The following is a 57671-nucleotide window of genomic DNA, read 5'->3' as shown; positions in this document are numbered from 1 at the left end:
GCTGGCTGGTGTTGGTCTTGCAGCCGCGCTGCTCGGTGCAGGTGGATTGGCATCGGGATGGATTCCCGCTGCGATCGCAACAACAGCGGGCGGGGTGCTGGCAGCGATCGCGGCCGGTCGCCTGCGGTCTCGCGAAGAGTTGGCACTCCTGGGCAGCGTTGTCGGGCTTGCACAGGGGAGTACGTATTTGGCGGTTGCCCTCGCTGGCGGCGCGGGCGTGTTGCTCGTATTGCCGGGAGCCGTCATTTCCGGACTAACCGGTCTGGCCTGGTGCGTCGTCGCGCTGGGAATTTCACCTTACTTGGAGCGCGTCTTCGACCTCGTGACGCCGATTCGCCTGGCCGAGCTAGCCAATCCCAACCGACCGCTTTTGCAACGACTGGCGATCGAAGCGCCGGGCACATTTCAGCACACACTCTTTGTGGCATCGCTAGCAGAAGCTGCAGCCCGTGAGCTGCACTGTAATGTCGAGCTTGTTCGGGCGGGAACGCTTTACCACGACATCGGTAAAATGCACGACCCGCTCGGCTTTATCGAAAACCAAATAGGTTGCAGTAACAAGCACGACGAAATTGCAGACCCGCATGTTAGCGCCTCTATCATCAAGCGCCACGTGAGCGAGGGACTGGCAATGGCGCGCAAGCACGGACTGCCCCGCTCCGTGAGGGATTTCATCCCCGAACACCAAGGGACGCTTCTGATTTCCTATTTCTACTTTCAGGCTCAGCAGCGCGCTCAGCAAGCAGGCTTACCGTCCGTCTGCGAAGCAGATTTCCGCTACGACGGTCCTGCCCCGCAATCGCGTGAAACCGGGCTCGTCATGCTTGCGGACGGTTGTGAGGCGGCGTTGCGATCGCTCAAGGAGGCAACGCAAGAAACTGCACTAGCGATTGTTAATAAGATTCTGCGGGCCCGCTGGCAGGACGGCCAGCTTGTCGATTCGGGACTGCAGCGCAACGAGTTGGCGCGAGTTGCTGAGGTCTTTGTTTGCGTCTGGCAGCAGTCCAATCACCGCCGTATTGCCTATCCCAAATCAGCACTCGAACCGCGGCCCGCTCGCCCATACGTCGAGAAAAAAGTTGCCGCCGACTGAAGCGCTCTGAGCACTCGTGTTCGGGGAATGGAAAGAAATTGAATCTCACAAAAAATCTGGGCTCTTCGGGGAGCCGAGTATGGTTTTGTACGTGTCGGGGTTGGAAATGAGGAACTTAAGCTCCTGCAAGCATTGCAGTATCGGACGAGGGCGGTATGGACCGCAGGCGATAGTCGGAATTTAGTCAACAAATGGATAGGGACTCGCTACTTGGAAACCGTATAGTTCGGTCCTTTCGAACTGTTCGAGATCCCGAATCTCCTAGTTTGCGTGCAAGCGACTGGCGATCGCTGACCGGCAAGGATCCAACAAGTCGCGAATCCTCAGAACCTCGACAAAATTTCCTGACGGATGGCGTCTGAGAAGCATATCTCTCCTTCCCGCCTTCCCCTGCTCCAGTGGCTGTCTGGATACTTCCCGGATTCTTAGTGCTTGCCCCAAGACAGCCAGCGATGCGTGGTCCCAATATTGGAACTCAGCTGACAAGACGCGAGCTCGGAGAAGTCCGCTCCCTGACAATCGATCTCGTCAAGATCGATATCTTGCAGACAAGCTCCAAACAAGTTTACATCGTTAAAGTTTGCGCCACTAAGAGCAACAGCAGTTAAATTCACTCCTGACAGATCGGACCCTTCAAGGTCAGCAGCCCGCAGGTCGGCCTGAGTAAGGTCGGCACCGACGAGACTGGCTTTCCGTAAGTCCGCCCCAATCGCGTTGATGTGGCTTAGGTTGGCACCGCTAAGATCGGCACCGCCTAGGTCGGCGTTAGTGAGATTTGCCTGACTTAAGTTGGCACGGCTGAGGTCGGCATTGCCGAGCACTGCCCCGCTGAGGTCGGCCTTTTGGAAATCGATTCCACTTAACTTCAACCCGCCGAGATCGACCCCGTGGAGCGCCACTCCAGAGTAATCGCGGCGTCCTCGATTGTAGTCGTGCAGAAGCCCTCGAACATCCATTTGAATTTACCCCCTATCAGCAGTTCCCCAAGTCAAACTGGGGTTTTGCGAGTTTGCTTTGCCGGATTTTCAATCAATCGGAAAGAGTGTCGGGGAATGACTCGTTTATGCTGGCACCCTAAACTTCCTGCATTGAGGCAGATAAGATCCCACAGAAAGCAGCACCTTGACATTCAATACAATGTTGGTATCGGTCCGTTCCCCTCCATTTATGAACATGCCCTACCTCATCCCAATATGAGACTTGTGCGTTATTCTTGCTTGTATTTTAATTATCGATCTTTTTGAAAGAAACCGAAGGATTAGTTCACGGATCGCAACATTTTTGGCTCTTACGGTGTCACACACCGTCGCAAATTAGCCTCAGACGTTCTTGCAGGATGGGGGGAAGCTGGGTGGATTGGCACGCGTCCGGCGTTAGGGCGATCGCGTTTGGTATATAAAACCGATATCGCAACAAAAAGGGCTCTAGACATTGTCGATTCTCGATGCTTAACGCTCATCTTGCTGATGTTGGGTGTCCGCCCCAGATCTGTGCGTGACTGCTATCAGATGTTGACAGAGATGTGGAAATCAATAACTATCAGCTGTCTGCTTAGATGTAGGAATAAATAACAGTATCTCGGGTATTGCCAATCGCCTTGGCAGTGTGGTTGCCTTCCCGTTTTATACCAACTCTAGGAAGTGCTGCGACAAATGGCAGCTCGGGAACTTTTACTCCCGGGGCTCGCTTGCACCATCTGTCGTAGGCATTCTGCAAATTGGTATTACTCCATGTTCTCACCTTGCATCGATACGGCACCTGGTAGGGGCTTGTCCGCGCGCTGCGTCCATTCTTGCTCGTGCAAACTTTTGGCGACCGCCAATACCGTGTACCAGCTCGTCCGCTATCTAATACTTTTAGGTTGGATTGCTGAGTTGTTAGGACGGCTAGGTACTTTGGATTTTTATGAAGGAATTGTTATTTTTTTATGCTAGCGACTTATTCTAGTAAATAGAACCCGACTGTTTGGGATATAGCAATATCGTCTTCAGCAAAGAGTACGGTTCGCATGCGTCTCGGCAGTGCTAAACCTGGATTTTTAGTGTTCTTCTGGGCGCCGGTTGTACACCACTCTTATCGGGCGAGAAAGTGCTTGCGTTGAATTCAAAGAGGTTACTGCCATGAGCGATCTCGCAACCGTATCCCATGCCAACGCTGCATCGGTATCTGCTAAGGTGCCTTCTCTGCTCGATATTGGGTACGGCAACCCAAGCCATGGCGACGACGCAATCGGTCGCCAGGTGACCGTAATGGTTCGAGAGCTGGGATTGCATAATGTTGAGGTTTGTGCCGTAGAGAGGCTGACGCCAGAACTGTCTTCAAAGCTGGCGACGGTTGACTATGCTGTCTTCGTCGACGCCTGCCTGATGAAAGGCGACGACATCCGGTTTAGTCCTCTAGTTACCTGCGGTTTGGAGACAGCTGGCTCCTCAGTGCCGGGATGGGGGCTGTCATTGCATCCCTGTTCGTTGCTGGCGCTTACGCAGTCTTTGTATTGCCGCCATCCCCGGTCTTGGTGGATGGAGGTGGCTGCAGAAAACTTTGCATACGGGCAGCAGTTGTCAGCTCGGGCGCGCCAGGGCATTCAGAATGCTTTAGAGCAGATCCTGGCACTGATTGCCGAACAAAAGATCGGGAAATAGCATTCGCCCATTCACCGTCGCGGTAACCTCCACAGCTCAAGTGGTAGTACACAGGTGTTCGATGGCATCCAATCCAAGTCCGCTTGGAAAAAGGGTGTCAGGGTCGTGTCGGCAGGACCCCGAGCGTACAATCGGCTGCTGGGCTTAAACTGCTGCGCGGCTTAAACTGCTGCGCGGCTTAAACTGTTGCGCGCTGAGGATTCAGTTGCTCCCCGGATTGTAAAACAGCTGCTAAGCGATTGAGCGCGTGGAGGTATGCCCGTGCCGATGCCACCACCACGTCAGTATTCGCTGCGTGACCGGAGTATACCCGACCCTGATGGCGCATGCGCACTGTTACTTCGCCGATCGCGTCGATGCCCGCGGTTACGGACTTCACTGAGTATTCGATTAAGTCGTTGGGCAACTGCACCACACGATCGATTGCCTTGTAAATGGCATCTACCGGACCGGTGCCGATCGCGACGTCGGATACTTCTTCGCCGGACGGCATCCGCAGCGTAATCGTCGCTGTCGGGCGGGCGCGATCGCCGCAGGACACTTGCACCAACTCCAGCCGGTAAAGTTCCGGCAGCTGCAACACTTCGTCGCTGACAATTGCTTCGAGATCCCAATCGGAGATCTCTTTTTTCTTATCGGCTAGGTCTTTGAAGCGCAAAAACGCTTTGTTGAGGTCGGTTTCCGAAAGCTCGTACCCTAATTCCCCCAAACGCGTGCGGAAAGCATTGCGCCCGGAATGCTTCCCAAGCACGATCCGATTGCTCGTCCAGCCAATGGACTCGGCATCCATGATTTCGTATGTCAACTTGTTCTTGAGGACGCCATCTTGGTGGATGCCCGATTCATGAGCGAATGCATTGGCCCCGACGATCGCCTTGTTCGGTTGTACTGCCATCCCTGTCAAGTTGGAGACCAAGCGAGAGGTCTTGTAGATTTCGCGCATATCAATGTTGGTCAGGGGCTCCTCTGACTCCGGCGGCCGGTCGAAGAACGGATTGTAGAAATGCCGACGCACGTGCATGGCCATGACCAACTCTTCGAGGGCGGCATTGCCCGCTCGCTCGCCGATGCCGTTGATCGTGCATTCGAGTTGGCGAGCGCCGTTTTGAACTGCAGCCAAGAAATTCGCAACCGCCAAGCCAAGGTCGTTGTGACCGTGAACAGAAATAATCGCAAGATCGATGTTCGGGACGTGAGTCTTAATACCGCGAATCAGTGCCCCAAACTCGTCGGGAGTAGTGTAGCCGACGGTATCGGGAATGTTAACTGTAGTGGCACCGGCAGCAATTGCCGTTTCAAGGACTCGATACAGATACTCCGGATCCGATCGCGTGGCATCCTCAGCCGAAAACTCCACATCATTGGTGAACGTCTTGGCGTAGGCGACCATTTCTGGCACGATCTCCAAAACGTCTTGCCGGGAGCGCCGGAGCTTGTGTTGCAGGTGAATGTCCGATGTGGCGATGAAAGTGTGGATGCGCCGGTGGACGGCCGGAGCGAGCGCTTCGCCTGCAGCTTTGATGTCTTGTTTCGTCGCACGGGCCAGTCCGCAGATCGTCGGGCCGGTGGCCGTACCGACCTGTTCGGCGATGCGGTTCACGGCTGCGAAATCGCCCGGACTGGCAAACGGAAACCCAGCTTCGATGATGTCGGTACCCAGTCGTGCTAGCGCCCGCGCAATCGTCAGCTTCTCATCCGCATTGAGCGTTGCGCCCGGCGATTGTTCGCCATCCCGGAGCGTCGTATCAAAAATCAGTACGCGTTTGGAGCACGCGGGGTCGGCAGCACGAGCAGACATGGTTTTAGATTGCCTTCCTTTCAGCAGGTTAGCTAACAGGCGAAATCTCGACCACCACAGTCCCTAGGGTCTGCTAACAGCAACCTGACGGATAGTGAAGACGGACGCGATTGCCTTACTATTTTCCATATTACTAGCGCGGTCGGAGTCGACTGACCGATGTGAAGCAATGATATACATGCCAGCAATCGCACATATCGATAGGCTCGAGGCTCTTTGTGGAGCAAGATGCTGGCTTTGGTACACTGCTGACGCGACAAACTACAACTACATATATTGTTTACCGTCGGTGGTGTACTGGTTTCGGAGGCGGGACGTCAAACAGAAGCAATGACTCGATTACAAATCGATGTTACTCGTTTTTTTCTATATGTTGGCGGATTTCGTTTAGGTCGATGTAGCGATCTGTTGCATTACGAAGTTCGCGAGCAATCATCCCTTCGGTTGAAACAACTGTGATGTAGGTATTCTTTGATCGCAGCAATTCGATGGCGCGCTCGAAGTCGCCGTCGCCACTAAGCAGGACAACGCTGTTGTACTGTTCGACGGTATTGAACATGTCAATAACGATCTCAATATCGAGGTTCGCTTTCTGTGAATAGCGTCCCGAGTTGTCGTCGTAATATTCTTTGAGAATTTTGGTTCGCACAGTGTACCCCAGGCTGATCAGTGCATCGCGAAAACCGCGCTGGTCCTGGGCGTCTTTGAGACCCGTATACCAGAAAGCATTGACTAGGTGAATATTGGTGTCGCGACGAAAATACTCCAGCACGCGGCGGGGATCGAAAAACCAACCGTTTTTCTGCTGAGCATAGAACATATTATTTCCGTCGACAAAAATTGATAGACGGATATCGCGTTGAGAATTCATAGAGGTTTAAACCCTAAATGCTTGAACGTCGAAACCAGTGGCGGGAGTGCTTGCAGCACAGCTGCTCGGGGTGATAATTGCAGGGGCACCAACCCGAATTGGGTCTTGGCGTTATAGGAGCGATCTACTTAGAGTTTAAAAAAACTGAACGTTACTTTAGTTTTTGCCTCGCGCTCTTGCCAAATGCGAGTGGATAGCTTTAACTCGGACCCGCAATCGGCGAAGCTCGACTCCCAGGCGTTAGCGTCTCGGGTCCCGTTCGAACGTGCCTGGGACAAACTCGATCGCTTTCGAGCCTACCTGAATTTTCCCGCATTAATCTAATCTTGCCCCAATATACCTCAACAAATATTACCTCATGTCATTCCTGTCTGCCGTCAAGCGTTGCCGAGGCGATCGTGATTCGGCATTAAAGGCACAATCATCAAGTTAAATAAGAGCACCAGTCGCTCCAGCCACCGGGGTAAAGGACGGCTGGTGTCAAACCAGCAACCTCCATGGCAAGGATATTGACGCAAGCCGTGACGCCTGAGCCGCAATAAACGATGACTTCCTCGGCACTAGCAAGGTTGGCAAAATGGTGTTTCAAGGCTTTAGGCGATCGCAGGTAACCGTCTGAACTGCTGACTTCTTTCCATGGAAAGTTGATGGCTCCGGGAATGCTGCCGGCAATCGGGTCGATGGGTTCGCGTTCGCCACGATAGCGGTCGCGATCGCGCGAGTCGACCAGTGCGACATCAAGACGGTCTTTGCGGGACCGGACGGCTGCGATGTCGATCGCGCGGCCGGGCTGCGTGCGCCCGACGAACGCAACGGTTCGGACCGCAAGTTGCGGCGAAACGCGAGTGACGTCAACGGGGAAGCCGCTGGCTTGCCACGCCGGCCAGCCGCCGTCGAGAACGGCAACGGCGTCGTGACCGTAATAACGAAGCAGCCACCACAGACGGGCTGCAAAGGCAAAGCGGCTGTCGTCGTAGGCAACAACTGTCGTATCGCGATCGATCCCAGCAGCGGCCAGGGCAGCAGCAAAACGATCCGGGTCGGGCAGCGGGTGGCGACCGCCGTGGCGGGCGACAGGGCCAGACAGGTCGCGATTGAGGTCGAAGTAGACGGCTCCGGGAATGCAGCCGCATTCGTATTGCTGCTGTCCCCACTGCGGGTTATCGAGCTGGAAGCGGCAGTCGGCGATCGCGACGTGCGAATTGTTGAGGCGATCTCGCAGCCACTGAACTGAGACAATGGGCGGTACGGTCATTGGAAACGATCGTGAGTGGAGCAACAGTTTTACTGACGGTCGCGGGCGCTGCAAGTTCGGGTGCCCGAACGGTTTTTCCGTGCGATCGCGACCGTCCTCCCCGGCTCACGCCGCCTATTCAGGTCGAGCAAACGTTGTCTCGCGCCAGTGCCTTAGGCAAGGAGCGAGAACGATCAAGTCTTCAATGTTACGCTCCATCGTCCGGCAAATGGTGTCGAGGGGTAGGTCGTTAGGGTCCTTACCGAAAGGGTTCTCGATCTCGATGCCGATTTCCTCGATGCCAAAAACCATAAAGCTCACCAAAGTCACGGCTGGTCCGGTGACCCACCCCAACTCAGCTACCAGCTGAAACGGCAATGCCAAGCAATAGATAGACACCAGCTGCTTGAGGTGAATTGAATAAGCTAACGGAATCGGTGTCTTGAGGATGCGCTCGCAGCCGCCGAGCACGTCCACCATCCTGTCTAAAAGTTCGAACATCGCTGCCAACTGGTATGGGTTGACGCGATCGCGTTCGAATTGCCCTTGAATGTAATCGCCGATCCAGAAAGCCACCTCCAGCGGCGGGTTGTTCATGCTCTGGAGCTTATCGAACCACGGCTCTGGTAAGAGGGCTGCTAAGTCGGGATCTTCGGGGGGATCGCCGCGCAAATGCAACTTTGTCGCCACCGCAAAGGCCACCAGCAGCCGCAGCGTTGCCACCTTCAGCTCGCGATCGCCTTCCTCGCGTTCCTCCACCGCCACCCAAATTTGTCGTGCCAAATTCCGGACGGTGTTAATCAGCTGTCCCCAGAGCTTACGCCCTTCCCAAAAGCGCTCATAGGCCGTATTCGTCCGAAAAACCAACAGCAAACCCAACACGACACTCGGTACGATCGAACTCAGGATCGGCAACGCCACAGGCAGCCCAAGACGGTCGAGCGTCCAAACGAACTCGCCGAACGCGCCGCACACGATAATCCGTGGCAAAATCGCCGGGAGCACCGAGAAGCGAAGGCGCACGAGTGTCCGGAACCACTGTCGCCGCTCGCGATCGCTGCTCATGCGTTGGTCGGGCTTGGGATAAGACACGGCACGCACCCGGCAAATGTCCATATGGAGAATGTCAATAGAGTGACTAGCTAGACATAGATACTCGCTAGACCAGAATTTTCCACCAACAGTAGCGCCAACTATGCGAGCGCGAAATCTTTCCCGCTCTGCCGAGCGTCTCAGGACGGGCGGCAGGGCTTATTATGGCGGGTAGCAATCGCGAGATCGAGCGCCAGCATCTATGTTCGAGCGTTGTTTGATTTGTACCGACTTCACCGACGGTCTGCACCGCCTTGTCGACTTTATCCCCAATTTATTAGCAGGCGGGTTCACGCACATCACCTTCTTCCATAGCGTGCCTTACAGCGAGGAGGGCAACCGCCCCCGCGAAGATACGAAGAAACTTGAGGAGGCGCGATCGCGCCTTGCCCCAGCTTTAAACAACATCCCCGATGGTGTCGAAATCGCTGTCGAAGTGGTCTCGGGCCGGCCCCTCGATACGATTCCGCGCATCGCCACCGAGCGCGGCATCGAAGTTGTCATCATCGGTACGCCGAGCCGGAGCTTGCTGGACGAAAAGGTGTTCGGAAGCACGAGTAAGGGACTGGCGCGCGCGATCTCGACGCCCCTGTTGATCTACCGCCCGCAGCTGATTACAACCTACACCGAAGAAGAACTGGCCCTGCGCTGCAACCACTTGCTGCGTTGCTTGCTGGTGCCGTATAACGACAGCCCGACTGCGCGCTACACCATCGAGCAGCTCAAGCGCTACGTCAGCGACCAACCGACCTGCGCGACCCAAAGCTGCATGTTATGTTGGGTGGTCGATGACAGCAGCCACCCCGCGATTCCGCTCGAGCCGCGCCTGCAGGAAGCGGTTGAGAAGCTTCAACCGGTAAAAGCCGAGCTTGAAGCCCTCGGGTTAGAAGTTCATGTGGAGGTGCGAACGGGCAATCCCCTCACGGCCATTCTCGATGCCGCACTCGTTCACGACATCAGCGCGATCGCCATTGGCGATGAAGACCGCGGCGTTTTCCTCAATTGGACGGTACCGAGTGTCGCCCAGGACGTAATGCGATCGAGCTGGTTCCCGGTCCTCCTCTTCGAGGAAGGCAAACGGTAGCTCTCCCTGCGATCGGTCAGTCGCTTGGAACTCCCGGCAGCGCGCGCTCTCCAGACGCGATCGCGAACCAGCCGTCCCAATCGCGTCTGGTTTTATCGGGATCGTCTCCCGGCAAAATAAGCATAATTGTGGATAGTACATTTGTTGGGCGCCACGATGTCGGGATTTTTGCTCAAATCCACTTACTCGCCGACAGGCGACCAGCCGAAAGCGATCGCGCAGCTTGTCGAATCTGTCGGCGGCGGAGAGCGCTACCAGACGCTGCTCGGAGCAACGGGTACGGGTAAAACCTTCACGATCGCCAACACGATCGCGCAGCTCGGGCGACCGGCGCTTGTGCTCGCTCACAATAAAACTCTCGCTGCCCAATTGTGCAATGAGCTGCGCGAGTTTTTTCCGGCAAACGCCGTCGAATATTTCATCAGTTATTACGACTATTATCAGCCCGAAGCTTACATTCCCGTTACCGATACCTATATCGAAAAAACCGCTTCGATTAACGAAGAAATCGATATGCTGCGCCACTCGGCAACGCGATCGCTTTTCGAGCGGCGCGACACGATCGTAGTCGCGTCGATTAGCTGCATTTACGGCTTGGGCATTCCGTCTGAGTACCTCAAGGCCGCGATTCCGTTTGCCGTCGGTAAGGAAATGGACCCGCGGCAAATCCTCCGGGACTTGGCTAACGTTCAGTACGCGCGCAATGACGTGGAAATCGGGCGCGGGCGCTTTCGCGTGCGCGGCGACGTGCTCGAAATCGGTCCGGCTTACGAAGACCGCATTGTTCGCGTGGAGTTCTTTGGGGACGAAGTCGAGGCGATTCGCTTTGTCGATCCGGTCACGGGTGAAATCCTCCAAAGTCTCGATGCACTGAACATCTATCCCGCCCGCCACTTCGTCACGCCCGAGGAAAAACTCGAAGCAGCCTGTCAGGCGATCGCAGACGAACTGAACGAGCGCGTCACCGAACTCGAGAGCAATGGCAAACTCTTGGAAGCCCAACGCATCAGCCAGCGCACGCGTTACGACTTAGAAATGTTGCAGGAAGTTGGATATTGCCAGGGCGTTGAAAACTACTCCCGGCATCTGAGCGGGCGCGAGGCAGGGGAGCCCCCGGAGTGCCTGATCGACTATTTCCCAGACGATTGGTTGCTGGTCGTCGATGAATCCCACGTGACCGTGCCGCAATTGCGCGGGATGTATAACGGCGACCAAGCCCGCAAGCGGATCCTGATCGAGCACGGGTTTCGTTTGCCAAGTGCTGCTGACAACCGGCCGCTCAAGTCAGAAGAGTTCTGGGATAAAGTCAGGCAATGCATCTTCGTTTCGGCAACGCCGGGGAACTGGGAACTGGAAGTTTCCGAACAGCGCATCGTGGAGCAAATCATTCGTCCGACGGGCGTGATCGATCCGGAGATTTCCGTGCGTCCGACGACGGGACAAATCGACGACCTGCTAAGCGAAATTATGCTGCGCGCCGATCGCGGCGAGCGCACGCTGGTTACGACGCTCACCAAGCGCATGGCCGAAGATCTAACCGAATACTGCGGCGAGCGCGGAGTCCGCGTGCGCTATTTGCACTCGGAGATTCACTCCATTGAGCGCATTGAAATTTTGCAAGCTTTGCGTGAGGGCGAGTTCGACGTCCTCGTAGGCGTCAACTTGTTGCGGGAAGGTTTGGATCTGCCGGAAGTGTCGCTTGTCGTGATTCTCGACGCCGACAAAGAGGGTTTTTTGCGTGCCGAGCGATCGCTGATCCAAACCATTGGGCGTGCAGCGCGGCACGTGCGCGGGCAGGCAATTTTATATGCCGACAATCTCACCGACAGCATGGACAAGGCGATTCGGGAAACCGAGCGTCGTCGTCAGATTCAAATGGCATACAACGAGAAACATGGCATCACGCCGCAGCCCATTATCAAAAAGTCTGCGAATTCGATCTTGGCGTTTCTGGATATCTCGCGTCGCCTGAATAAACAACAGCTCGAACAAATCTACGAAGAATCGGAAGACTTGCCCCTCGAAAAGATCCCCGAGCTGATTGAGGTACTTGAAGGGCAAATGAAAGAAGCTGCGCAGAATCTAGAGTTTGAAACTGCAGCTCAACTGCGCGATCGCATCAAGTACCTGCGCGGAAAGCTCATCGGTCGGTCGTCACCCACCGAGTAAGTATCGCGTGATGCCCGATCTGGATTAATTGCCAATTGGGCAAACCCCTTAGCTCAACCGCAAGCGATCGCCGCGCGTACGGCCAGCGCCGTGGCTGGAGCGAGCAGTATGCCGTTGCGATAGTGCCCGGTTGCTAGCAACACGTTGCGATAACCGGCCAGCGGACCTATGACGGGTGCAGCGCGACCCTCCGGCCGCGGTCGCAATCCAGACCAGGTTCGCACGATGTCCGCCGCTGCCAATTCCGGACAGAACGCAACCGCCCGCGCTTGCATCTGCGCCAACAGCTCGGGTGCCGCCGCGATCGCCCCCGCTGCGTCGGGAAACTCCACTGTCGCCCCAATCCAGTAACGGCGATCGCCCAGCGGCACGGCATGGACATCGTCGGCCGTCACGACGGGCTGAAATGCCGGATCGCCTAACTCGTGCGGCGCAACGACCTCAATCGCCTGACCGAGCACCGGTCGCAACGCTAGCGGTTGGTCCAGCATGGCCGTCAACGGCAGCGAACCTAACCCGGCTGCGATAACCAACCAGTCGCACTCGAAGGTGCCGGCCGTCGTGTGCACTGCCGAACACGTGCCGTCGGCAGCGGCGATCGCTTCCACCGTTGTTTCTCGGTAGCACGTCGCACCGCGCCGCTCGGCAGCTGCAATCGCAGCCTGCGTCAGGGCTTGAGGATCGATCTGCCAGTCTTGTGGGGAGTAAATCCCGGCGATCGCGCCCGTTAGATCCAAATGCGGGCAGCGCGAGCGGACGACCTGCGGTTCCCACAGCTCCAGCGTCCAGCCGCGATCGCGCCGCCACGCGACTAGCTGCTCCCAGTCGGATAGCCGTGCTGCGTCATAGCACAGCGAAATCAATCCCTGTCGGTTAACCGGAATCGCCATCCCGGAGAGCGCTTCAAGCTCGTCAATCAGCGTGGGGTACTGGCGCAGGCTTGCCGCCCTTAATTCCCAGGCGCGCCCCTTCGTTTTACGGCTGCTGACCGCAACGAGTAAACCCAGAGCCGCCCACGTTGAAGCAGAAGCCGGCTGCCCGCGTTCGAACAGCTGCACGTCTAATCCCGAAACGCCGCTCAGTTCGTAGGCGATCGTCGCGCCGACAACACCTCCGCCAACGATCGCGATGCGGCTCATGTCGCCGGTTTGGTAGGTGCCGAAGGCAGCACGTCTAGATAAGCATCTAAGTCGTCTATTGCTGCACCGAAGTTGCCCCGCGCGGCAGCATAATCCCGCGAGTCAACTGCTAAGTCCAAGCGCTCCAAATCAAGGAACAGCTTGCGGGTGAGGTCGCTGGCCGCATCTAGATCGTCCGGTAGCAAGGTGCGCGTCAGCACGCTCATATCGCGGCGCAACAGTCCTAGCGGTCCGTGGATGAAGGTGTCCACATCGACCCAGCTACGGTTACCAATCAGCTTGTTGAGCTCGTTGAAGCGATCGCGGGCAGTGTCAACCGGCACGCGATAGAGCGCGATCGACTGTAATTGATCGGACGTGTAGGTGGGCGGTTCCAAAGGGCTCGGGCCGCTGCAGCTGACTGCAAATACGGAGACCAGTATTAGGGTGAGGGAGAAGAGAGATTGCAGGCTTCGCATGACCTTGACTCGAATGTCATCTGAAGGAGTTGATTGCGAACTGTCGTTCGGCTGCCCGTACCGGTGGCGCAAGATACTACTAGCCAGGATAGCGGTCAGCACGCAGCACGATCCCCTCTCCAGGTACGGTTGGGGTGCCGAACTTGCCGCTCGGTTGAAGCCGCGACGTCCTCGCGCCCTAACGATCTACAAATAGTAGTGGGTTACAACCAAGTCAGGGCATAGCTTACAGACGATTTTGGACAACATGGTTGACTAGTAGATGTAGCACCCCTATCTCAGTTTCTGATGACAAATCTTGCCTTACCCCTTCTCCTTTTGCTCGTTGCCTGCCTCATTATCGATTTCGGACTGGCGTGGGCGTTCTGGCAATGCAAACGAGGGCCCTTGACAGCGGGTTTGCCGTGACTGCCAGACCACCTGGTGACTGTTAGAGGCAACTGCCAAACAAGAGCGCCAAACAAGTATGACAATCCCCTGCCGTCTAACTGTATTTCCCGGCCGCCTCGACAGCCAACACGCACAACCGAGCGGCCCGGATGCAAGCCCGCTCACCAGACGGTTTCTACCGCCACAGGAACAAGGCTGCCGCGATCGGCGGACGCTATCCTATGAACAGCCCGGGCAACCGTTTCCGGCATCTCGCACCGAACGTACGGCTCGTTCCCATGACCGACAGCTCCACAAAGCGCATCTGCATCATCGGCGGCGGTTTCGGCGGACTATACACCGCACTCCGTCTGAGCCAATTGCCGTGGGAACCCACCGGCACGCCCGAAATCGTATTAGTCGATCGCAGCGATCGCTTTTTGTTCTCTCCACTGCTCTACGAACTACTGACGGGAGAGCTGCGCAGTTGGGAAATTGCGCCGACGTTTTCTGAAGTTTTAGCAGATACGGGCGTGCGGTTTCTGCAAGCTGCCGTTACTGGCATCGACCTCAATGAGTGCGCGGTTCATAGCGATGGCGGGGACCTGCCCTGGGACGAGTTGGTTCTGGCACTAGGCGGCACCGCACGCCTCGATCGTGTACCGGGTGCGGCGGAACATGCTATTCCGTTCCGGAATCTAGGCGATGCGTATCGCTTGGAAGAACGCCTACGTCAGCTTGAAGAAGCCGACCGCGATGTGGTGCGCGTTGCGATCGTGGGCGGCGGGTACAGCGGGGTTGAAGTGGCATGCAAGCTTGCCGATCGCCTGCGCGAGCGCGGCCGAATTCGCATCATCGATCGCGGCGATACAATTCTGCAGTCGGCCGCGGACTTCAATCGCACGGCAGCACGCAAAGCACTCGACACGCGTCAAGTGTGGGTCGATCTCGAAACCAGCGTCGATGAAATCGCGGCCGATAGGCTCGCGATGAGCTATAAGGGCCAGCGCGACGAAATTCCCGTCGATCTGGTCCTGTGGACCACCGGCACCAGAGCGTCCGAACTCATTGCTGCTCTGCCGTTCGAGCGCGACGATTTCGGCCGCCTCTTCGTAGAGCCAACCCTACAAGTGCGCGATCGCGAAACCATTTGCCAAAATCTCTTTGCCTTGGGCGACTTGGCAACGTGTCGCGACGCGAGCGGACAGCAAGTGCCCCACACCGCCCAAGCGGCAATCCAGCAAGCTGACTACTGTGCGTGGAATCTCTGGGCAACATTAACCGGCCGGCCGCTACTTCCGTTCCGCTACCAACATTTAGGCGAAATGATGGTTCTTGGAGTGAACGATGCCGCGCTCTCCGGCCTGGGCGTACAGCTGGACGGTCCGCTAGCATACCTTTCACGACGCTTGGTGTATCTCGGGCGAATGCCCACGCTCAAGCATCAATTTGCAGTGGGTGCGAACTGGATGACGCAACCGATGCTCGACTTGATGGCAAGCTAGCGATGCAGCACCCGGATGTGATTTTCTTCGATGCCGTCGGAACTCTGTTTGGCGTGCGCGGAAGTGTCGGGCAAATCTACAGCGACCTCGCTCGCAAACTCGGCGTCGAAGCCGACCCCGATGCCCTCGACGCCGATTTCGTCCGAGCCTTCCGCGCCGCACCGCCTTGCGCCTTCCCGGGCGTGCTGCCGGAGGCCCTACCCCGCCACGAATACCTATGGTGGCGCGATGTCGCCCGTGCAACCTTCACAGCCAACGGAACCATCGCGCAGTTCGACGACTTTGACGCTAGATTCGTATCTTTGTTCGATTATTTTGCAACGCCAGCTGCCTGGTTCCTTTACCCCGACGTGTTGCCCGCTCTAGAGCGCTGGCGCGATCGCGGGGTTGCCCTTGGAATCGTCTCCAACTTTGACGCGCGCTTGCATGCAGTGCTAGAGGCGCTAGAGCTCAAGCCGCTCTTTTCCAGCATCACCAGTTCCTCGGAGGTCGGTGCGGCGAAACCGGACCCGCGTATCTTTGCCGCTGCCTTGGCGTCGCAGCAAGTAACGCCCGATCGCGCCTGGCACGTCGGCGATAGTTATCGCGAGGACTACCTCGGTGCAAGGGCAGCAGGACTCCGCGCCTACTGGCTGCAGCGAGAGTCATAGCGCAAAACACGCTTGCCGCGCCCAAACCTATTGCCAACTTAAGCACCGCACATTATCAGCCGACCAGCAGGACGGTCTCGGGCATTCTTAAGGCAAGCCCCAAGCTCGACTGCAGGTAAGACCGGGCATCGCCGTTGCGGATTGTCACATCCAGCTAAAGCCCTCACGTTCTCGCAAGTTTCCCTACTGTTGGAATTTATGGTCATTACAGACAGGGCAAATGAATACTCGAAACTTCGGCTCAAGTTTCGCAACATGCTCGGCTCAATCGAAGTTTATTGAAAACGTAGAGCTGAGTCTCAACGCTCCAGATCTCTGAAATCTTTATACTTTGGTGACGTCGAAATCAGGTTGCGTTTCTCCTGGTTTCACTAGGGACAGGGTAGCCCTGCAGTCCTACCGCGAGTTATCTTTTTCAGCTATCCTTGGAGCAAGCTCGGTGCAGCAAAGCGGTGTATCGTCCGGTTTTAGAGTTCGGACTAAAAGATATGCCCTAGGGCGATCGCCAACTAGTGATTAATGACGGTCGGGGGATTGAATCGTGAGTACCGAAAACCAACAGCGAATCCTCGGTTATTTCATTGAAGAAGCCCGAGAACATTTGACAACTCTGGAGAAAGGGTTGCTCAATCTCTCTGAGGTTATTTGCGATCAAGAGGAAGTCAACGAGCTCTTCCGCGCCGCCCATTCAATCAAAGGCGGCGGTGGTATGCTCGGTTATACCAGTATTCAGAAGACTGCCCACCGTTTCGAAGACGCGTTTAAGTTCCTCCAGGAAAACCGCGTCACCATCGACTCCCAACTCGAGTCGCTGTTTCTCAGTGGTCTCGATGCCCTCCAGGAACTCATCGATAAGCTTGAAGAACCGTCGGGCTTACAAGCTGAGGAGGCCGCGCGCATCGTACAGGCCGCGGAGCCGAAGTTCGACGAGCTGCAGCAGTATCTCGAACGGTCGATGGACGCACCTGCTCCCGCTGCTACTCCTGCTCCCGCCGCTGCTGCAACCCTTAACACCGCCCCCCTTAACAACGACGAACGCGCCAACCGCATCCGCGCGCTCCTCAGAAAAATGCTGGCTGAATTTAAACAAGCCGACACATCTGAAGGGCGCCGCATCCTGCAGGATTTGTGCGATCGCCTCGAGGCTGTCACCAATGAAGGCGGCTGGGTTACCCTCGTCCAAGCCATTAAGATCGCTGCGGCCAATCCCCAATACAGCTACAGTACCCTAGCTCCGGTTGCGATTAAGGAGCTAAAAGGGGGCAGTGACTTACTGGAACTCGAGCGGGCCGGCGAAATTGCTCCCAGTGAAGCGCTGCAGCGCCTAGGTGCTGCTGATGTCCAGCAAGTATTGCTCCCGGTCGAGCCCCACGGCGCGACCGAAATCTTGCGCCGGGTGTTCAATCCACAGCAGCTCGACCAGATCGCCCAGCTACTGGTAGCAAGCCGTTAGTTGCGACCCTACTTCAGCTACTGATGCCGTCCGAATATTCGACCAGCTCGCAATGGCTTGGATGTTCCTGTACAAGCTGGCGTGCCATCCATGACAATTGTCATTGACGTAACTCGCAGACTCGCAACAACATTACCGAGTGGTTGGTTTTGGTACCGCAGATACTTCACCTAGCACTGGTCTTAAACGTCCCCGCCCGCCATGCTTACCCGTACCTTGTTAATAAGACAGGCGAAATGCTTTTTCCTCCTGGTCGCGCTAACCAATGGGTTGCGCGGCGTTCCCTAAACTCTGCACTACGATATCTTGAGCTTCACTACCCTTTACCTGCTGCCTGGACGGGACAGCTTGATAAGGCAGCCGTCGAGCCCGATGACGAGATTTCACGATCGGGCACCCTCCCAGCATCGGTCTTTCAAGTCCCCCACCACGGTGGCAGAACTTCACCGCCAACTGCCTGAGAGCCGATCCCCGTTTGGTCAGATCGCCCGCCTGCCATACCGCCAGACCAACCCGCGTTGCGCGGGGAGGTCAATTGCGCTTGGGTGAATTGCCTAATTGAAAGCTTCTATTACCTTCTCTAGGAAGGGGCACGAAACTTCAACGCGCAATTGCAGCAAACGCATGCATGGTTTTCAAACTTAGAGTTGGTCAGCACGGCGATGAGGTACAAATCGACTTCTGGAGGGATAACCGGCGCTACCGCTTCTAATGCAACAAATGCAACTTCGCTAGTGAGTTTGGTACTTCAGGCTTCTATCAAAAGGACGTTCAATATCATGTTTGCTATCAACCTTTGCGGGTATCTGTAAAGGGCACTTTGAAAAATAAGGGCATCTTCGAGGTAGTCCCGCTGAGAGAGGTTGGATGGGGGGACCGAGGTGCTTCATCAACTAAAATCTACGATTTTGCCAATGATAATCTCTTTATCGGCGAGACTGGTGACTGCGATGGCAACAGTACCTACAGTCGGTTCTGGTAGCTGGCTGACGACATGAACGCTGTATAGCCGGAATGGACGGCATCGCCCTAGTTCTTCGGCTGTATCCCCTTTAGCTGCTATTACGCGCGTGTTTACCTTGTGGGGCAATGGCAAGCGCGACCGGCGCATCGGCACCCAGCACGGCCAGATGTAAAATCGCATCGCCCTGGTTTACCAACGGGTTGAGTGTCTGCCCGATTGCGAGTCCGGCAATAGGCGCACGGACCGTGGCAGCCGTTGCTCCGAAGGCATCGGCAATAACCCCGAGGACCTGGCGCTTCTCGACGCGATCGCCCAAACGCACCCCCAGGCGAAGGATCCCGCTGCGGGCAGCACGCACCCATTTGGTTTGGAAGACTTCCTGAGGCATCGATGTCGAAAGCGGTTGCTCCGGGGGGACGAGCGCGGGGGAGGTTTCCGCAGCCGGCAGCATTTCCAACGTTGTCATTACCTGCAATACACCTGCAACGCCAACGCGAATAGCTGTCATATCAAACCGCAGCGCTTCACCACCTTCGAAGAGCAACACGGGAATCCCTCGCTTGGCTGCTGCTTGACGTAGCGATCCATCGCGCGTGGTGGCATGGATTGCAACTGGCGCGCCGAATGCCAGGGCGCAGCGACGGGTTTCTCGATCGTGCAAGTTCGCGCGGATCTGTGGCAGGTTCGTGCGGTGGTCCGATGCTGTGTGCAAGTCGATGCCGTGGGTACAGCGGCTGACAATCTCGCGCATGAATAAATGAGCCAGCCGCGCAGCCAGCGAGCCGTCCGGCGAGCCCGGAAACGAGCGATTCAAGTCCCGGCGGTCCGGCAAATAACGCGATTGTTCGATGAAGCCGAAGACGTTGACGATCGGCGCGGCGATCAACGTGCCACGCAACTGCTCGGGATGCACGCGCTCCAGCACCTGCCGCACGATCTCGACGCCGTTAATCTCGTCGCCGTGAATTGCTGCACTCAGCCATAATCGAGGTCCTGGTTCGCAACCGTGCAGCACGGTCACCGGCAGTGCGATTGATGTTTGCGTAGGCAGCCGCGTGACCGGGATCTCCAGGAGCTCTCGACCTCCTGGCGCGATTGCCATGCCCGCAATTTCGATCGCCTCTTGCACGCGCGGCTCCTAGTCTCTCGATGACAACAGGTAAGGAGGGCTAAAAAGGGTTACAGGGTAGAGAACAGCAGCGATCGCCGCGATCTTAGTAAGGGATGCGATCGGCGGTCTTTTTCGGTTCGGATTGTTTCTCGACGAACTCAATAATCTTGTCCGCTACGTCTACGCCGGTTGCTTGCTCGATGCCTTCCAATCCAGGCGACGAATTCACCTCCATCACCACCGGACCGTGGTTGGAGCGAAGCAGGTCTACTCCCGCCACGCGCAACCCCATTGCTTTTGACGACCGCACCGCCGTGCTGCGTTCTTCTGGCGTTAGCTTGATGGACTCGGCTTTACCACCGCGGTGCAGGTTCGAGCGGAATTCGCCGTCCGCCCCTTGGCGCTTCATCGCCGCAATCACTTTGCCGCCGACCACAAAGCAACGCAAATCCGCTCCCTTAGCTTCCTCAATGAATTCCTGAACGAGAATATTCGCATCCAACCCGCGAAATGCTTCGATGACCGACTTTGCCGCCTGTCGGGTTTCAGCAAGGACGACGCCGATGCCTTGCGTTCCCTCCAAAAGCTTGATCACCAAAGGTGCGCCGCCCACGGTTTCGATCAATCCGTCGATGTCTTCCGTCGCGTGGGCACAGCCAGTGACGGGCAAGCCGATGCCTTCACGAGCCAAGATCTGCAAACAGCGCAGCTTATCGCGCGATCGCGAAATCGCCTGGGACTCGTTGGTCGAAAACACGCCCATGACTTCAAACTGCCGTACAACTGCCGTGCCGTAAAACGTCCGCGATGCGCCAATGCGAGGAATTACGGCATCGATATCGGTCAGCGGTTGCCCTTGATACACCACCGCTGGTTTGTGCGAGGTGATGTTCATGTAGCAGCGCAAATAATTCACAACTCGGATGTCATGACCGCGCTGTTTGCCGGCTTGTTTGAGGCGGCGCGTGGAATACAGCGACGCATCCTGTGACAGAATCGCGATTCTCATGACGGCTGGGAACGTTCGGCTCGGTGGGCAGCGATCGCGTCGCTAGGTCCGCCACCGATAAATGAGCGTCCCGCATCGACGAGGAAGCGGCGCCGAATGGCCTGGCGGCCGAGCAATATGCGAAAGCCCATTGCATCTCGGTCCGTCAGCGTCAGCTCGATCGGCCAGTGCTTGCCGCCCAATTCTACAACAGTCTGGATAACTGGTCTTAGCTGGCTTTGTCCGGAGGAACTGCGCACGGCTCGAATGTCGATCAACTCGGCCGAGGCGACAATCGTCCGATGCGTGTTGCGCTGTTGGGGATGAACGCTAAAGCGAACCCATCGCCGACCGTCGTGTTGAAATTCTTCGAGATCGAAGGCATGGAGCGCCGACGATCGCGCACCCGTATCGATTTTGGCTTTGACGATATCAATGCCGAGGTCGGGCAGGGCTAAGCGTTCGCGCCAGCCGATGGTTGGCAAGGGAGGAGGTGCGGACAAGTTGACTGCTACCAGGGTTTTTCGTCATTTTAGACCTACGGATGAATTGACACAAAGTCACTAAATCGTGTTTGAGCCAGTGCGGTCAGTGGGCAGTACAGCAAGACTTTTTCCAGGCAATTGCGCTAGCAATGGCTGCCATGCAAGCTCTACCGTCCCACGCGAACGATGCAGTACGTCATCGTTCGCGTGGGACCATCCAATAGGCAGCTAATGCGAAGAATTGCGGGGATAGCTAGGGATAGATAAATCGCTTGCAAGCCGAAAACGTCGAGCGGCGAGCGATCCCGGCTTGAACGAATTGGAAAGCCAGCAGATGTGACATTAGCTCATTGCAATGGAGACTAGTGTATAAAGTTCCTTCTTACCGTCGGGTTTCCACAGCGATCGCTACCATTGTTCTTGCCAGAGGGATTTGCAGAACGCGCTACGCTCGTGTCGGACCAGCCGCAACCGACACCGGCGGAGCTCGAAGCCTAGAAGCTACAAATCCTTCTCCTGCCCGATGATATGTCGTTTCCTGAATCTTCTTATGGCGGGGACCAGCTGCGGCAGGCCGCAGACATAATGCGCGCGCTAAAGCCGGTAGTTTCGGGCACGTAACCGATAGTGGCAGCAGGAAAACGTGGTAACAAAATAGCGTGACAGGAAAACAACGATACTTTGCGACAGTGGCACGCGGTCTCGAGGAGATCGCCGCGCGGGAATTGCAGCAGCTAGGGGCAGCGCTCGTGCAACCGGAAGTGGCTGGGGTTGCATTCACGGGCGATCGCGCCACGCTCTACAAAGCCAACCTTTGGTTGCGGACGGTATTTCGAGTCTTAGTGCCGCTGGCGGAGTTTCCCTGTCGTTCCGCGCAAGATTTATTCAGAGGAACTTACGCGATCTCCTGGGAAGAGTATTTACCCCCGCATCTCACCCTGGCAGTGTATTGCACGGGCAGCAACCGACAGCTCAATCACACCCACTTCAGCGCGCTACAGGTGAAAAACGCAATCGTCGATCGCCAGCGCCAACAATTCGGTAAGCGATCGAGTATCGACACCCAAGAGCCCGACGTGGCGGTGCATTTACATATTCGAGGCGATCGCGGCACGGTCAGCCTGGATAGTTCCGGGTCGAGCTTACACCGGCGTGGGTACCGCCCAGCAGTGGGGCACGCACCCTTGAAGGAAACCCTTGCCGCCGGACTGCTCGCACTTGGCGACTGGCAGCCGGAGCTGCCCTTACTGGATCCGATGTGCGGGTCGGGGACGCTGTTGCTCGAAGCTGGGGCGATCGCCTGCAACATCGCGCCGGGGTTGTTCCGCCAAGAGTTCGGTTTCCAGCGCTGGTTGGATTTTGATGCCGAGCTGTGGGATCGATTGGTTTTTGAAGCGCGCCAGCAGCAACGGTCGGAATTGCCCGCCCCGATTGTGGGCAGCGATCTCGACCCCGAGGCGATCTTGCAGTGCCGCGACAACGCGCGGCGCTGCGGGTTAGGCGATCGCCTTCACTTTGAGTGTCGCGACCTAGCGGAGGTGACCGCCCCTGCAGATCGCGGCGTGATGATTTGCAATCCGCCCTATGGTAAGCGCCTCGGCGATGAAGAGGAGCTGTGCGAACTTTACAAACAGCTCGGCGATATTTTCAAGCAACGCTTCACGGGTTGGACGGCATACGTTTTATCGGGTAGCAAAGAATTGTCCAAATGCATTGGACTGAGAGCGTCGCAGCGACTACCCGTCTACAATGGCCCGCTTCGCTGTACCCTTTTACGCTACGAACTGTATTGAACTGTATCGAGGCGGTTGTCGCGCGGGCGTCGACCGATTGCGATGAATGCCATCCCCGATCGCCTGAGCGACGTCGTGTTTATTACAACGCCGCCGGAGGTCATCGCGGCAATGCTGGACTTGGCAGCAGTCAGGCCCGATGACGTACTCTACGACCTTGGTTGCGGCGACGGTCGCATTGCGATCGCGGCGGCTGAACGCTTTGGGGCGCGTGCGGTCGGTGTAGACATCAATCCGCAGCGCGTGGCGGAGGCAAAGGAAAATGCAAGGTTAGCAGGCGTCGGCGAGGGCGTGCAGTTTTATCAGCAAGACGTGTTTGCATCCGACTTCAGCACGGCAACCGTCGTGACGCTGTATCTGATGCCGCTACACAATCTGAAGCTGCGTTCGGCGCTGCAGCAGCTCCAGCCAGGCGCGCGGGTGGTGTCTCTTGATTTCGACATGGGCGATTGGCCGCCCGAGCGCGTGGTGCCCGTAACCGCCGATGCAACCCTTTACCTCTGGACAATTGGGGATTAGACAGGGAGGCGACTGGAATGCGCACCGTGCAACCTCGGTGCGAACGCCAACGGTTCGCAGGTGGTTTGCAGCTCTGCTCCCGAGCAGAACTTAGGACTGACGCAAAAGCCATAGCTATTGATGGACATTTGAGTTGCTCGAGCATTCAGTCTGACAGCAAACCTTGCTTCAGCAGGAGCTACGTAAAAGCGCCAGCGATCGATGGTCGTTTGAGTTCAGGACTGACGCAAAAGTCACGGGTCCGCAATAGATTCGACCGTGCTTTCTACTGGCGTTGTTGCTCCCACAATTGAGAACCAAATGGCTGGCGAGCGATTTCCGAACTTAGGCGATCGCCTCGCAGGTCGCGGCACTTCTGGCGTTGTGTAAGGCGATATTGGGATCGGTGCGCTTGAGCAAACCCGTTAGTACGTTGCCCGGTCCCACTTCCACGACGTCGGTAATTTCCTCTACACCCAATCGCAACACGATCTCGCGCCAGCGGACCGGACCGGTCATCTGGGCGATGATGCGCTGTTTGAGGACGTGGCCAGCCTTTTCGGGCGTCGGATCGACGTTCGACAGCACCGGCACGCTCGCATCGGCGAACGGAATCGGCTCCAGCGCCGATTCGAACTCCGCTGCCGCAGCGCCCATCAGCGGCGAATGAAATGCCCCCGACACTTTCAGTGGTATTACGCGCCGTGCCTTGACTTGTTCTAATACGGCGGCAACTGCATCGGGCGTGCCGGAAATAACGGCTTGCTGTTCGCTGTTGTCATTGGCGAGGACAGCGTTAGGGGTTTGTGCCACGACTGCCTCTAGCTGCGCGCGATCGAACTTCATCAGCGCTACCATCTGACCGCCAGTCGCTGCATCCATTAACTCCGCCCGCCGCTTGACCAACTGCAAGCCCGTTGCGAAATCGAACACCTGCCCTACGTAAAGCGCCACGTATTCCCCCAGGCTGTGGCCGGCGGCCAGTTGCGGTTCTCGACCGCGATCGCGCAGCACGTCCGCCAAAATACAGGCGATCGCGTACAAGCACGGCTGCGTATATAAGGTCCGTGCTAAGGTCTCCTCCGAGCTATGGCACAGCTCCGGAATCGACCAACCCAAAATTTCCTCGGCGATCGCAAAACGATTGCGCGCGGTCAGCAGCTCGGTGAGGTCGGCGTCCATCCCCAGGGCTTGCGAGCCCTGACCGGGAAAGACCCAGGCAGTTTTGGTCATGAGTATTGCAGTCAAAAAAACAAAGAGTTGACGTGACTTAAAATCATCTGACGGGCGCGAGGGACGCGATCCGCTTACGGTCCCCAGCGGAAAATCGCCGCGCCCCACGTCAGGCCGGCACCAAAGCCCGCAGCAGCGATCGCGTGACCTGGAGTAACCTTGCCGGTGCGCACGTACTCGTCCAGTGCCAAGGGAATCGACGCCGCCGAGGTATTGCCGTACCGAGGGATGTTGCTGATGACTTGCTCCGGCGCGAGCTTGAGACGCGCTGCCACTGCATCCATAATGCGCTGATTGGCCTGGTGGAGGAGCAGCCAGTCGAGCTGCTCGGGCAAGAGCTGCGAGCGGAACAGTGCTTTAGAAATTACTTCCGGTACCCGCTCGACCGCAAAGCGATATACCTCACGACCGTTCATCGAAATCGATCGATAGGATCCACTTGCGTAGGTTAGATCGCCTGCCAGTGGTTGCGCCTCGCCAACGAACCCCAGATTTAGCGTGTGGTTGAGCGTACCGTCACTGCGCAGCTCGAAACCCAACAAGCGATCGCGCGCCGGTTCTACTGCTTGCATCACGACTGCACCCGCGCCGTCGCCAAATAGCACGCAGGTCCGGCGATCGTCCCAATCAACCCAGCGCGACAGCACGTCTGCGCCCAAGAGCAAACAGTTGCGATACGTCCCAGTTCGCAAAAATTGAGCGGCCGTTGCCATCCCGAAAACAAAACCCGAACAAGCAGCCGTCAAGTCGAATGCCACTGCCCTTGTCGCACCCAGAGCGTGCTGCACCGAGACTGCACTTCCGAACAGGTCGTCCGGCGTCGAAGTGGCGAGGACGATCAAGTCTAGCTCGACAGCAGTGATGCCCGCCATCGCCAAAGCCCGCTCGCCCGCAAGGGCAGCCAGCTCGGCCAGCGTTTCTTGGGGTCCGGCGATTCGACGATCGCGCATGCCCGTGCGGCTGTGAATCCACTCGTCCGAAGTCTCGACCCGTTGGCTGAGGGTCGCGTTATCCAGCGTCGCCGCCGGTGCTGCCGAACCGCTACCGGTGAAGGCAATGCCTGCCGAAATATGATTCAAGGTTTCGAGTCTCCCTTACCGCCCGCGACCGACCTTATTGTCGAAGTTGCGTTTCATCCGTCTGTAGCCCGAGCCACCGTAGCCGTTCCTGCCTCGCAATCGTTCGAGTAGTAGGACCGAATGCGCTCTAATACCCGATGGTCGATTGCCTCTTGGGCAAAGCGGATAGCGTTAAAGATCGACGGCGCCTGCGAACTGCCGTGACCGATGACGCAAATACCGGCAACGCCGAACAGGAGGGCACCACCGTGTTCGGCGTGATCCATGCGCTGCTTGATGCGGCGCAGGTTGGGTTTAAGCATCGCCGTTCCGAGCTGCCCTCGCAAGCCCTGAGGCAGTTCCTCGCGCACGATCTGCAGCATGACCTCGCCCACAGCTTCGGCAAACTTGAGCAAAATATTGCCGACAAAGCCGTCGCAGACGATGACGTCGAACTCTCCCGAGAGGACGTCGCGCCCTTCGGCATTACCGATAAATGGAATGCGCTCGTTAGCCGCTAGCAGCTTGTGCGCTCGCGCCGCCAAGTCATTCCCTTTACTCGATTCTTCGCCGATATTGAGCAAGCCGACTTTCGGCTCGTTCACGTCGAGCACGTACTTGCTGTACACCGTACCCATAATCGCGAACTGCTCGAGATACTTCGGCCGGCAATCGACGATCGCGCCGACGTCCAGCACGATGACCGATTTGCCCGCCACCATCGTGGGGAGCAGTGCACCGATCGCCGGGCGATCGATGCCCTTAATCCGACCCAAGCGCAACAGTGCAGCTGCCATCGCCGCGCCGGAGTGGCCCGCCGAAACAACGGCTTCCGCTCGCTGCTGCTTGACCAAATCCATTGCCACGTTAATGGACGCCTCGGGCTTGCGTTTGAGTGCGACAAGTGGCTCCTCGTCCATCTCGATCACGCCTTCAGCCGGGACGAGCTCTAAGTGCGGCGAATCCGCACGAGTTCCGAGCAGCGAGCGCATGCGCGGGCAGTCGCCAACGAGCAAAACGTCTACATCTAACTCTTCCGTGGCGCGTAGCGCTCCGGCAACAATTTCCTCGGGAGCGCGGTCGCCTCCCATCGCGTCAACAGCAATCTTGGCGCGAGTCGAACCCATGGTAAACCGGGTCAAAACCCTCTAGAAACTGTGCAAACACTTATGCTGCAAGCTTAGAAGGAAGGCTGCCTTTTGGCAAGCGCCGCGCGTGCGGTAGGAGCGGCTTGACGGCTTCGCAGCTTTGCGCCATAGTCCATACCCATGCCCGTTTTCGACGAGCTAATCGAATTGCCTTTCTTCAGCTCCGACTCGATTTTCCACTGGTGCGAATGCCTGCTGCCATCGCGCCGACTCCTGCCTCCTTCGAGGGCGCAGACGGCGCTCATTACGGGTTTGGCAATGGGCGCGATCGGGCTGCCGACTCTGTTTGATAGCTATCGAGTACCACTCGTGCCGCTGCAACCTCTGGCATGGCAGTTGGTACGATATTTCGAGCTGCCGCCCGTCCCCGATCCGTCGGTTGAAGCCTTATTAGAACAATATTTGGCGCGCCTGCGCGAGCGCGACATCGATTCGGACGCGCAGGGCATCTGCATCGCCTCGGCCTGGGGAGAGCTAGCCGGACACCGCAGCCGCGAGCCCTTACCCGTAGCATCCCTAACCAAATTGGCAACCACCTACGCGGCGCTCCAGGTTTGGGAGCTCGAGCACCGCTTCGTCACGCGCGTGCGAGCTACGGGTGTATTGCTTGAAGATGGGACGCTTACGGGCGACTTGCTCGTCCTTGGGGAAGGCGATCCGCTGTTCGTGTGGGAAGAAGCCATCGCGATCGGCAATGCCCTGAACGAATTGGGTATCCGTCAGGTGCAAGGCGATCTGGTTGTTGTCGGCGAGTTTGCCATGAACTTCCGCCGCGATCGCATCGCCGCACAGTCGCTTCAGCAAGCCCTAGATGCGCGCCGCTGGTCGGCGGCAGTGAAAGCAGCCTACCGCCGGCTGCCCGACGGTACGCCGCGTCCGGAAATTGCTATTCGCGGACTGGTACGCGCGAGCCCGAAGATGCCTTCCAATTCCCAACTGCTCCTTGAGCGAGAGTCGCTGCCTTTGGTGCAGGTGCTGAAGTTGATGAATGCTTACAGCAACAATGCGGTTGCGGATGCTCTTACTGATGCTCTCGGCGGTGCGGAGGTAGTCGCCGCGCAAACGATCGCGGCAACCGGCGTGTCGGCATCGGAGGTGCAATTGATCAACGGTTCGGGATTGGGCGCAGCCAATCTCATCTCGCCGCGCGCCACCTGCCGAATCCTCATAGCGATCGCTCGCCACCTTGCCAGCTCATCGCTAACACTCGCCGACGTACTGCCGGTGGCCCGGTTGGATGCAGTGGGCACGTTAGTGGATCGCGAGCTGCCCTCCGGGGTAGCGGCTAAAACCGGCACCCTGTGGAACGTCAGTTCGCTAGCCGGAGTCATACCCTTCGCCGCGCGTGAGGATAGCTTGTATTTCGCGATTGCCAATACAGAGGGACCCCTCGAGCAGTTCCGGGAGGAACAGGATTGGTTGGTTGCAGGGCTAGCGCGATCGCAGGTTGTCGAACCCCTGCCGACTTCGGAAGAGGCGACACCCGCATATGGCGACCCCGAACGCAACCGCTAGCAGAAAGCTGCAAGCAGTTGTTGCCATTTTTATGCTGCTGCGTCTATTGAAGGAGTCGGGCGATCGAAATCAAAAAGTTATCTACACATGACTTGCAGCTTCTAGCATCCGTTGCCGATGATGTCTTCGATGACGCTATTGACAGTCGACGTGCAAAGAAATTCCCCTCCGACCCAGGGCACCACTTGGTTGTAGCTTTGGTCGACAGCCAGATTATTGGCTTTGCCTCGACCGTACACTACTTGCATCCAGACAAGCCGTCACCTGAACTATGGGTGAACGAACTCGGCGGAGCACCGCCGTTCCGAAAGCAAGGGGTTGCAACCTTATGCTCAAAATGCTCTTTGAAATCTCAGCCAGGCTCGGCTGCTATGCTGTTTGGATACTTACAGAACGCCACAAGACAGCGGCAATGAATCTCTACGGATCGATTCCAGGCACACGGGTTGAGGACACTGTAATGTTCACTTGGACGTTGCTGGATGACGATGGGGCTGACTGAATAGAGGCGGGAAAACGGTTCATTGCCGCATAACAAATCGTTCAACCGGAGCGAAAAAAATTGACGTTCTGCTCGCTTCGCTCGATAGGATTGATTGCTGTCAGCAGGGCATCTCAAATTTTGGGTAAGTAGGGCTTGCTGAAAAGGCTGGAATCCCCATAATGAAAGGATCTCAGCGTTTTCTACGCCAGATAAAGTGCAAATTTATAGGCACCAGAGCCTCAAACCCCTTGCAATATGTCCGAGAATCCGAGGCAAAAAGCTGGAGCTAGATGGTAAAAGCTTGATTCAATAAGCTCTCTGCCTCCTAAATTCGTTTCGTGGACTTTTTCAGCAAACCCTAAGTAACGATCCCCTACCGGCAACATACAGGAATACGAACATCGGTTTCGATTACTGACTTCGCGACAGATGCGAGCGCTTGTGTTTTGACGATCCCAGCAAAATCCAGGGCGGACCTTAAATCAATAAATAATTAATTAAGTATAAAAAATACAACAAAGGACGGGTTTCATTAACCCGTCCTAAATCTGGCTTGAGGAACGTCTGGATCGGCACGATCGCCGATTAGTGACAATCTAGAAGTCCATTTCGGCAGCTTGGACGCGTTCGACTTGCTTCTTCTTCAAGACTAAGAAGAGCTGAGCGAGCATCAAACCGCCGATGAAGGCTAGCAATCCGAGGATGCGCGTCGGACTTTGCAGCACGATCTCAGCATCTTCCTGACCGAAGCCACCTACATTCGGATTGGTCGTCAGTGCGGTACCGGCTGCAACCGCATCGCCCTCCGCAATGAGTAGCTTCGGTCCCGGCGGAATCGATTCAGTTACAGTGCTGCCGTCCTCGGACGAGATCGCCACTTCGTATCCAAAACCGGTGTCGGTGATGCTGTCGATCTTGCCGGCTTTCGCTGCTGTGTAAACAGTGTTGTTGCTCTTCTGACCCGTCGGGTAAACCTGACCGCGACCGCGATTGGCACCCAAGTGGACGGCAAACTTGCCGAAATTTACATTCTTGTCCGTGGCTGGATCGGGTGCAAGCACCGGGAAAACAATTTCCTTATGCTCGTCACCGGGCAGCGGACCCACCAACACTACGTTTTCCTGACCCTCGGCGTAGGGTTGGAAGTACACGTCGCCCACGCGCTCCTGCAGCTCCGGTGAGATGCGATCGGGCGGTGCGATCTTGAATCCCTCGGGCAGCATAAGCACCGCGCCGACATTCAGTCCGCCCTTAGAGCCATCGCCGAGCACTTGCTGGGAGCTTGCATCATACGGAATCTTCACCACGGCCTCGAAAACGCTGTCGGGCAACACCGACAGCGGCAGCTCGACCTCAGCCGGTTTCTCTGCCAAGTGGCAGTTCGCGCAAACAATACGACCGGTCGCCTCGCGCGGCGTATCCGGGGCCGTCTCCTGGGCCCAAAACGGATAAGCTGCTGCCGGCTGGGGTTGCGCGAACGCTAGAACAATCGCCGCGAGCGCGACGAGTGCTAACTGAATCGCCGATTTTCTCATCATTCTGTGCCAAACCATTCCAAAATGCGGGATAAATGCGGATGGACTACGACCACCACGGCGACTCGCCCGTGCGGAAGTCGGTGTCTGTCCAGGGGCTAAAGACAACCTTGCCCTCTTCGCTGACGGTCGTATTGACCAGCGCCAACGACAACGGCGCAGGACCGCGGACGACCTTGCCCGCAGCGTTGTACTGCGAGCCGTGGCAGGGGCAAATGAACTTGTTCTCGTTGGCGTTCCAAGGCACCACACAGCCCAGGTGGGTGCACACCGCGTTCAGACCGTAGCTCGCAATCTCTGCGTCCTCGGTCACGATCACGTAGGTTGGGTCGCCCTTCAGCCCCTGCGCCAGAACGCGATCGCCTGCACCGTGTGCGCCAAGAAAGGAGCTCGCGACCAAATCGTTTCCTAGCTTGTCCTTTGCCGTTAAGCCACCACCCGTGCCGCCAGAGGACGGTGGAATGAAATAGCGCACGATCGGATACAACGCGCCCAGAGCAACCCCCGAGATTGTTCCGAATGCCAGTAGATTCATAAACTGGCGACGCCCCATATCGGGAACGTCGGAGTTGGAAGCAGACAGTTGAGCCATGAGTTAAGTACTTGGATGTATACTTTTGTTAAGAGTTCGACGCGCGATTGCAACAAAAGTTTGCATTTTTTCGCGTTTTACTGTCGCAATCAATGCCAGTCGCCAGCGAACTCTACAGTATGCGAGCGCTCGTTTTGCCACACAGAACGGGCACTGCAAAGTCCGCTTTGTATTATTACAGAAGTTTTACCCTCCGCAGTGGAGTGTTAAGTATTTTTTGTGCAGTCCGATTGCCTAGGAACTGTTATTACATGTTTGGGCAAGAAGGGTATCGGCGGCGGACGTGGGTAATCGACAGCACCCGGGCGGTTGCAATCCTGCATGCAAGTCGGAGTCGGCGTAACATTGAGTCGCGAACTTTTGACAAGTAGCTTGCGATTCGATTGGTCAAGCAGCGATAACAAGGTTGATTGGCGGGGGCTGAGATGACCGGACGTGAATTGCAGCAACTGCTCGTTGCCAAATGGGGGCGCTCGTTCGACGTGCAGTTGCGGAGAGTGCGCGGGCGAATTTTCGTCCAGGTTATGTGGCGCTATGCCGAGCAGGTCTCGTTTCCGCTCTCTGAAACAGAGTATCTAGATCGCCTCGACACGATCGCGGCTTATCTCGAAGCCTTGGGCGGGGCCGCACAGTTTGCCGATTACTTAATATCGACGCGCGAGCGTCCGCGCTTAGGCAAGGCCGTTAGCGTGCCATTAGAGTTGGGCGATCGCGCGTCGGAATGGCTTTTGGACGAGGTTTAGGTGCAAGAAGGCAGAGCTTTCAGGTCGCGATAGAATCAAGTCGCTTAATACTAGCGAGTGCCGTTATGTCGGAGTCAACTACTGCTACCCCGCCCGTTCGCCTCGATAGTCCGGATGGCTATTTCAACCGCGAGCTCAGCTGGCTCGAATTTAATTATCGCGTGCTGGCTGAAGCTCTCGACGAGCGCACGCCACTCCTAGAGCGTTTAAAATTCACTGCTATTTTTTGCTCCAACCTCGACGAATTCTTTATGGTGCGAGTGGCCGGACTCAAGAAACAGGTTGAGGCCGGCGTATCCAAGCTGACGCCCGACGGTCGCTCGCCTATGCAGCAACTGGCCGATATCAGCGCGCGCTTGCACCCCTTGATGCAAGAGCACAGTCTCAATTTCGAGCAAGCGCTGCGCTTGAAACTAACCGATGTCGGTGCTTACATCATCAAGTACGTCGATCTCAACCAAGAACAACGTGCCTACTACCAAAACTTCTTCGAAGCGCAGGTCTTTCCCGTCCTGACGCCGCTAGCCGTTTACGATCCCGGCCACCCGTTCCCTTACATTTCCAACCTCAGTCTCAACTTGATCGTTGTGCTGCGAGAGCCGCAGCGGGATAAAGAGCTGTTCGCGCGCATCAAAGTTCCCAAGTCAAAGTCTCTACCTCGCTTCGTGCCGCTACCCGAGCACCTGCGACCGCATCGCGACGGCAAGCCGGCTGTCTGGGCAGGCGTGCCTCTCGAGCAAATCGTGGCACACAACCTCGACGCGCTGTTTGCTGGCATGACCATCCAGGAATGTTATGCCTTTCGGATTACTCGCAATGCCGATATCGCCGTTGAGGAAGACGAAGCAGATGACTTGCTACTAGCGATCGAACAGGAATTGCGCAAGCGGCGAATTGGTGGGTCGGTCGTCCGGATGGAAATCGAGGCGATCGCGCCGCCGGCTATCCGGGCGATGTTGATGGAGCAAATGCAATTGTGCGATCGCGATGTATACGACATCGACGGCATGCTCGGGCTCGGCGACGTCATGGCATTGCGCAATTTGCCCTTGCCAGAGCTGAAGGACCCAGAGTGGGTCACTACGGTCCCACAGCGTTTACAGCGTTTTCACAGCGCTCAGGCGGATGACGACCCATCCACCCCCGACGAGTTCTTTGCCGAAATCCGTAAAGGCGATATCCTCGTCCATCACCCCTATCATTCATTTGCAGCAACGGTCCAGCAGTTCATCGACCATGCCGCCCGCGACCCACAGGTGCTGGGCTTGAAGATGACGATGTATCGCACGTCGGGCGACTCGCCGATCGCCAATACACTCATTGCGGCGGCCGAAGCAGGTAAGGAAGTGGCCGTACTAGTGGAGTTGAAGGCGCGCTTTGACGAAGCAAACAACATTGTGTGGGCGCGGCGGCTAGAGTCGTCAGGGGTGCACGTGGCCTATGGTGTGGTGGGTCTGAAGACGCATACGAAGATCGCGCTGGTGGTGCGCCGAGAAGGCGAGCTCATCCGCCGCTATGTCCACATCGGCACGGGCAACTACAATCCGAAAACCGCTCGTCTGTACACGGACTTGGGCTTACTGAGCTGCCGCGAAAACCTCGGATCCGATCTCACGGATCTGTTTAATTTCCTGACGGCATACTCCCACCAGCGCGCCTATCGCAAGCTTTTGGTCGCGCCGGTCAGCCTCCGCAGCCGCATGGTGGAGATGATCCAACGCGAACGCGATCTCGCCCGTGCGGGCGGGTCGGGTCGCATCGTGGCAAAGATGAACTCGCTGGTCGATCCGGAAATTATCGCCAACCTATACGAGGCATCCCAAGCCGGCGTAAAGGTGGACGCGATCGTCCGCGGCATTTGCTGTTTGCGACCGGGCGTGGCGGGCGTGAGCGACAACATCCGCGTCATCAGCATCATCGGCCGCTACTTAGAGCATTCGCGGATTTTCTATTTCCACAATGGCGGTGACGAAGAAATTTATATCGGCAGCGCGGATTGGATGCAACGCAATCTCGATCGCCGCGTGGAGGCGGTGACGCCTGTGGAGGACGAAACGAGCTTTCGGGCACTCCAGGAAGTGCTCGGCGTCATGCTGTCGGACAACCGCCAGGCCTGGGAGTTACAGTCGGACGGCAGCTACATCCAGAGGCGACCGGCAGATGGCGAGGCCGAGCGCAGCACCCACCGCATTTTGACCGAGAACGCGCTGAAAGCTGCTGTAGAAGAAACCGATTAGCGCATTGGACCAAGGCAGCTGCCAGACACCCGCAAAATCTAGCACGACCCCACAGTGGTCTTGCCTGATTGCAATACTTCCTGGAAAGCGATCGCCATCGCGCGGCGAACTGGCTCTTAACGCCGGCGGCGCGGCCTAATCGCAGCGTTAACTAAGCCGAGCGCTATTGAGAATAGTGCCGAGCCAAGGATAGACCAAAGAACGGGAAACTCGCGCCCTCCAAAGTTGATTGGCAGCAGCACGGGCAGACCGAAGTGGTTTGCCATCCATAACCCGAGATAGGCCCCGAACGCCCCGACTACCAAGGAAATAAGGCATCCTCCAGCTGAGTAACCGACTAACTGCTGACCTAGGCTGCCGCAAACCATTGCGATCGCCAGCAGCGCAAGCAATTCGATGAATGTCACGTTCGCCAACTCCACAACACTCGTTTGGACTCATCTAGAGCCCTCATGTTACCGCAACCATTTCCTAGCGTTAACAAGCCCCAGAGTCGAATTCCTCTGCTGGAGAAACTCAGAAGAATCTCTTAACCAGAACTCACATCCGCAACGCCAGGGCGCCTAACATTGTGATTGTGATGAGTAGACGAAGGTTCGCTGGCGTCTCACACCTGCTGCGCGACAACCATCTTCCTAGAAGTCCTTTGCGACCCGTCGCTTGAATGGCAGCGGTAGGGAGCGTTCTGAAAAAATCTACGATCGCAGTTACGATACCCAATCGTTTCAGACACAAAGCGTCTGAACCAACTCCTCAACCGATCGAGCATCTCGGATACCCCTCAGTGCAGGGGTCGAGGATGAATTTATTGTTACAAGTGAATATGGTTACGAGCTGATTGACTGACACAATTGCCTCAAGCCAATCAAGCTCGTGGCGAGATTTCAGGGGTTTCACGAGTTGTGTCAGCCAGCCAGGGTTACGAGTGCAGTGCAGCTTGCTGCTGAAAGCCAATCCCGGCATCGCGAAACCGAGTTAACACTTCTCCCAAGCGCTCGTGCTCGGCAATTAAGCTGACGCGAACGAAACCTTCTCCGGCTTCTCCAAACGCATTTCCTGGCGTCAGGACGACCCCCGTTTTCTGTAAGGTGTCGAGGGCGAAGTCCGTCGAACTCTGCCCCGGGGGGCAAGGGATCCACAAATACATCGTCGCCTTGGGTTTGGGGATTGTCCAGCCCAGTTCGCCGAGCCCCTGAATTAAAAAATCGCGGCGTTGGCGATAGCGCTCTTGAACCTCGCCAACGTAGCGATCGGGTAAGTTCAATGCAGTTTCTGCTGCCGATTGGATCGCTGCAAAAATGCCGTAGTCCAGGTTGGTTTTGAGCGTCCGCAAGCCCTGCAAAATCTTTTCATTGCCAACAGCAAATCCAACGCGCCAGCCAGCCATGTTGTAGGTTTTCGAGAGCGTGTGAAACTCGACACCGATCTCTTTCGCACCAGGGATTTCTAGCAAGCTCGTCGGTTGATAGCCATCAAAGGCTAGTTCGGCATAGCAGAGATCGTGGACGAGCAGAATCTTGTAATGACGAGCAAACGAAACGATCTCTTCGAAAAACTCGCGGGGTGCAGTCGCCGTTGTCGGATTGCTCGGATAGTTGAAATAAAAAAGTTTGGCCTCTCGTGCAGTGCGTTCGGAAATGGCACTCAAGTCGATCAGCCAGTCGCGTTCATCACTCAAGAAAAGCTGGTGCAAGCGCGCGCCGGCAATCAGCGGTCCCCGAAAGTGTGCTGGATACGCCGGACTCGGCACCAGAACTAAATCGCCCGGATTTACGTAGGCGAGTGCTAGATGCGTAAGCCCTTCCTTCGAGCCGATGAGCGGAAGCGCTTCCCCATCTGGATTAAGGACCACGCCGTAGCGACGCTCGTACCACCGCGCGATCGCCTGTCGGAAACTCGCAGTGCCCTCAAAAGGCGGATACCCGTGATTCCCGGCCACCTGCAAGGCCGCCGTTGCGGCTTCGATCACCGGTTGCGGTGCTAAACCGTCGGGGTTGCCCATGCCCAGATCGATCAAATCTAAACCTTGCTCCCGCGCCTTGGCTTTCAGTTCGTCCAAGCGAGCAAACACATAGGGCGGCAGCGCGCTCAAGCGGTCTGCAGGGGCGATCCAACCTAAATCCATTACCAGTTATCGAAACGTTGCGGTGCTAGGCAGTGCCATCTAGCCTAACATTCAGCCGGACGCGCCCTTGCCCATGACTGCAAGTGCATGCCTAGTCTGAGGGTGGTAAGGTCGCACGCGATGCGGTGTCAACTGGCAGCGTTGTCGATACCAGTGCGGCTAAAACTTGCTCCGGCTGCACGGGAAACGGCAAGCGATGAATATCCGACTGGGGCGCACAAGCTACTTCAATCGCGCGACGCAGCTCGTTTAACGGTACCTGCCCCAGTCCTAGATCGTCCAAGGTTCGCGGCAGCCCGATTCGCGCGAAGAACTGCAGCAGCTGCTGTCGAGCCGATGCGGCCAGCTGGTTACCTCGTGCAAGTTCCTCCAAGCGCAACTGCGCCAGGATACCAAGGGCCACTTTCTCCCCGTGCAGTGCGCGATGGGCAGCCGGCAAGTGTGTCAGTCCGTTGTGAATGGCGTGTGCAGCTACGGTCCGGCAGTTTGCACCGCCCAAACCACCGATCATGCCAGGCAGCAAGACCGTTGCATCGACGACTTCGCACCACTCTTGGGAGCCCGGTGCGTCGATGGCCGCTGCCGATTTCTGAAACAGGATGTCGCGCAAAACCCGCGCTTGCTGGACTGCCGCAATCGTTAGTGCTGCTGGAGAGTCGCCGCTGCTAGCCGCTGCTTCGTACCATTTCGCCAGTGCATCTCCGATTCCTGCCAGCAGCGTTCGCTGGGGAGCTGTTTGTATAAGGTCGTAATCGAGCACCAACAACTCTGGACAGCGGGTAAGCGGAATGTCGAATAAGTACGCGCCCTCATCGGTATAAATATTCGACAGAGCGGTCCATGCCGCACAAGTTGCTGCAGAGGTCGGAACGGTCGCGACCGGCACGTGTGCGCGATCGCCCAGTAACTTGGCAGCATCCAACGCTTTCCCCCCGCCGATGCCGATGACAAAATCAGCGCGGTGATCTGCTGCAACCGCTTGCAGTGACGCCAGCGTTCGTTCTGAGGAATCCGGGCAATAAGTCGCCGATCGTGCTGTTAGTTGTTGAGCTTCCAGCACGGGTTGCAAAAAGGGACTCGCGGCAGCAAGCGTGCGGTCTCCACCGACCAGAATCGGCCGCTGTCCCAGCTGAGCGAGCGCTGTTCCGACGCGGGCAATCACTCCCGATCCGCGCATGATGCGCGTGGGAGCGACTGCGAGCAGCACATCTGTTGCGGTCATTGCCATTGTCGTTGGCGTTTCGTCCATAGCAGTTGGTAGCGATATCGCCTAAAGCCCAGTCCTCAGTCGTCCCCAAAATTAGCTAGACGCTTGCTCTTTAGAAAACGCTGACCCGGAAGCTGGGAGCTGCGAGAAGCGTTCTGCAAAAACCTCGATCTTTACCTCATCATCGCGGCTCGTCAGCGAGCGCGTCGCTCGACCAAGGAACAGCGGTTGTGAGATTCCGGATACGGGATGAGTTATCGTGCGCGCGCGGACCGTCAGGCGGTCGCTGCGCTCGCCCATGCGTCCGAGCGAAAACAAATCGGCAGCGGCCTTGCGCAGGGTCGATTCAACCTCGCTCTCCGTCACCGTCGGCGGTAGCTTGATAACCAGCTGAGTGCCGCCATTGTCGTAGACCGTATTGAAAGGCACCGCTCCTGGAACTTCGTTCGTGCCCAGTAAGCCGAGTGACAAACCAAAAACGCCCATTGCTAGAACGGCTGAGAATCCAGTGATTCCGACTAAGCGAAAACGAATTCCCCAACCGAATAGGAAGGCCGCAATCGTCACGATCGCACTTGCTGCCGTCAGAATACCCGACCACTGGAGCCAGGGCAAGAACTCATCGGCAATTGCGGTTTCCATATAGCTTATCTGCGAAAGATACAACCCATCAGAGATGGAATGAAGAACGCGCGCAGCCGGCCGGCTCGAACGTCGCCTTCTCTGAAGTTTAACGCGACTATAAAACGTCAACGATGGTGTGAGGACCGCTGGTTGTTCCTCAAATGACCCTTTTGCATCTACGCGGCATGCTGGCGGTACCAGTCAATTGTGTTTTTGAGACCCGTGCGGAAATCCATCCGGGCCGCGAACCCGAACAGCTCCTGCGCGCGCGTTGTATCCAAGCAACGGCGGGGCTGGCCGGTGGGTTTGTCAGTTTCCCAGACAATCTCGCCATCAAACGCCATCAACTCGCAAATCAGTTCGGCTAATGCCCGAATTGAGATCTCGCAGTTTGTCCCCAAATTCACCGGCTGCGGACCGTCAAACCCTTGCGCTGCCATGACAATGCCAAGGGCGGCATCAGTTGAATACAAAAATTCCCGTGTCGGGCTGCCATCGCCCCAAACGGGAATCGCATTGTCGCCGCGTTGCTGGGCTTCGTAGACCTTGCGTATTAGAGCCGGAATTACATGCGAACTGCGTGGATCGAAATTATCTTCCGGGCCGTACAAGTTTACTGGCAGCAGATACACCCCATTGAACCCGTATTGCTGCCGATAAGACTGCAATTGAACGAGCAGAGCTTTCTTGGCAATTCCATACGGCGCGTTTGTTTCTTCTGGATAGCCATCCCAAAGGTTGTCTTCTTTGAAGGGGACGGGCGTGAATTTGGGGTATGCGCAAATCGTCCCCACGCACACGAACTTTTGCACACCAGCCGTGTGGGACGCATGGATCAGCTGCGCGCCCATCATCAGGTTGTTGTAGAACAACTCGGCGGGTTTTTCGCGGTTGAGTCCGATCCCGCCCACGTGAGCGGCGAGGTGGATGACGATATCTTGCTCGGCAACAGTTCGCTGGCAATTCGCAAAGTCGCGCAGGTCGCGATCGCGCGATCGCGGTACGGAAATCTTGTCGCGTTGGGCTCCAGACTGGCAGAGGCGATCGACAACTTGCTTGCCGAGGAAGCCCGCACCCCCCGTGACGACAATTCGTTTATTGCCGAGGTCCAACATCACTCGCCGCCTTTCCGCTTCGTTAGGGTCGCCCTCCATCTATCATGCTGGGCACTTGCCGGGCATACGCGGCGTGTGGAGTCCCGTTCGGATCTACTGTCCCGCTCGGCGACTTCAGTCCGAGGGCGGCCAAATCGGCATCGACCATAAGCCGAACTAGTTCCGGAAACGTTACCGAACGCTCCCACTCCAGCGCCTGCAAAGCTTTAGTCGGATCGCCGATTAGCAATTCTACTTCTGCCGGACGCAGGTAGCGGGGGTCGAAACGCACGTAGTCTTCCCAGTTGAGATTGACATATCCGAACGCCAATTCGAGGAATTCGCGCACTGAGTGAGTCTCGCCAGTGGCAATGACGTAGTCATCCGGCTCGTCTTGCTGCAACATCAGCCACATGGCTTTGACATAATCCTTGGCGTAGCCCCAATCGCGCTTGGCATCGAGGTTGCCCATGTATAAGGGATCCTTCTGTCCGGCAACGATCCGCGCGATCGCGCGAGTGATCTTTCGCGTTACGAAGGTTTCACCCCGGCGGGGCGATTCGTGGTTGAACAAAATACCATTACACGCAAAGAGGTCATAGGACTCGCGATAATTCACAGTTTGCCAATGAGCATAAACCTTGGCACACGCGTAAGGACTGCGCGGATAGAACGGCGTTGTCTCCGACTGGGGAACAGCCTGAACCTTCCCAAACATTTCCGAGGAGCCTGCTTGGTAGAAACGTACCTGAATGCCCGTTCGGCGCTGGTAGTCGCGAATGGCCTCGAGCAGGCGCAGGGTCCCCATCCCAACTGTATCGACAGTGTACTCGGGCGAATCGAAACTTACGCGGACGTGGGACTGCGCGCCCAAATTGTAGATTTCAACTGGTTGGATCTCCTCAAGCAATCGCCGAAGTGTCGCTCCGTCGGTGAGGTCGCCGTAGTGCAGGAATAGCTTCGCCGTCGCGTAGTGGGGATCGACGTAAATGTGTTCGATACGATCGGTATTGAACGTCGACGTTCGGCGAATTATGCCGTGTACCTCATAACCCTTCTCTAACAACAGCTCGCTGAGATACGACCCGTCTTGACCGGTAATTCCGGTGATAAGCGAGCGTTTCGGCTGAGTCATTCTCTATCTTCCTGGATGCGATTTAGTTAAAGAGGGCACTACATAACTGTACAAATGCGACACGTGCGCAAAACCGGCATCGTGCAGCTGCAGCTAGTGTCGGCAAAAACACGGCAGTAATGGATGCAAAGACTTGTAGCCAGCTCGACTTGACCGGCGGCGTTCGCTAGAGTGTGCCTCAGCGGGCGCAGCATCACCATTTCACAGTATCCACATACTCTAACGGAAGCCTATACCTAGAGCAACGGGCATTACCAGTAAAATGCCTCAGCAGCCGTTGCCGCCTGGCAATGACAAGTCAGGCTGAAGTTCTCCTGCAGCTATGGCTAAAGTGTTATGTGGCTGAGGTAGCTTAGCAGTTCTATCCCGCCAAGAAGAATATTTTCCTATTAACAGCCCGCAACAACGAAACGACACGTGTCGCTGTTGCGGGGAGGTCGAGAACCGATTTCAAAATCAAAGCAATTAGTAGCCGCCGCTTTGCTGTGGAAACAAGATGACTCCAACGGTTTTGAGGACGACCCAAGAATCTAAAGCCCAGGTACGGAAGTTAACGTAGTAAACGTCCATGTTCACCCGTCGCTCGTAGGGAATGTTGTTGCGTCCAGAAACCTGCCACAACCCCGTGATTCCCGGCCGAATCATCAGCACCTTCTCGATGTGACGGCCGTACTTGTAAAGTTCTTCTGGCACGAGCGGTCGGGGCCCGACAACACTCATATCGCCTCGAAGCACGTTCCAAAATTGGGGAAATTCATCGAGACTGGTATATCGCAAGAATTTGCCGACCGTTGTCACGCGCGGATCGTCGCGCAACTTAAAGTTCTCTTCGAACTCCTGTCGCAGCTCGGGCGACTCGGCCATGAGAGCTTCCATGACTTCATCTGCATTCGCCACCATCGTACGAAACTTAATGCAGCCGAAGTACTGGCGGTTCTTGCCAATGCGCTCTTGCACGTAAAAGATCGGTCCGGGCGAGTCGATCGCGATCGCGGCCGCGAGTAGCAAGTACAGCGGCAGGCAGAGCACCAAGACCGCGAGTGAAAAGACGATATCGAACAACCGCTTGGCGGCCTCTCCGTCAACAAAAGGGCGCGCGAATCCGCGACGTTGGGATTGTCCGAACGGCAATCCCCAACCGCGGGAGAGCGCTGCCCGCAACTTGACGGACGTAAGTTGGCTATGGGCAGTCATCTTACTCCTACACAACACACATCACACCACACAGTCCCGATCATAAAGCCACAGGGCAATACCTGGGGCATTCTGGCGAACGCCAGCGCGGATTTTTCCATTTGCGACGTTTCTGGCTAGAGCGCTCCCCAGCGTGCCAGGTGTTCCATATATTGCTTTTTGAAAACGGATGGCGCAAACATTTCGGCGCGGGAGCGAGCAACATCCGGAGCAAACTCACCGGCGTAGGCTTCAAAGGACCTGACAGCTGCCTCTAGGGCTTCGGACGTTTGTTCTGGAAAAAGGATGCCGGTGGCGCCGTCGGCAACGGCCGCGCGATCGCAAACGGTTTCGGCGGCACCGCCGCGACCATAAGCAATCGCAGGCGTGCCGCAGGCCTGGGCTTCGACAAGGGCGATCCCGAAATCCTCGCAAGCTGCATAGACAAATGCCTTGGCGCGGCTCATATAGTCAGCAACGACGGCGTCGGGTTGGGGACCGAGCACGCGCACGGGCGATTGGGCCAGGCGACGCAGAGCGTCTAGTTGCGGTCCGCCGCCGATAACGACGAGCGGGCGCTGGATGCGGTTAAAGGTTTCGACGACTAAGGGAACCTGTTTATAGCTCACGAGGCGCGACACGATGAGGTAGAAATCGTCTTTTTGCTCGCGATATTGGAAGCGCGAGAGCTGAACGGGCGGGTAGACGACTTCGGCTTCGCGACGGTAGCAGCGCCAGATGCGCCGGGCGGTGTGGTGAGAGTTAGCGATGAAGTAATCGACGCGGTGGGCGGAGATCGCATCCCATTGTCGCAATTGGTGGAGCAGATAGCGCGTCAAGATACCGGGCAGACCGCGACCGGCACGCGAGGCCGCCAGGTAGTCGAAGGTCAGATCCCAGGCGTACCGCATAGGCGTATGACAATAGCAAACATGGGTTTGGTGGGGCGCGCTCAAGACCCCTTTGGCAACGGCATGAGATGACGTAAGAATCGTATCGTAGGCGCGCAAGTCGAGCTGTTCGATCGCTAGCGGTAGCAGTGGTAGGTATTTTTGGATGCCGTGCCGAGCAAAAGGGAAATGTTGCAGAAAGGTGGTGCCAATCGCTCGGCCGTAGAGATGGCTGTTGGCGTTGCGCGACTCGAAGTCGATCAGCGCGTAGAGGTCGGCATCGATGAATTGGAGAATTTCTTTGACGACGAGCTCCGAGCCGCCAGTGGCAAGCGGTGTCAACCACTCGTGGACGAGGGCGTGGGTTTTAGTCAAGGTCGCGCTCCTGTCACGCATCGATCGCAGCAGACGCGGTTGCAGGTCGTGCCTGGTTAGCTGCCGCTATCATCGCTATCGCAGTAAGTGTTGATGTTAGAGACGAGCTGCGGCTCGCCAGCGGTGGCGCGTTCGAGGCGATCTTTTGCATCTTCGGCCGCCTCGCGATCGAACTCCTCACGGGCTTTGACGAAGGCGCGAGTGGACTCGGAGGTTTGGCGGTACATATTCGCGAAGTCAGCGCGGTAGGCTTGCAACTGCGCGTCGGCAAGTTTGAGCGTCTCCATGTCCTGGGCGGCCGCTTCCATCGTGTCGGCAGCTTGGAGCATTGCCTGCGGGTTGTCCGTTTGCCCGTCGTCGGTGAGGGCACGGGCTTCGGTAACGGCGGTGTTGGCAATCGCGAACATCTCGCTGCACTGAGCGTAGCGAGTCGGCGCACAACTGCCAAGGGTGCCACCGAGGATGAAACTTCCAGCGATCGCCTGCCACCCGAAATAACGCAAACCAGCCATGACCTAACGTCTCCAATCCTGCTAGGGGCAGCGCGGACACTCGCGAGACAGATGACAGCCGTAAGTCCCGCACGTAAACTTCTTTTATTGTGACCCGTACGTTTGAAAACGCGTCTCCCGTTCGTCGAGGTGCCTCCAAAATTTTTGCAATCGGCGGTCTTTACTGCTAGCGGGGCGGGCGGGGCGTTTGCCCGACGGCTCTGCACCGTACGCAGACTGTTTGAAGAAGGTGCCGGCTCGGTGCGACCCCAGATTGCTGCCGATCTGGCAACACGCGTAAATTATTAAGTTTGTAAAATGGCATATTCGCGAATACGAAAACTCGGCGCTTATTTGCGCCCTCACCGACAGCGCGTCGCCCTTGGCGTCGGCGCGTTGTTTGTCGTCAACGCCCTCAGCGTTTATATTCCCCTCGCGATCGGCAACGCGATCGACGAAGGTTTAACCAGCAGCGGCAGTCTCTGGTTCTACGTCGCCTCGATCGCCGTCTTGGCATCGGTGATGTGGATCGTCAGGATGCTATCGCGGGTTTGGTTATTCGGTATCGGGCGGGAGGTGGAGTTCGACCTCAAGCAGCGAATCTTCCAACATCTGTTGCGCCTGGAGCCATCATATTTTGCAACGAATTCCGTTGGCGATTTGATCAACCGCGCCACCAGCGACGTGGATAACATCCGCCGCCTACTGGGATTTGCGATCCTCAGCACGGCGAATACGATTTTTGCTTACGCGCTAACGCTACCGGTCATGTTGGCAATCGACTTGCGCTTGAGCGTGTTGGCACTGGCACCGTATCCGCTGATTTTAATAACGGTGCAGTTGTTTAGCGATCGCCTGCGCGAGGAACAGCGTCAGGTGCAAGAGCGGCTTTCGGACGTAAGCGAGGCGATCCAAGAAGACATGAGCGGGATCGCACTGGTCAAGATCTACTCTCAGGAAGACAACCAGCGTCGGGCATTTGGGCGGCTCAATCGCCAGTTGCTGGACGCGAATTTGAAGCTGGCGCGATCGCGCAACTTGTTGTTTCCGCTGATCGAGGGCTTGGCGTCAGCAAGCTTGTTGGTGCTGGTCTGGCAAGGATCGCAGGCATTGGCAAGCGGTGTCATTACGAACGGCAACTTCTTGGAGTTGATCGTGTTTGCCCAACGCTTGGTGTTCCCGATCGCGCTACTAGGCTTCACAATCACGGCTTATCAGCGCGGGGAAGTTAGCGTCGATCGCGTCGAGGCCATCCTCAATGCCGAGCCGCAGATCCAGTCGGAGCCGGACGCGACGGTTTTGCCGCTAGAAAACGTGCGGGGTCGCATCGAGGCGCGCGACCTCACCTACACATTTCCCGGCGCGCGCGCGCCGGCACTCGATTGCGTCGGCTTCGCAATCGAACCGGGCGAGACCGTGGCTGTAGTCGGCACGATCGGAGCGGGGAAGTCAACCTTGGCGAACGCACTACCGCGCTTGCTGGATATCGCACCGGGTCAGCTCTTCCTTGACGGCATCGATATTACCGAGATTGCCCTGAACGACTTGCGGCAGGCGATCGCCTACGTGCCACAGGACAGTTTCTTGTTCAGCACGAGTGTTGGCAATAACATTGCTTACGTCAATCCGCTCAGCGATCTCTCCGAAGTCGAAGGGGCAGCGAAGCAGTCTCAAATCCACAACGAGATCGTTACGTTCCCGCGGCAGTACGACACGATCGTCGGCGAGCGCGGTATCACCCTGTCGGGCGGTCAGCGCCAGCGCACGTCCCTTGCCCGCGCATTGATAGCACGGGCACCCGTATTAATCCTCGACGATGCCCTCTCCAGCGTGGATAACCAAACTGCGACGCGGATTCTGGCAGAGCTGGCAAATGGCGTGCAGCAGCGCACGATTTTGTTTGTCACGCATCAGCTATCGGCGGCAGCGAAGACCGATCGCATCCTGGTGATGGATTCCGGACGGGTTGTGGATTCCGGCACGCACGATGAGTTACTCGCACGACCGGGGTTATACCGTTCGTTGTGGCAGCAGCACCAACTCGAATCGGTTCTCAGCTGACCGGCAGTGGACCCGCCCGGAGTAGTTAGAGCCCGGACTCTTTCCTAGTGATTCAAGTGCCCTATCTTCCGTTGAGTTGCTATCGAGCAATTCGGATGCATCTAGCCCCCCCAAACCCTAGTGTGCGCAAGAAATGGGGAGCTGGAATGCGCCGACGGCAAGTCTAGGCCTGCTCGCCAGTAGCGTCGCGGTGATGGGGCGAGAGCGAATGAGGCTTTTCCAATCCGTGTGCTTCCATCAGGGCGCGATTGCCCAGTACGACTGCCGGCGCGCCATCGGCAACGATCCGGCCGCCATCGAGAAGCACGACACGATCGCACACCTCTAGGACCATTTCCAGGTCGTGGGACGAAATCAGCATTGACTGCCGCGCCGACTGCAGAAATTCGATCAGTCGCCGCCGCGCGCGCAAATCCAGATTGGCACTCGGTTCGTCGTATAGCACTAACTGCGGCTGCATTGCCAACACGGCGGCGATCGCCACCATGCACTTCTCGCCGCCCGAAAGCTGGTGAGGGACGCGTTCCGTTAGCGCCGACACGCCTGCTAATGCGAGCGCATCTCGGACCCGGCGGTCGATCTCCTCAGTGGCCAGTTGTAAGTTCTGCGGCCCGAACGCCACGTCATCGCGGACGGTCGGGCAAAACAACTGGTCGTCCGGATTCTGAAACACCAACCCCACCTCCGGGCGGAATTCCCCCGGGATAACCTGTCGGCCGAATACGCTGATTAGTCCCTCGCCCGCTAACACTCCGCATAACAATAGAAATAAGGTGGTCTTGCCGGAACCATTCGGTCCCACCAACCCGACGCGCTCGTTTGCTCGAATCTCCAAGAAAATGTCATCCAACACTTGTTTGCCAGTGGGATAGCAGAAACTCAGATGCTCGACTGCCAACGCTCTGCTGACGTCGGTTTCGATTGTTTGGGAGGGTCGAGGAGCCAGTGAGGTCATTCTTCTTTGCCTGAAAAGCATACAGAAAATGGGCTTTGCTGCTTCGAGCCTCAGCTCACAGCGCCAACCTGCAACAGCAATTCGGCTGCCACAAAAACCGTCGCGAGCGCCAGCACGATACCGCAGGCTAGCCGCCCACTTGCATCGCCACCGAATGGAACGCTCAAACGTGAATGAGGGTTGCCGTAACCGCGCAACCGCATGGCATAGTAAACTCGCTGGGACTGTTCGTAACTGCGGACGAGCAAACTGCCGGCTAGCGACGCCAGCATCGCTAGCGTCCTGCAGTTCCACCCGTGTGTCTGGAAACCGCGCAATTGCATCGCACGCTGCATCCGCAGTCGCGTATCGCCAAGGCTGTCGAGGTAACGATACGTCAGCAACATCATGTCAACGATGGTCGCCGGCAGACCGAGCGCGCGCATCGCCTTAATACTGGTGGCAAAAGGCGCGGTTCCGAACAAAATTAAGCTAATTGTAAGAATGCAGGCGAACCGCACTGCAATTAGCACCAAAGCCTTACACCCTTCTAGCCAAACGGTTAGCGGTCCCCACTGCGCGATCGCCGTCTCGCCGCCCGCAAACGGCAACAATGCTACTGCTGCGGCAATGAACAGCCCCGGATAGCGCAAGCGCCTTAGCAGGTAGCGGACCGGCAACCGCGAAGCCCAATATAGCCCCGCAGTCACGACGACCATCGCTGGCAAGAGGAGTAGGTGGCGGACGCAGGCAAATGCAAATATCAGTGACAGAAGTGCGAGAAGTTTCGAGCGTTGTTCCCAGCGATGGATAGGCGAGCAAAGGTAGGCATAGCGGTCTAGCGCAAGTTTCATTGACTCTCTCTAGGCTCCCGCCGATCGGTCCTCCAACAGCTCTGGCTTGACTCGTTGTAGGAAGCCGACCAGCATTGCCGTAAACGCTCCTTCGATCGGGGCTTGGATGCCGTAACCGATGGCGGCTGCCCACAGGGCCGTGCGTTCTGCCTGCGCATCGATTTCTGCTGGCAGGGTCGCGAGCACCAACGTGCAAAAAATCGCTGCCGACAATGCTAATGCCAAGGAGCCAGCCCAAAAACCAGCTGCGATCGCCCGCGCCGGCCGAATGCAGCTCCGTCGTGCGAGCAAACGAAACAACCCATAGGCTAGCAACGCGGGAATTCCCATCATGGCTGTGTTAACCCCAAGTGTAGACAGCCCCCCGTGCTGGAATAGCACGGTCTGGAAAAACAAGCCCACCAGGACTGCCGGAAAGGCAAAGTACCCTAATGTCACGCCCATCATGCCGTTGAGGACTAAGTGAATGCTTGCTGGCGGTATTGGTATGTGAATGAGTGATGCTACGAAAAATCCTGCAGTCAGCAGGGATGCCTTAGGAATCTTCTCGCTCGGGTAGTTCCCGCGCTCGATTTTCCGCAGGCAATACCATGTCATGCCACCGGTAATGGCATATCCCGCGATCGCCGTGCTGGGAGGGAGCAGTCCGTCCGGTACGTGCATCGCATCAGTCTCGCTTGCGTTCGGATCGTTTGCTCGGAGGGCGATTGCCGGGTTGGCGATCGCGACTGAAAAACAGTGCCGTGCCAACGCATCCCCAGATGCCCGCAGCTGCCATTACAGCTGTCTGCAGCGGCGTGTACCCGCTATGACTCGACCACTCGGTCTGCGCAAGGGTAGTGACCTCATCTTCTTCGGCTCCCGGTATGCTAACGATAGTGCCGTGTCCGGCCAGTCTGACTTTGACATCCCAACTTCCAGCCCGCTTGGGATCGGGCAAAAATGTAAACCGTCCGCCTGCATCTGTCGTCCCCTTGAGCCAGGGCTCCGTGGGACGGTAGGGCGCATACACCGTTACTTGCGCACCGGCCATCGGTTCGCCGCTATCGAAGGTAGCGCGCAATTCGATTGCCTCCGCACGGCGGTAGTCGATTGCCGAACCGTGAGCCCGCACGATAGTTGTACTGGCTGCTATCCCGATAACCGGGGCCGCCAGCAGTGGTAAAAGATGCCATCTCATAAGCTCTGCACATCAGATCTACACGCCAGCGTTTGTGTTGCTCGCTGCATCCGTGCCAACCCGGCACCTGCGCGGCGACTAGTCTGCGTCTGCTTGAAGCTGGCAGTGTCCTTCGCCAACGTGCCCGAGGTTCTCGAGCGCGGCGGTCAATTTTTGGTACTGCTCTTCCGTGAGCTCGCTCTGAATGGCGTCTAAGCCCTCAGCAATCAGCGACGGGCCCTGGGTAAATGCCGTGAAAGGTTCGAACCCGACTGCGCCAGCATTGATCTCGTCGTCTGCTGGGGCATCCGCGTCACCGAAGATGTGGTCGAAATGAAACGTGGCTTCCACTGCCGCATCTGTGCCGGCTTCGAGCACGCCTTTACGCGCTTCGCCTACGTATTCGCCACACAGGTAAGACAAAGACCGGTCGAAGCTAATGGTGAAAAAATAGGTTTGCTCGCCCTTCGCGGCCGTTCCGCCCAAGAACACGGTGGAATCTTTGGCGGGTCCGGCTTGAGCCGGTATGAGCTTCCACGATAGGGCGTTGTATGTTCCCGACGGTGCGTCTTGCACGGTCGCTGCCCGCACGAAACTCTCATCTCCCGCTGCCAAGTTTACAGCCAACGGACCGGGTAACAACGTCACCGCCACCGCTGTCTCCACGTCGCCGCTTTGACTGGGGTCGAAGCCGCTCTCAACCTGATAAGCCACCACGTCCGCTAGTGTTACATACACGCGATCGAACTCGAGCTCCCACCCGTCTTTAGTTGTAAAGCCGTCTCGAACATACGCCTCGCCACTCACTTCGAGGGCGAGCTCGTTAGCTTTCGGGCTCGCAGTGCCCGCGGCAGATGCCGGATCGTCAGTCTCTTCGGTTTCCGATTGCTGGCTGCAGCCAAGCAGCGTCAGCACCAGCAAGGCGAGAGTCGCGAGCGCGCGCATCTTCACGAGCTTTGTCCTCAACTATCTGTCTCAGGGAACCTTAGCACACCCTTATAGAATGCCGATTTTGTCAAGTTTCCTCAATCCCCCTACCGGGTATTCACCCACTTAGCAAGGGAAAAAATATGCGGAGTTCCAGGCTAGGACGGGATTTGGAACTGAAGCACTGCATGAGTCACAAAGGACGAATTTATTCTCAATAAGCTGAGTTGCATTCTCGTGATTGCACGAAAGGGCAAGGGCTAATAGACTACGAATTAATCCAGATTCACGCGATATGGGTGCCGAGCACATCGGGTTGATGTGTTAAACTTGCGGTCAGCGAGCTTTGATGCTTGCAAGTTAATAGAGTTTTAATTCCGTTTAGGAGTAAAGGAGGTGATGCCCATGGGTAGTGGTAGTAAATTTGTGGGTTTCCTGGTTGACGAGAGCCGGCTGTGTGTCGGGGCTGTTCTCTAGCAGTAAGTTGTTTTCTCTTCTGAGATCGGAGATAGCTGGTCTATCTAACAATTGAGCTGCAGGCGATCCTCCCGGCAGTTAGGTGTTGACAAAGGCAACCCGACTAGACCGCTCCCGCTAGCGATTTTTGTATCGCTGCGGGAGCGGATAGTTTTAGGATTAACTTGCATGCACTTCAACATCGGATCATGCCAGCTGCGTCTGGACTCCTCCCCCTTATTACAAGTGCATACGTCTTGGCAAATCAACACCCGCGAGTTTGTTTCTGAGCGCGCCACTAGGTCTTTGACCTCGAGCAGTTTGTGGCGATCCATACGCAACCTAACTTTCGGAAACTGGTATGGAGGAAGTCGATAATGGCGATACTACTCTGCACTGAAGCCATCCGGGCAAACCTAGCTCGATGTCCTGGTTGGCATCTGAATGGAAACCAGATTGAATGTACGCGAGAATTTGCTGGGTTCGTTGAGGCGATCGCCTTCGTGAATAAATTAGTCGAGCCGGCTGAAGCCGCTGGACATCACCCCGATTTGGCAATTTCTTACAACAAGGTCACGATTGCCTTGACGACCCACGATGCTGGGGGTCTCACCGATGCAGACTTTGCTATGGCTGCAGCCATCTCGGATCTCTAGCGTTCTCCGTCGCGATCGCCTTGCTCTCCGACGTCATAGATGTAGAAATTTTGAAATGCCCCTACAGTTTCAGCTCGATAGCCACCAGGTAGGTCGAAACGGTCGGGGAGCAGTGCATCGAGTTGCAAATCCGTGCGATAGATGCTGAAAAAGAGAAAGTTCTGCCGCTCGGTACCCTCGGCAACAAGCTCGCGCAGCAAAGGTTGGGATGAATCTACGGCAGTCCTACATAAACCACGACCGACTTGGGGAACTTGCTGGCAGACCTCATCTTTGAGATACGCGCTCAAGCGTTCGACAGCGTAGGTCTCATAGGCATCTCGCCCGGGATTGGCGATCGCGAAGGCAAGTCCGATGCCTGCTACAACCACACCTCCAGCCGCAGCTGCGAGATTCAGTAACTTCATGAGTTAACCTCTGGCTTCTGTTCTCAGCGTAACCGAAGTCCATACCGCAATGCAGTAAGGCTATGGTGTTACAATGAGAAGCCGTTTACGGCGAGCGTAGCCAAGTGGTTAAGGCAGTGGATTGTGGTTCCACCACTCGCGGGTTCGAGTCCCGTCGTTCGCCCTCCTTTCAGCGGTTGGCATTTCCGCCTGCACATATCTTGCACACCAGGGTGGGGTAACTTTACCCAGCTGGTTCAGCGCAAGGCATGTCTACCCAATCAGCCAGTAGCGAGTCCGGTCGAGCGGCTGGCAGTCTGCTCGGACGCAAGCGCAGGGTCGAGCAGAGTTCCCTTAGAAACCCGCTAGTTTTCGCTGGGTCGGTGGTGCGGCGAAAGGGATGTGGAGTTCCGCGCGTGGAAGGGAAGCGCGTCCTGCGCGATCGCGCCTGAGAGTACCCTGAGAGCAGTTCTGCCGGCTCTTCCACTGACCGGAGAATGTATGCGATCTCTGGGAGACGCGATGTCGGTCAGTGCTGCGCGATCGCAGCGGCCAGCGATCGCTTTACGCGCGCGGCGACCTGAACTGAGGGGTGTCACCAGACACCTTGTCCCGCTACCCTGAAGTGCAGTCATGGCAAGGGGTTGAGTCGTAGGACACTCGCAACCATGTCGCAATAGCTGTCCAGTGACCTCAAGTTCTCTCTGGGTCTGGGTTTGGGGTCATCGGACGGGGCTCTCTGAATGCGGGCGATCGCGCCCCGAACACGGGTGATGACGGAAGAACCTTTGAACCAGCTCGTCCTCTGCTCGGGGGTGGGTGCGGGCTTCCCGTTTGCCGCACTCCAGCTCGGCGGGTTCCGGTTCGTCGGGCTCTGCGAGTGCGATGACTACTGCCGTGATACTCTCGCCAAGCGCTTTCCTGGGGTTGCGATTGCGAATTGGTCAACTATGCAGGAAATGCGGAGACTGGCGAGTACCAACCGAGAACGAGTGTGCTCGCAAGCGGGTTGTACGATTGGAGTACGAGCGAGAAGCACACCACTACGGAGGTGCGCGGCATGGTTACTGCGAAAGCAAAAGGTTTTGAGAGCAGAGCCTACCCTGACTACGCGAATTGGAGAGCTGGGTTGACGGAGGACCCTAGCATAATGGGCGGCGAGCCAGTCTTTCCGAACTCTCGGCTGACGGCCTACCACATCGGTAGCATGCTGGACCGCAGTCCTGACGCTGCAACTGAGGCTGAGATTCTAGAGGACTACCCATTCTTGTCCGAGCAGGATCTGCGCTTTGCTCAGGTCTACGCCCGCTCCAATCCTCGTGCCTGAAGCCACGGAAAGCCTCAAACTGCTGCTCGACGAGAACCTCTCTCCCAACATCGCTCAGACTCTCTGCGAAGAGGATCTGGTTGACGCGGTCTCAATCAGAAATCGCGGGCATTGCGGGCGCTCGGATCGCGAAGTTTGGGCTCTCGCATACAAAGAAGACAGAATTCTGGTAACCGCCAACGTTAAAGACTTTGAGGCGATCGCCCGAGCCTCCGAAGTTCACGGCGGGCTGATTCTCCTGCTCGATGCCGACCTGCGCCGCTCCGAACAGCTGGAGTCCCTCCGGATGGCGATTCCCCTGGTTCAGCGCGAGCTTGCCGAGGGCAGAGGAATGATTAACCGCGCCCTGTATTTCGGATGGCGCTCTGGCGTGCAGTACTTCTGGGAGATTCCCAGAGAGCAGGCTATCGACGAGTTTGCGTAGCGCGCGCGATCGCTTACCCTCGCCAAGTCAGCGCGATCGCTACCCCACCCAGCACCAGCAGCCCATAGCGCCCCCGCCACAGCGCCAGCCCCACGGTCATCGTCGCCACGACTAGCAGCGATCGCGTCTTAAACTGTCCCGCTGCCAGCATTACTGCAAGGACCCGCTCCAGCTCAGGATCTCCTGCGCGATCGCCTCCGCACCTCGGGACTTTGGGAGCGATTCTGCCTTTGCTTGCTCCACTGCCGCGCGCAGGTCATCGGGTAAGTCGTTCTCGTTGAGGTTAGCAGCGATCGCGTACTTCGCCACTTTCACACCAGCCTTCCACTCCTGTGCCGAGCGCACCAGGTGGGCGAATGACCGAATGCAGACACTGCGCAGGCGAGCGGTTCGTTAGAAGCGACAGGCGCAACCTCGACCCATCGCACTGACGCAATCCCGTTGCGATGGTGAATCATCTGCACTTCCGAACAAAGTCCGGAGTAGTAGCGCGCCTCCAAACGGTTCGGGAAGTTCACGAAGCGCTCGCCCGGCTCGGACACTCGCAGCTGCGCGTAAATGAGCTCCTTTGCTCGGTCGGTGCCAACCGTGTAAAGCGCGATGCCACCCTTAACCTTGCGCCCCCGGTAGCTGATCTCTTGTGCCGACGGGGCCGACACCAGCTGGCGATCGCCCGAGCGACCCTGAATCCCGTACCAGCGACATTGCGGTTTGATGCGCCGATCGGACTTGTATGACTCGGATTGAAGGAGAGAATACGAGGCTGAATTGCAAGAGCCTGTTCTACTCGAAACTGGAGGAAAGCTTTAGCTATCGGTGAGGTTGCCGACTGCACCAAGTACGACCTTGCAAGGTTCTTATTTGAGTGAATCTATCGGGTGTATTTTCAATACCATCGCCCAACCAATCAGCTATCCAAGATTGTAGTTACGCTCGGGAAACAACAAAAAGACAGTCACCTTGCCTATCTATGTCTTTTTTTAAGTCTAAGCCCATGAAATCTATACGGTCGCGCTCGGACAACCGGCTTGAATTTATCGATATATCGGGAGGCAGGGGTAGGATGCGTGGAGAAAACTAAACCCTAAGCGCCAATGACGTACTTCTTCCACTCTTGGTTGCGATCGCCTTGGAGGTGCCGCGTTAGCTCGAAATGGAGACTGCTGTGGGGACGACGCGGATGGCGGTTGAGCGGCATGTTGGCTTCGCGGGGCGTGCGGCTGCCTTTCCTGACATTACAGCGGACGCAAGCGGCGACGATGTTCTCCCAGGTTTCGGGACCGCCTCGCGAGCGGGGAAGGACGTGGTCGAGAGTCAGTTGTTCGTTGCGGGTGCCGCAGTACTGACACATATTGTTGTCGCGTTCGAGGATGTTGCGACGGGTGAGGGGAATCTCTTTATAGGGAACGCGAACGTAATGGCGCAAGCGGATAACGGTCGGGAGCGGGAATTGAGTATAAACAAGTTTGCCATTGTGCTCGAGCTGCTCGGCCTTACCCTTGAGAAGGAGCACGACCGCCCGCCTCCAACTCGTAAGGTTTAGCGGCTCGTAGGAGGCATTCAACACCAGAACCTTGCCCATGGTATCGGTAGAGGTTGGGTTAATATTACTCCAGATATTAGCATAGGGTTGGATCCATGTAAAAACCGTTGCAAGTCTCTTGCCGAGGGGGATTTAGAAACCTACGCAACCACTTTGCAGCAACTCCAACCCTGCCAGGCACCTAGAAAATGGGAGGTTCGGTTTCGTTCCCGAGCGGAACAAATCCTCAGTTTGCTACTCGCTAAATGTGGAGTAGTTTTAATTTTGACCGGAATAACCGCTGCATTCGAGGATTAGAAACGGTGCTGAGTTGGGAACAGCTTCCGGCGCTATTGGCACAGCCGGGACAGATCGCATCGGCGCAACAAGTAGTTCGCCAGCGGGCTTGGGTCGAAATTAGCGATCGTGCGCTGAGCACTAACGTCCGTCACCTCAGGCAGTTGCTCGGTCCGCAAACCGATCTGATGGCAGTCGTCAAAGCCGATGCTTACGGTCACGGTGCATTGAAGGTTGCCCAAACGGTGCTAGCAGCCGGGGCTAGTTGGCTGGCCGTAGCAACACTGCAGGAAGGGGTGGAGCTTCGGGCTGGAGGCATTGAGGCACCCATCTTATTACTAGGAGCGAGCAACACGCCCGAAGAGGTCGAGGCGATCGCGCGCTGGAAATTACAGCCGACCTTAGGAGCGGTGCAACAGGCACTGGTCTTTTCCGAAACGCTGGCAGCACTGGGGCAAACGTTACCCGTCCATCTCAAGCTCGATACGGGCATGTCGCGTTTGGGAACGCTGTGGACGGATGCGGTTGGATTCGGGCGTTTCGTCGCCCAGCTGCCGAACTTGTCGGTAGCCAGCGTTTATTCGCACCTGGCGACAGCTGACGACCCCGATCCGACGATCGCGCGCCAACAGCACCGACGTTTTACCGAGGCGATTGGGGCACTCCGAGCTGCCAACCTCGCCCCGCCGCGCCTGCATTTAGCGAACTCAGCCGCGATGCTAAGCGATCGCGCGCTGCACTATGACTTAGTCCGCGTGGGGCTGGCGCTTTACGGGCTTTATCCAGCAGCACACCTGCGCGAGGCAGTGGCTTTACGTCCGGTGATGCAGGTGAAGGCTCGGGTCACGCAAGTCAAAACCATTCCCGCAGGCTCGGGCGTCAGCTACGGGCACCTGTTCGTGACCGACCGACCGCTTCGGGTGGCAGTGGTGGGGATCGGCTATGCCGACGGCGTACCGCGCAATCTGTCCAATCGCCTGGAGGTGTTGCTGCGGGGGCAGCGCGTCCGGCAGATCGGAGCGATCGCGATGGACCAGCTCATGCTCGATGTCGATGCCGTACCCGACGTGCAAGCGGGCGAAACGGCGGTATTGCTGGGTACAGATGGCAATGCTGCCATTTCTGCCGACGAATGGGCGCAGAAACTGGGAACGATTTCTTGGGAAATTCTGTGCGGTTTCAAGCACCGACTGCCGCGCGTTAGCACGACGGATTAAATCGCAGGCTGGTGTTCGTTATCAATACATTCAGGGTGAGTCCTCAACCGGCAGCGATCGCGTTTGCGGGTTCGGCTTCCTGAAAAATTGGTGTAACGTTTTAGAGGCGAGTCGAGGTAACGACCCATGATCGAGCTATATCAGTTTGAATTGTCGCAATTTTCCGAGAAAGTTCGGTTGATCCTCGACTTTAAAGGCGTGGACTACCACAAGGTTGAGGTAACGCCCGGTGTCGGGCAGTTCGAGCTCATGCAGGCATCGGGACGGCGTCAGGTCCCCGTAATCAAAGACGGCGAAATTTACGTCGGCGATTCGACCGAAATCGCACTGTATCTGGAGCGCAAATATCCCGAACCGGCACTGCTGCCGACCGAGCCTTACCAACGCGGATTGTGCTTGATGATGGAAGAGTGGGCGGACGAGTCGATCGGGCTGAAGGCCCGCCAAGCATTTCTGGGCGCGATCGCGCACAACCAGAATCTGCGCACGGCAGTGCTACCGGACGACACACCGGATTTCGTCAAAACGATTGTCGGGGCCGTACCGGGCGAGTTACTAGACGTCTTGGGTGCGGGCGTTGGTGCAAGCGGCGATGCGCTGAAGTATGCAACAGACGGGCTCAGGCAAGATCTCGAAGCATTGTGTTTGATGTTGCAGAACCGTTCGTACCTGATTGGCGACGCGGTGACGCTGGCGGACCTGACGGTGGCGGCGCTGAGCATCACGCTCAAATTCCCCGATCGCACCTATCTCGATATTCCGGCCGGATTGGCCGGCAAAGGCGTGCCCGGACTCGGCGACGATAGCGCCTTCGCACCGTTCTTCGAGTGGCGCGATCGCCTTTATGCAGACTTCCGCAAACCACTGACAGCCAGTAGCGGTCCCTCATCCAGTGACGGCCCGCCAACATCAATTGAAATCGAGTAAGTTGCCACCGCCCGCACGCAATTAATGCTTCCACTCACGGGCAAGAGAATCGTCCCCAAGCGTCGATTCTCTTGCCCGAACGTTGAGTTAGGGGCGCGAATAGCAGCTTATAAATTTGATGTGGTTTTAGTTGCAGCCGACAAAAGACCAAACCTCTTCACACTCAATCCTCAGCCGACCTTTAGATTTGGGTGAAACCTCGATGCTGCTGGGAGTACCAGCAAACAATTGACTGATGTATTTTAAGACCTAAGTCTCTTAGTTACTTAGCATCCTCTATGAGGCAGGCAAAGAGATAAAAGAGCAGCGGAAAGGCGAAATTTTTCATAAGAAATCAAGATAGGATTGCACCATTGCTAGTTCAATCGGGTTAGCCAAAATTGCTTGAAGGCCCTGCCTTGCTTGGCTGCAACCCACTACTACTTGTATATCGTTACGATGACTGTTATGCATTCCTCTGCTACTCCACCCGATCGCAAGGGCGATCCACCCGTATGGGAACTCGGACCGTCGGTCGATCCCCAGACGCTCTTGGCGGGGGTCGATGAGGTGGGACGCGGCGCGCTGTTCGGTCCGGTGGTTGCGGCGGCAGTTGTGATGCCGCAGTCGGCGCTGCCCCAACTCGTTGAATTGGAAGTAAAAGATAGTAAGCAGCTGACGCCGCTGCGCCGCCGCAAGTTAGTCGGTTACCTGCAGGAGCTGGCATTCGACTGGCGGATTGGTTACGCCACCGCGGCAGAAATCGATCGCATCAACATTTTGCAAGCATCGCTACGGGCAATGCGGCGAGCGGTGCTGAAGCTCGCGCCGCGTCCAGCACTGTGCTTGGTCGACGGGCGCTTCGCTTTGCCGGAGTTGCCGATGGAGCAGGTGCCGATGGTTGGCGGCGATCGCCGCTCCCCCGCAATTGCGGCAGCGAGCATCCTGGCTAAGGTGTGGCGCGACGATTTGATCGCCCGCTTTGCCCAGCGCTACCCCGAGTACTATCTGGCCAGTAACAAAGGCTATGGCACACCTGCCCACGGCCAGGCTCTACAGCGATACGGGCCGTCACCGCAGCATCGCCTGTCGTTTCGCCCGTGCCGTGTAGTGTCCCCGCACCCATCGTCCGAGGATTAGTCCAGTTCAGTGAAGGGAAGTGCGGGTGCAGAACCCTCACTTTGCCTTGCTTACAACTCAGCACGAGCATCGCACTTCAGGGCTCCTGCCTGCGGAATCGCCGGTTGTCCCCACACCCGCTAAGCTTCGGGGCTGCACTCGACGTTCGGTGCGAAGCGATCGCCCGTCCCTGCATTGCGATCGGTTCCCAAAACTAATGGGACTGCCTGGATCTAAAACGATACGTCAGGATGACTCGGTCAGGATGCGCCGGCTGCTTGGGCTTGCTGGCGAGCTTGCTTCACCATATCGATTAATGTGTGGTGTGCATCTTCTGAGGTTTGTAGCGGTTGCTCGAAGCTAACGCGCAC

56 protein-coding genes and 1 tRNA gene (2 of these 57 cut by a window edge) are annotated in these 57671 nt (G+C 56.9%); 22 read left to right on the top strand and 35 right to left on the bottom strand.

Translation table 11 applies throughout. The features are described 5' to 3' along the window. On the top strand, window positions 1-1093 hold the end of the coding sequence (locus KR51_RS14575; RefSeq protein WP_022608841.1) for an HD family phosphohydrolase. The gene continues 1307 nt to the left of window position 1, outside the view; only the last 1093 of its 2400 coding nucleotides appear in the window; its start codon lies beyond the left edge, outside the window; its stop codon occupies window positions 1091-1093. Between the two features lie 425 nt (window positions 1094-1518). Here KR51_RS14575 and KR51_RS14570 read toward each other — a convergent pair whose 3' ends face one another. Beyond that, window positions 1519-2049, bottom strand: a complete 531-nt coding sequence (locus tag KR51_RS14570) for a pentapeptide repeat-containing protein (protein WP_040656407.1) — start codon at window positions 2047-2049, stop codon at window positions 1519-1521. A gap of 1164 nt (window positions 2050-3213) precedes the next feature. Here KR51_RS14570 and KR51_RS14565 point away from each other — a divergent pair. Continuing rightward, window positions 3214-3735, top strand: coding sequence for a Ni,Fe-hydrogenase maturation factor (locus KR51_RS14565; protein ID WP_022608839.1), 522 nt, complete (start codon window positions 3214-3216; stop codon window positions 3733-3735). Window positions 3736-3913: 178 nt separating this feature from the next. On the opposite strand, the gene KR51_RS14560 is transcribed toward KR51_RS14565, so the two are convergent. The 4 genes from KR51_RS14560 to KR51_RS14545 all read right to left on the bottom strand — a co-directional run bounded on the left by KR51_RS14560 (window position 3914) and on the right by KR51_RS14545 (window position 8703). Continuing rightward, a complete protein-coding gene (locus tag KR51_RS14560) occupies window positions 3914-5533 on the bottom strand; it encodes a 2-isopropylmalate synthase (RefSeq protein WP_022608838.1) in 1620 nt (539 codons plus the stop codon). A gap of 352 nt (window positions 5534-5885) precedes the next feature. Continuing rightward, entirely contained in the window at window positions 5886-6404 is a 519-nt protein-coding gene (locus tag KR51_RS14555) for a LabA-like NYN domain-containing protein (RefSeq protein WP_022608837.1), read from the bottom strand. Window positions 6405-6828: 424 nt separating this feature from the next. Beyond that, a complete protein-coding gene (locus KR51_RS14550; protein ID WP_022608836.1) occupies window positions 6829-7659 on the bottom strand; it encodes a sulfurtransferase in 831 nt (276 codons plus the stop codon). A gap of 114 nt (window positions 7660-7773) precedes the next feature. Beyond that, on the bottom strand, window positions 7774-8703 hold the full coding sequence (locus tag KR51_RS14545; protein WP_040656453.1) for a bestrophin family protein: 930 nt from the start codon (window positions 8701-8703) through the stop codon (window positions 7774-7776). A 229-nt stretch (window positions 8704-8932) separates the two neighbouring features. On the opposite strand from KR51_RS14545, the gene KR51_RS14540 reads away from it, so the two are divergent. Then, on the top strand, window positions 8933-9814 hold the full coding sequence (locus KR51_RS14540) for a universal stress protein (protein WP_022608834.1): 882 nt from the start codon (window positions 8933-8935) through the stop codon (window positions 9812-9814). A 156-nt stretch (window positions 9815-9970) separates the two neighbouring features. Next, window positions 9971-11983 carry an excinuclease ABC subunit UvrB gene (gene uvrB / locus KR51_RS14535; protein ID WP_022608833.1) on the top strand — a complete coding sequence of 671 codons (2013 nt, stop codon included), beginning with the start codon at window positions 9971-9973 and terminating at the stop codon, window positions 11981-11983. Between the two features lie 53 nt (window positions 11984-12036). Here the strand turns inward: uvrB and KR51_RS14530 are convergent, their stop codons facing one another. Beyond that, window positions 12037-13122 (bottom strand): NAD(P)/FAD-dependent oxidoreductase, encoded by a 1086-nt coding sequence (locus KR51_RS14530; RefSeq protein WP_022608832.1) that lies wholly within the window; start codon window positions 13120-13122, stop codon window positions 12037-12039. Next, on the bottom strand, window positions 13119-13682 hold the full coding sequence (gene psbQ, locus KR51_RS14525; RefSeq protein WP_156915134.1) for a photosystem II protein PsbQ: 564 nt from the start codon (window positions 13680-13682) through the stop codon (window positions 13119-13121). Before psbQ ends, KR51_RS14530 begins: the two co-directional genes overlap by 4 nt. Before the next feature lie 566 nt (window positions 13683-14248). On the opposite strand from psbQ, the gene KR51_RS14520 reads away from it, so the two are divergent. From KR51_RS14520 to KR51_RS14510, 3 genes are all read left to right on the top strand, one after another. Then, window positions 14249-15454 carry an NAD(P)/FAD-dependent oxidoreductase gene (locus KR51_RS14520; RefSeq protein WP_022608830.1) on the top strand — a complete coding sequence of 402 codons (1206 nt, stop codon included), beginning with the start codon at window positions 14249-14251 and terminating at the stop codon, window positions 15452-15454. Between the two features lie 2 nt (window positions 15455-15456). Continuing rightward, window positions 15457-16104, top strand: a complete 648-nt coding sequence (locus KR51_RS14515; protein ID WP_022608829.1) for an HAD-IA family hydrolase — start codon at window positions 15457-15459, stop codon at window positions 16102-16104. Window positions 16105-16645: 541 nt separating this feature from the next. Next, complete coding sequence (locus KR51_RS14510) at window positions 16646-17557, top strand: Hpt domain-containing protein (RefSeq protein ID WP_040656406.1); 912 nt, start codon at window positions 16646-16648, stop codon at window positions 17555-17557. Between the two features lie 1052 nt (window positions 17558-18609). Here KR51_RS14510 and KR51_RS14505 read toward each other — a convergent pair. The 3 genes from KR51_RS14505 to KR51_RS14495 form a co-directional block, all read right to left on the bottom strand. Then, the gene (locus tag KR51_RS14505; protein ID WP_084202489.1) at window positions 18610-19623 is read right to left on the bottom strand and encodes a succinylglutamate desuccinylase/aspartoacylase family protein; all 1014 of its coding nucleotides are present in this window, start codon (window positions 19621-19623) and stop codon (window positions 18610-18612) included. A gap of 112 nt (window positions 19624-19735) precedes the next feature. Then, complete coding sequence (gene rimK / locus KR51_RS14500) at window positions 19736-20641, bottom strand: 30S ribosomal protein S6--L-glutamate ligase (protein ID WP_022608824.1); 906 nt, start codon at window positions 20639-20641, stop codon at window positions 19736-19738. Beyond that, window positions 20638-21123: an ATP-dependent zinc protease family protein gene (locus KR51_RS14495; RefSeq protein WP_040656404.1), complete on the bottom strand. Its 486-nt coding sequence runs from the start codon at window positions 21121-21123 to the stop codon at window positions 20638-20640. Before KR51_RS14495 ends, rimK begins: the two co-directional genes overlap by 4 nt. A gap of 641 nt (window positions 21124-21764) precedes the next feature. Here KR51_RS14495 and KR51_RS14490 point away from each other — a divergent pair. After that, window positions 21765-22898 (top strand): THUMP domain-containing class I SAM-dependent RNA methyltransferase, encoded by a 1134-nt coding sequence (locus KR51_RS14490; RefSeq protein ID WP_040656403.1) that lies wholly within the window; start codon window positions 21765-21767, stop codon window positions 22896-22898. Window positions 22899-22940: 42 nt separating this feature from the next. Further along, window positions 22941-23417 (top strand): methyltransferase domain-containing protein, encoded by a 477-nt coding sequence (locus tag KR51_RS14485; RefSeq protein WP_022608821.1) that lies wholly within the window; start codon window positions 22941-22943, stop codon window positions 23415-23417. Between the two features lie 324 nt (window positions 23418-23741). Here KR51_RS14485 and fabD read toward each other — a convergent pair whose 3' ends face one another. The 3 genes from fabD to plsX form a co-directional block, all read right to left on the bottom strand. After that, window positions 23742-24629, bottom strand: coding sequence for an ACP S-malonyltransferase (gene fabD, locus KR51_RS14480; protein WP_022608819.1), 888 nt, complete (start codon window positions 24627-24629; stop codon window positions 23742-23744). Window positions 24630-24703: 74 nt separating this feature from the next. Then, entirely contained in the window at window positions 24704-25708 is a 1005-nt protein-coding gene (locus KR51_RS14475) for a beta-ketoacyl-ACP synthase III (RefSeq protein ID WP_022608818.1), read from the bottom strand. A 53-nt stretch (window positions 25709-25761) separates the two neighbouring features. Then, window positions 25762-26814: a phosphate acyltransferase PlsX gene (gene plsX / locus KR51_RS14470; RefSeq protein WP_022608817.1), complete on the bottom strand. Its 1053-nt coding sequence runs from the start codon at window positions 26812-26814 to the stop codon at window positions 25762-25764. Between the two features lie 141 nt (window positions 26815-26955). On the opposite strand from plsX, the gene KR51_RS14465 reads away from it, so the two are divergent. Continuing rightward, a complete protein-coding gene (locus tag KR51_RS14465) occupies window positions 26956-28350 on the top strand; it encodes a D-alanyl-D-alanine carboxypeptidase (RefSeq protein ID WP_022608816.1) in 1395 nt (464 codons plus the stop codon). 92 nt (window positions 28351-28442) lie between these two features. Continuing rightward, a complete protein-coding gene (locus KR51_RS21360; protein ID WP_198016800.1) occupies window positions 28443-28766 on the top strand; it encodes a GNAT family N-acetyltransferase in 324 nt (107 codons plus the stop codon). Between the two features lie 664 nt (window positions 28767-29430). Here the strand turns inward: KR51_RS21360 and petA are convergent. Both petA and petC read right to left on the bottom strand, forming a co-directional pair. Then, window positions 29431-30372, bottom strand: a complete 942-nt coding sequence (gene petA, locus KR51_RS14460) for a cytochrome f (RefSeq protein WP_022608813.1) — start codon at window positions 30370-30372, stop codon at window positions 29431-29433. Between the two features lie 43 nt (window positions 30373-30415). Beyond that, window positions 30416-30961 (bottom strand): cytochrome b6-f complex iron-sulfur subunit, encoded by a 546-nt coding sequence (petC, locus tag KR51_RS14455; protein WP_022608812.1) that lies wholly within the window; start codon window positions 30959-30961, stop codon window positions 30416-30418. A gap of 425 nt (window positions 30962-31386) precedes the next feature. Here petC and KR51_RS14450 point away from each other — a divergent pair, with 425 nt between their 5' ends. After that, on the top strand, window positions 31387-31704 hold the full coding sequence (locus KR51_RS14450; RefSeq protein WP_022608811.1) for a DUF3067 family protein: 318 nt from the start codon (window positions 31387-31389) through the stop codon (window positions 31702-31704). A 65-nt stretch (window positions 31705-31769) separates the two neighbouring features. Beyond that, the gene (ppk1, locus tag KR51_RS14445) at window positions 31770-33941 is read left to right on the top strand and encodes a polyphosphate kinase 1 (protein ID WP_022608810.1); all 2172 of its coding nucleotides are present in this window, start codon (window positions 31770-31772) and stop codon (window positions 33939-33941) included. A gap of 116 nt (window positions 33942-34057) precedes the next feature. On the opposite strand, the gene KR51_RS14440 is transcribed toward ppk1, so the two are convergent. The 9 genes from KR51_RS14440 to KR51_RS14400 all read right to left on the bottom strand — a co-directional run bounded on the left by KR51_RS14440 (window position 34058) and on the right by KR51_RS14400 (window position 43076). Continuing rightward, window positions 34058-34348 carry a hypothetical protein gene (locus KR51_RS14440; RefSeq protein WP_022608809.1) on the bottom strand — a complete coding sequence of 97 codons (291 nt, stop codon included), beginning with the start codon at window positions 34346-34348 and terminating at the stop codon, window positions 34058-34060. Between the two features lie 512 nt (window positions 34349-34860). Next, on the bottom strand, window positions 34861-36066 hold the full coding sequence (locus KR51_RS14435) for an aspartate aminotransferase (RefSeq protein ID WP_022608808.1): 1206 nt from the start codon (window positions 36064-36066) through the stop codon (window positions 34861-34863). Window positions 36067-36157: 91 nt separating this feature from the next. Then, window positions 36158-37315: an iron-containing alcohol dehydrogenase family protein gene (locus tag KR51_RS14430; RefSeq protein ID WP_022608807.1), complete on the bottom strand. Its 1158-nt coding sequence runs from the start codon at window positions 37313-37315 to the stop codon at window positions 36158-36160. Between the two features lie 51 nt (window positions 37316-37366). Next, window positions 37367-37915 (bottom strand): Ycf51 family protein, encoded by a 549-nt coding sequence (locus KR51_RS14425; protein ID WP_022608806.1) that lies wholly within the window; start codon window positions 37913-37915, stop codon window positions 37367-37369. A gap of 158 nt (window positions 37916-38073) precedes the next feature. Then, window positions 38074-39012: a GDP-L-fucose synthase family protein gene (locus tag KR51_RS14420; RefSeq protein ID WP_022608805.1), complete on the bottom strand. Its 939-nt coding sequence runs from the start codon at window positions 39010-39012 to the stop codon at window positions 38074-38076. Between the two features lie 22 nt (window positions 39013-39034). After that, window positions 39035-40126, bottom strand: coding sequence for a GDP-mannose 4,6-dehydratase (gene gmd, locus KR51_RS14415; protein ID WP_022608804.1), 1092 nt, complete (start codon window positions 40124-40126; stop codon window positions 39035-39037). A gap of 465 nt (window positions 40127-40591) precedes the next feature. Next, the gene (locus KR51_RS14410) at window positions 40592-41320 is read right to left on the bottom strand and encodes a sugar transferase (protein ID WP_022608803.1); all 729 of its coding nucleotides are present in this window, start codon (window positions 41318-41320) and stop codon (window positions 40592-40594) included. Window positions 41321-41436: 116 nt separating this feature from the next. After that, window positions 41437-42564: a glycosyltransferase gene (locus KR51_RS14405; RefSeq protein ID WP_022608802.1), complete on the bottom strand. Its 1128-nt coding sequence runs from the start codon at window positions 42562-42564 to the stop codon at window positions 41437-41439. A 56-nt stretch (window positions 42565-42620) separates the two neighbouring features. Next, the gene (locus KR51_RS14400; protein WP_022608801.1) at window positions 42621-43076 is read right to left on the bottom strand and encodes a hypothetical protein; all 456 of its coding nucleotides are present in this window, start codon (window positions 43074-43076) and stop codon (window positions 42621-42623) included. A 297-nt stretch (window positions 43077-43373) separates the two neighbouring features. Here KR51_RS14400 and KR51_RS14395 point away from each other — a divergent pair, with 297 nt between their 5' ends. Next, on the top strand, window positions 43374-45116 hold the full coding sequence (locus KR51_RS14395) for an ABC transporter ATP-binding protein (RefSeq protein WP_022608800.1): 1743 nt from the start codon (window positions 43374-43376) through the stop codon (window positions 45114-45116). A 163-nt stretch (window positions 45117-45279) separates the two neighbouring features. Here KR51_RS14395 and KR51_RS14390 read toward each other — a convergent pair whose 3' ends face one another. The 5 genes from KR51_RS14390 to KR51_RS14370 form a co-directional block, all read right to left on the bottom strand. After that, entirely contained in the window at window positions 45280-46071 is a 792-nt protein-coding gene (locus tag KR51_RS14390) for an energy-coupling factor ABC transporter ATP-binding protein (protein ID WP_022608799.1), read from the bottom strand. Between the two features lie 50 nt (window positions 46072-46121). Further along, entirely contained in the window at window positions 46122-46904 is a 783-nt protein-coding gene (cbiQ, locus tag KR51_RS14385; RefSeq protein WP_022608798.1) for a cobalt ECF transporter T component CbiQ, read from the bottom strand. Between the two features lie 9 nt (window positions 46905-46913). After that, window positions 46914-47567 carry a cobalt transporter CbiM gene (gene cbiM, locus KR51_RS14380; protein WP_022608797.1) on the bottom strand — a complete coding sequence of 218 codons (654 nt, stop codon included), beginning with the start codon at window positions 47565-47567 and terminating at the stop codon, window positions 46914-46916. A 4-nt stretch (window positions 47568-47571) separates the two neighbouring features. Next, the gene (locus tag KR51_RS14375; RefSeq protein WP_022608796.1) at window positions 47572-48084 is read right to left on the bottom strand and encodes a carboxypeptidase-like regulatory domain-containing protein; all 513 of its coding nucleotides are present in this window, start codon (window positions 48082-48084) and stop codon (window positions 47572-47574) included. A gap of 78 nt (window positions 48085-48162) precedes the next feature. Beyond that, window positions 48163-49014, bottom strand: a complete 852-nt coding sequence (locus KR51_RS14370) for a DUF4382 domain-containing protein (RefSeq protein ID WP_198016799.1) — start codon at window positions 49012-49014, stop codon at window positions 48163-48165. Between the two features lie 809 nt (window positions 49015-49823). On the opposite strand from KR51_RS14370, the gene KR51_RS14365 reads away from it, so the two are divergent. Continuing rightward, entirely contained in the window at window positions 49824-50102 is a 279-nt protein-coding gene (locus tag KR51_RS14365; RefSeq protein WP_022608793.1) for a 4a-hydroxytetrahydrobiopterin dehydratase, read from the top strand. On the opposite strand, the gene KR51_RS14360 is transcribed toward KR51_RS14365, so the two are convergent. Next, a complete protein-coding gene (locus KR51_RS14360; RefSeq protein ID WP_022608792.1) occupies window positions 50099-50509 on the bottom strand; it encodes a DUF4359 domain-containing protein in 411 nt (136 codons plus the stop codon). The two genes, KR51_RS14365 and KR51_RS14360, sit on opposite strands and share 4 nt — an antisense overlap. A 90-nt stretch (window positions 50510-50599) precedes the next feature. On the opposite strand from KR51_RS14360, the gene KR51_RS14355 reads away from it, so the two are divergent. The 4 genes from KR51_RS14355 (at window position 50600) to KR51_RS14345 (ending at window position 52239) form a co-directional block, all read left to right on the top strand. Then, window positions 50600-50672: transfer RNA gene (locus tag KR51_RS14355), tRNA-His, on the top strand. Window positions 50673-50757: 85 nt separating this feature from the next. Continuing rightward, complete coding sequence (locus KR51_RS19885) at window positions 50758-50940, top strand: hypothetical protein (RefSeq protein ID WP_156915132.1); 183 nt, start codon at window positions 50758-50760, stop codon at window positions 50938-50940. A 608-nt stretch (window positions 50941-51548) separates the two neighbouring features. After that, on the top strand, window positions 51549-51815 hold the full coding sequence (locus KR51_RS17705) for a DUF433 domain-containing protein (RefSeq protein WP_022608791.1): 267 nt from the start codon (window positions 51549-51551) through the stop codon (window positions 51813-51815). Continuing rightward, window positions 51808-52239 (top strand): DUF5615 family PIN-like protein, encoded by a 432-nt coding sequence (locus KR51_RS14345; RefSeq protein ID WP_040656400.1) that lies wholly within the window; start codon window positions 51808-51810, stop codon window positions 52237-52239. Before KR51_RS17705 ends, KR51_RS14345 begins: the two co-directional genes overlap by 8 nt. 13 nt (window positions 52240-52252) lie before the next feature. Here KR51_RS14345 and KR51_RS19880 read toward each other — a convergent pair whose 3' ends face one another. The 4 genes from KR51_RS19880 to KR51_RS18445 all read right to left on the bottom strand — a co-directional run bounded on the left by KR51_RS19880 (window position 52253) and on the right by KR51_RS18445 (window position 53821). Then, window positions 52253-52390: a hypothetical protein gene (locus KR51_RS19880; RefSeq protein ID WP_022608788.1), complete on the bottom strand. Its 138-nt coding sequence runs from the start codon at window positions 52388-52390 to the stop codon at window positions 52253-52255. Then, the gene (locus tag KR51_RS19875) at window positions 52390-52554 is read right to left on the bottom strand and encodes a hypothetical protein (protein ID WP_022608787.1); all 165 of its coding nucleotides are present in this window, start codon (window positions 52552-52554) and stop codon (window positions 52390-52392) included. Before KR51_RS19875 ends, KR51_RS19880 begins: the two co-directional genes overlap by 1 nt. After that, window positions 52551-52955, bottom strand: coding sequence for a terminase gpA endonuclease subunit (locus KR51_RS14340; RefSeq protein ID WP_084202482.1), 405 nt, complete (start codon window positions 52953-52955; stop codon window positions 52551-52553). The genes KR51_RS19875 and KR51_RS14340 overlap by 4 nt, the downstream gene beginning before the upstream one ends. Window positions 52956-53323: 368 nt before the next feature. Next, entirely contained in the window at window positions 53324-53821 is a 498-nt protein-coding gene (locus KR51_RS18445; protein WP_022608785.1) for an HNH endonuclease, read from the bottom strand. A gap of 263 nt (window positions 53822-54084) precedes the next feature. On the opposite strand from KR51_RS18445, the gene alr reads away from it, so the two are divergent. From alr to KR51_RS14320, 3 genes are all read left to right on the top strand, one after another. Next, window positions 54085-55275: an alanine racemase gene (alr, locus tag KR51_RS14330; RefSeq protein ID WP_022608784.1), complete on the top strand. Its 1191-nt coding sequence runs from the start codon at window positions 54085-54087 to the stop codon at window positions 55273-55275. Window positions 55276-55401: 126 nt separating this feature from the next. Then, window positions 55402-56202 (top strand): glutathione S-transferase, encoded by an 801-nt coding sequence (locus KR51_RS14325; protein WP_022608783.1) that lies wholly within the window; start codon window positions 55402-55404, stop codon window positions 56200-56202. 447 nt (window positions 56203-56649) lie between these two features. Further along, entirely contained in the window at window positions 56650-57321 is a 672-nt protein-coding gene (locus KR51_RS14320) for a ribonuclease HII (protein ID WP_051358235.1), read from the top strand. 239 nt (window positions 57322-57560) lie between these two features. Here KR51_RS14320 and KR51_RS14315 read toward each other — a convergent pair whose 3' ends face one another. After that, on the bottom strand, window positions 57561-57671 hold the 3' end of the coding sequence (locus KR51_RS14315) for a DUF2470 domain-containing protein (protein ID WP_022608781.1). 189 nt of this gene lie beyond the right edge of the window; 111 of the gene's 300 nt are visible here — the last part of the coding sequence; the start codon falls outside the window, past its right edge; its stop codon occupies window positions 57561-57563.

It is taken from the genome of Rubidibacter lacunae KORDI 51-2 (genome assembly GCF_000473895.1).
Lineage (GTDB): Bacteria > Cyanobacteriota > Cyanobacteriia > Cyanobacteriales > Rubidibacteraceae > Rubidibacter > Rubidibacter lacunae.
This window is presented reverse-complemented; position numbering and strand designations above follow the sequence as displayed.

Coding starts and splice junctions, on each gene's coding strand:
- KR51_RS17705 (WP_022608791.1), top strand. CDS start 51,549: ATGGTTACTGCGAAAGCAAAAGGTTTTGAGAGCAGAGCCTACCCTGAC.
- KR51_RS14390 (WP_022608799.1), bottom strand. CDS start 46,071: ATGACCTCACTGGCTCCTCGACCCTCCCAAACAATCGAAACCGACGTC.
- cbiM (WP_022608797.1), bottom strand. CDS start 47,567: ATGCACGTACCGGACGGACTGCTCCCTCCCAGCACGGCGATCGCGGGA.
- KR51_RS14540 (WP_022608834.1), top strand. CDS start 8,933: ATGTTCGAGCGTTGTTTGATTTGTACCGACTTCACCGACGGTCTGCAC.
- KR51_RS19880 (WP_022608788.1), bottom strand. CDS start 52,390: ATGCTGGCAGCGGGACAGTTTAAGACGCGATCGCTGCTAGTCGTGGCG.
- KR51_RS14515 (WP_022608829.1), top strand. CDS start 15,457: ATGCAGCACCCGGATGTGATTTTCTTCGATGCCGTCGGAACTCTGTTT.
- KR51_RS14545 (WP_040656453.1), bottom strand. CDS start 8,703: ATGAGCAGCGATCGCGAGCGGCGACAGTGGTTCCGGACACTCGTGCGC.
- KR51_RS14505 (WP_084202489.1), bottom strand. CDS start 19,623: ATGGCAATCGCGCCAGGAGGTCGAGAGCTCCTGGAGATCCCGGTCACG.
- KR51_RS14375 (WP_022608796.1), bottom strand. CDS start 48,084: ATGAGATGGCATCTTTTACCACTGCTGGCGGCCCCGGTTATCGGGATA.
- gmd (WP_022608804.1), bottom strand. CDS start 40,126: ATGACTCAGCCGAAACGCTCGCTTATCACCGGAATTACCGGTCAAGAC.
- cbiQ (WP_022608798.1), bottom strand. CDS start 46,904: ATGAAACTTGCGCTAGACCGCTATGCCTACCTTTGCTCGCCTATCCAT.
- KR51_RS14530 (WP_022608832.1), bottom strand. CDS start 13,122: ATGAGCCGCATCGCGATCGTTGGCGGAGGTGTTGTCGGCGCGACGATC.
- KR51_RS14420 (WP_022608805.1), bottom strand. CDS start 39,012: ATGTTGGACCTCGGCAATAAACGAATTGTCGTCACGGGGGGTGCGGGC.
- KR51_RS14555 (WP_022608837.1), bottom strand. CDS start 6,404: ATGAATTCTCAACGCGATATCCGTCTATCAATTTTTGTCGACGGAAAT.
- KR51_RS14520 (WP_022608830.1), top strand. CDS start 14,249: ATGACCGACAGCTCCACAAAGCGCATCTGCATCATCGGCGGCGGTTTC.
- KR51_RS19885 (WP_156915132.1), top strand. CDS start 50,758: ATGTCTACCCAATCAGCCAGTAGCGAGTCCGGTCGAGCGGCTGGCAGT.
- fabD (WP_022608819.1), bottom strand. CDS start 24,629: ATGACCAAAACTGCCTGGGTCTTTCCCGGTCAGGGCTCGCAAGCCCTG.
- KR51_RS14550 (WP_022608836.1), bottom strand. CDS start 7,659: ATGACCGTACCGCCCATTGTCTCAGTTCAGTGGCTGCGAGATCGCCTC.
- KR51_RS14565 (WP_022608839.1), top strand. CDS start 3,214: ATGAGCGATCTCGCAACCGTATCCCATGCCAACGCTGCATCGGTATCT.
- petC (WP_022608812.1), bottom strand. CDS start 30,961: ATGGCTCAACTGTCTGCTTCCAACTCCGACGTTCCCGATATGGGGCGT.
- KR51_RS14450 (WP_022608811.1), top strand. CDS start 31,387: ATGACCGGACGTGAATTGCAGCAACTGCTCGTTGCCAAATGGGGGCGC.
- KR51_RS14435 (WP_022608808.1), bottom strand. CDS start 36,066: ATGGATTTAGGTTGGATCGCCCCTGCAGACCGCTTGAGCGCGCTGCCG.
- KR51_RS18445 (WP_022608785.1), bottom strand. CDS start 53,821: ATGGGCAAGGTTCTGGTGTTGAATGCCTCCTACGAGCCGCTAAACCTT.
- KR51_RS14325 (WP_022608783.1), top strand. CDS start 55,402: ATGATCGAGCTATATCAGTTTGAATTGTCGCAATTTTCCGAGAAAGTT.
- KR51_RS14425 (WP_022608806.1), bottom strand. CDS start 37,915: ATGGAAACCGCAATTGCCGATGAGTTCTTGCCCTGGCTCCAGTGGTCG.
- KR51_RS14570 (WP_040656407.1), bottom strand. CDS start 2,049: ATGGATGTTCGAGGGCTTCTGCACGACTACAATCGAGGACGCCGCGAT.
- KR51_RS14400 (WP_022608801.1), bottom strand. CDS start 43,076: ATGGCTGGTTTGCGTTATTTCGGGTGGCAGGCGATCGCTGGAAGTTTC.
- uvrB (WP_022608833.1), top strand. CDS start 9,971: ATGTCGGGATTTTTGCTCAAATCCACTTACTCGCCGACAGGCGACCAG.
- KR51_RS14410 (WP_022608803.1), bottom strand. CDS start 41,320: ATGACTGCCCATAGCCAACTTACGTCCGTCAAGTTGCGGGCAGCGCTC.
- KR51_RS14465 (WP_022608816.1), top strand. CDS start 26,956: ATGCCCGTTTTCGACGAGCTAATCGAATTGCCTTTCTTCAGCTCCGAC.
- petA (WP_022608813.1), bottom strand. CDS start 30,372: ATGATGAGAAAATCGGCGATTCAGTTAGCACTCGTCGCGCTCGCGGCG.
- KR51_RS14320 (WP_051358235.1), top strand. CDS start 56,650: ATGCATTCCTCTGCTACTCCACCCGATCGCAAGGGCGATCCACCCGTA.
- KR51_RS14430 (WP_022608807.1), bottom strand. CDS start 37,315: ATGGACGAAACGCCAACGACAATGGCAATGACCGCAACAGATGTGCTG.
- KR51_RS14485 (WP_022608821.1), top strand. CDS start 22,941: ATGAATGCCATCCCCGATCGCCTGAGCGACGTCGTGTTTATTACAACG.
- KR51_RS14560 (WP_022608838.1), bottom strand. CDS start 5,533: ATGTCTGCTCGTGCTGCCGACCCCGCGTGCTCCAAACGCGTACTGATT.
- ppk1 (WP_022608810.1), top strand. CDS start 31,770: ATGTCGGAGTCAACTACTGCTACCCCGCCCGTTCGCCTCGATAGTCCG.
- KR51_RS14365 (WP_022608793.1), top strand. CDS start 49,824: ATGGCGATACTACTCTGCACTGAAGCCATCCGGGCAAACCTAGCTCGA.
- plsX (WP_022608817.1), bottom strand. CDS start 26,814: ATGGGTTCGACTCGCGCCAAGATTGCTGTTGACGCGATGGGAGGCGAC.
- rimK (WP_022608824.1), bottom strand. CDS start 20,641: ATGAGAATCGCGATTCTGTCACAGGATGCGTCGCTGTATTCCACGCGC.
- KR51_RS14395 (WP_022608800.1), top strand. CDS start 43,374: ATGGCATATTCGCGAATACGAAAACTCGGCGCTTATTTGCGCCCTCAC.
- KR51_RS14360 (WP_022608792.1), bottom strand. CDS start 50,509: ATGAAGTTACTGAATCTCGCAGCTGCGGCTGGAGGTGTGGTTGTAGCA.